Origin of the sequence: Aquabacterium sp. (assembly GCF_050725395.1) — a bacterium.
Lineage (GTDB): Bacteria > Pseudomonadota > Gammaproteobacteria > Burkholderiales > Burkholderiaceae_C > Aquabacterium.
Map to the genome: position 1 here is coordinate 56,386 of NZ_JBOHHL010000011.1, position 57,671 is coordinate 114,056.

Here is a 57,671-nt window from a genome sequence, read left to right on the forward strand (position 1 = left end):
TCCGCAGCGAGATCATGGCCATGCCCACCGCGCATTCGCCGGACGAGGCATGCGACCACGCGGCCCAGGCCGCCGAACAACTCGGCTATGGCCTGGAGTTGCTGGAGTCGGCGCCCCAAGGGCTCGACCCGGACAGCCCGGACGTGCAGGCTTTCGTGCTGGCCTATTTGAAGGACACGACCATGCACGAAGTTGGGCACACCCTGGGCCTGCGCCACAATTTCCGAGGCTCGCGCTGGCACACGGCCGAACAGCTGGCCAGCCCGGCGCTGACATTGCGCGAAGGCAACAGCGCCTCGGTGATGGACTATGCGCCGATCAACCTGCCGCTGCCGGGCCGCCCCGCACCGGCCGCCTTCCAGACGACCCTGGGACCTTACGACTACTGGGCCATCGAGTATGGCTACAAGGCCATCGATGGACCGGAGGCCCCGGCGCTGCGCCAGATCGCCGAACGCAGCGCCGACCCCGCCTGGGCGGACAAGCTGGACTTCGGCACCGACGAAGACGACTACCTGGGCCTGGACCCGCAATCCCTCACCTTCGACCTGGGCCGCGACCCCGTGGTTTTCGCCCGCCAGCGGCTGACCATCGCCAAGGACCTGATCGCACGGCAGGCACACGACAAAGTCGGCCCGCAAGACGACCCGGCCTTGCTGCGCCGGCGCGTGACCTATGCCTTGCGCGATGTGGGCCGCACTTCGCAAGTCCTGATGCGGCAAGTGGGCGGCTTGGTCACGCGGCGGGACGCGCCGGGCAGTGGCCGCGATCCGCTCGACCCCCTGCCGGCCGCCACGCAGCGCGCCGCCCTGGACCTGCTGGCGCAGACGCTGCTGTCGCCGCAAGCCTTGAGCCTGTCGCCCTCGCTGCAACGCCGCATGGTTCCAGACTACTTCGAGCGGATCGAAGGTTATGGCGCCCGGACCGATTTCTCGGTCGCCGACACCCTGCTGACCCTGCAACGCGCCGTGCTGGACACCCTGATGACCGACAGCCTGGCCGAGCGTTTGCTGGACAATATCGACAAGACCCGCGATCGCCATGACGCGCCGCTGACCGTCCAGGAACTGCACCAGCGGCTGAAAGACGCCGTGTGGGGCCTCGGCGTGAAGCCGCCCAAAGGCGACGATGCGCCATGGCGGCGCAACCTGCAGCGCGAGTACGTGAACCACCTGTCCGCCTTGGTGGTGCGCTCGTCCAGCGACCGGGCCGATGTGCGGTCCGTGGTCCGGGAACAGGCCAGGAGCCTGTTGAGCACCTTGCGCGCCAACCCCTGGGGCAGCAGCCCCGCCGACACCTCCGAAGCCCACCGCCAGGACTGCATCGAAACGCTCGCCCGCGCGCTCGACGCCTCGGTGGTCCGCACAAGCCCCTGAAGGAGGGAAGCCGGCAGGCCCGACAATGGGCGCTGCCACTCTTTGCCCACCATGGACCTGCCCACGATTTTTTCCGCCTCCGGCCCCCTGGCCCGCGCCTTCGATGGCTACCACGTGCGCCACGAACAAATCGAGATGGCGCAGGCCGTGGCGCAGGCCATCGCGGACGCCAGCACGGTGGTGCTCGAAGCCGGCACCGGCGTGGGCAAGACCGCCGCCTACCTGGTGCCCTCTCTGCTGGAAGGCGGCAAGGTCATCGTGTCGACCGGCACCAAGGCCCTGCAGGACCAGCTCTTCCACCGCGACCTGCCCGCCGTGCGCGCCGCGCTGGCGGTGCCCGTCAAGGTGGCGCTGCTCAAGGGCCGCAGCAACTACCTGTGCTGGCACCACCTGAACAACGCCAACCAGGACGCCATGCTGAGCAGCCGCCAGGAGGTGAAAGACCTGGGCCTGATCAACCGCTTCATCCACCTCAGCCCCACGGGCGACAAGGCCGAATGCCCCACGGTGCCCGAGCACGCCACCATCTGGGCCCGCGTCACCTCCACCCGCGAGAACTGCCTGGGCAGCGAGTGCCAGCATTACACCGACTGCTTCGTGATGAAGGCGCGCCGCGAGGCCCAGGACGCCGACGTCGTCGTGGTCAACCACCACCTGTTCTTCGCCGACCTGATGCTGCGCGAGGAAGGCGTGCCGGAACTGCTGCCCAACGCGCAGACCGTCATCTTCGACGAGGCACACCAGTTGCCCGACACGGCCACGCTGTTCTTCGGCGATTCGGTGTCGACCGCGCAATTGCTGGACCTGCTGCGCGACGCCCTGGCCACTGGCCAGACACAGGCCCGCGATGGCGTCAAATGGAACGACGTGCTCGCCCCGCTGGACCGCGCCACCCGCGACCTGCGCCTGTGCTTCGGGCCCCAATTGCAAAGGCTGGCCCACCCGCAACTGGGTGAGAGCCACCCGGTGCACTCGGCCCTGCTCACGCTGCGCGAAGCCTTGTCCGAGGTGCGCGAAGCCCTGGAATCGCAAGCCGACCGCAGCCCCGACCTGGCCCAGTTGCAACGCCGCGCCCACGCGCTGATGCAGCGCCTGTCGGCCTGGGGCGCGCCCGAGCGGGCCAACGAACCCGAACTGTGCTGGGTCGACGTGGGCAGCCACGGCCTGCAACTGCACCGCACACCCATCTCGGTGGCCGATGTGTTCCGGCGCCAGCGCCTGGGCCTGGCCGATGACGCTTTCGCGCCCGATGAAGGCGAGAACGCAGCGCAGTCGGATCAAGCGCAGGAGGCCCCTCGCCGCGCCTGGATCTTCACCTCGGCCACCCTGGCGGTCAAAAACGACTTCACGCATTTCACCCAAGCCCTGGGCCTGGAAGACGCCCATTGCCAGGCCTGGTCCAGCCCCTACGACTACCCCTCCCAGGCCATGCTCTATGTGCCCGAGGGCCTGCCCGCCCCCAATGCCGCGAACCACACCGAAGCCCTGGTCGAGTCCGCCCTGCCCCTGATCCGCGCCAACCGGGGCCGGGCCTTCGTGCTGTGCACGAGCCACCGCGCCGTGCAGCGCGCGGCCGATCACCTCAAGAAACTCTTCGAGGAAGGCGCCGACCCGTTCCCGGTGCTGCGCCAAGGCGATGCGCCCCGCCCCACCCTGCTGGAGGACTTCCGGCGCGCGGGCAATGCCGTGCTGGTGGGGAGCCACAGCTTCTGGGAAGGCATCGACGTCAAGGGCGATGCCCTGACCCTGGTCGTGATCGACAAGCTGCCCTTCGCCCCGCCCGATGACCCGGTGCTGGCCAAGCGCCTGGAGCTGCTGGAACGCGAAGGCGGCAACCCCTTCATGGAGCACCAGGTGCCGCAAGCCATCATCGCGCTCAAGCAGGGCGCCGGCCGCTTGATCCGCAGCGAGACCGACCGAGGCGTTCTGATGATCGGCGACGTGCGCCTGATCGAGAAACCCTATGGCCGCCGCATCTGGCAAAGCCTGCCGCCCATGAAGCGCAGCCGCCGGCAGGATGAGGTCGTGGCTTTTCTGGAAACCCTGTGATGGCCTGGCGTGCCATGTTGTCCCCCACTGGCTGGGCCGTGCTTGGGCTGGCCCTGCTGGCCGCTTGCAGCGACAAGCAAGACCACGCGGCGGGATCGGCCCAGCCGGCCCTGACCTCGCGCATGAGCTGGGCGGTGCCCGCGGGCCTGTCCGCCCCCGGTGCCTGCGCCAAAGCCCTGGTGGGCAGGCATGCCACCTTTGACGTGGGCCCGGGCCAAAAATACCCGGACCTGAACGGCGTGCCCTGGCTGTCGCTGCAGGCGGGTGATGTGGTCAACGTCCATTGGCGGCCCGAGCCCTACCGCACCAAAATCGGCCTGCGCGCGCAAGGCTCGGCGGCCGACCCGGTGGTGATCAATGGCGTGACCAACGAACAATGCCAGCGCCCCGAGATCTCCGGCCAAAACGCGCAGATCGCCGCCGACGCCATCGGCGAGCACTACTACTCGAGTGGCGGCGTCAATGCGCTCGGCACGGTCTTCATCAACCGAGGCTACGACCTGGTGGGCAACAAGGCGCGCCACATCCGCCTCCAGAATCTCAAGGTCACCGGGGCCAGTTCAAGGTACCAGTTCATCGCCGAGGACGGCCAGCCCACCGCTTACGCCAAAGGCGCGGCGGGCATCTACGCCACGGTGGTCGAGTTCCTGACGATCGAGAACTGCGAGGTGACCGACAACGACAACGGCATCTTCGTGAACACCCGAGACGAAGCCGAGGGCCTGACCAGCCGGCACGTCACCATTCGCCGCAACGTGGTGCACCTCAATGGCGTGCCCGGCAGTTTCACCGAGCACAACCTGTACGTGCAAGCCTCGCAGGCCTTGTACGAAGGCAACTACATCGGACAGCTGATGCAGGGGGCCAAGGGCTCCTCGCTCAAGGACCGCAGCAGCGGCACGGTCATCCGCTACAACCACATCGTCGCGGCAGCGCGCGCCATCGACCTGGTCGAAACCGACGGCGGCATGAAAACGGTGGGCAAGGACCCCGACTACCACCGCGCCTGGGTGATCGGCAACCTGATCGTCAGCGACATGAACAACCCCGGCACCTCGTCCGTGAAGCTCATCCACTGGGGTGGCGACATCAACCCCGAGGCCTTCCGCAACGGCATCCTCTACGCCGTCAACAACACGGTGATCTTGCGGGGCAGCAGCCGGCAGGCGCCTTATTTCAGCGTGTTCGACATGCCCACCGCGCAGCAATCGGTGCAGGCCCAGGACAACATCTTCTGGATGGACGGCTCGTCCAAACTGTTCATGGGCTACGAAAACGGCACCGTGCGACTCACCGGCCGCAACTGGATCAGCCAAGGTTGGGAGCCTGGCAAGCGCGGCGAGCATGTGCAGGTGCGCACCGAGGGCACGGTGCTGGAAGGGGAATCGCCCGGACTGGATGGTGACCATGAGCCCACGGCGGACGCCCCCGTGCTGGACCAGGGCGGCAGCCCCTTCAACACCATCCCCACGCCAGCGCATGTGCTGAACATCGCGGTGCAGCACCAATATGTGCCCATCGCGAAAACCGCCGCCCGGCCCCTGAACGGCGCGGCGCCCGACCTGGGCGCCTTCGAAGGGCACTGAGCCTCAGATTTCCAGGTTGTCGATCAGGCGAGTCTTGCCCAGCTTGGCGGCCGTCACGATCACCAGGGCTTCACGGCCCAACAGCTCTTCGGCCGAAGGTGGCAACAGATCGCGCTGACGGCGGACGCTGACGTAGTCCGGCAACCAGCCTTGCTGACGGAGCTTTTCAAGGGCATCGGCCTCGATCTTGGCCAGGCCATCGCACGGCAGGCCGCCTCGGCCCGCCCGCACCAGGTCGCGCACGCGCTGCAAGGCTTGTGACAGCTGCACGGCCTGCGCACGTTCGTCCGCGCTCAGGTAGCCATTGCGGGAAGACAAGGCCAGGCCATCATCCGCGCGCGCCGTGTCGCCACCGACGATGTCGATGGGCAAAGCCATCTGCCGCACCATGTTCCGGATGACCATGAGCTGCTGGTAGTCCTTCTTGCCGAACACCGCCGCGCGCGGCTGCACGATGTTGAAGAGCTTGGCCACCACCGTGCACACGCCCGTGAAGAAACCGGGGCGGAACTCGCCTTCGAGCAAGTTGGCCAGGGCATCGGGCGGCGTGACCTTGTAGCCTTGTGGTTCGGGGTAGAGCTCGGCCTCGTCGGGCGCGAAGACCACATCGCAACCGGCACCAGCCAGCAATTCGGCATCGCGGGCCAAGGTGCGCGGGTAACGGTCGAAATCTTCGTTCGGCCCGAACTGCAGGCGGTTGACGAAGATGCTGGCAACGACCAGGCCGCGGCCCCAGCCGCCCTGGTCGGCGATGCCGCGTGCTTGCCGGATCAAGGCCAGGTGGCCTTCGTGCAGGTTGCCCATGGTGGGCACGAACACCGGTGCGCTGGTGGCCTCGGCCACGGTGGTGCGCAACTCGGCGATGGTGTGGATGATCTTCATCGTGAATCGGGATCAATAGCCGTGGATCGCTTCGTCGGGGAAGCTGCCGTCCTTGACGCTGAGCACGAAGCGGCGGATGGCGTCTTCGATGGAGCCGCCTTCGGCCATGAAGTTGCGCACGAAGCGCGGCAACTTGCCCCGCGTGATGTGCAGCATGTCGTGCATCACCAGCACCTGGCCCGCGGTGCGTTGGCCCGCACCGATGCCGATGGTGATCATGCCGGGGTTGTCGGCCTGCACGTCGGCGGCCACATCCGAGGGCATCAGCTCCAGCACGGCCATCGCGGCACCGGCTTGCGCCAGTTCCTTGGCATGGCGGCGCAGGGTTTCGGCGCCCGCGGGGTCGCGGCCCTGGATGCGGTAACCGCCCAGTGCGTGCACGCTTTGCGGCGTCAGGCCCAGGTGGGCACACACGGGGATGCCACGCTCGGTCAGGAAGTGCACGGTCTCGGCCGTCCAGCCACCGCCCTCCAGCTTGACCATGTGGGCACCGGCCTGCATCAGCGCGACGCTGGAGCGCAGGGCCTGTTCGCGACTCTCTTGGTAGCTGCCGAAAGGCAGGTCGCTGACGATCCAGACGTTGCGGTTGCCTCGCACCACGCAGCGCGTGTGGTACGCGATTTCATCCAAGGTCACGGGCACCGTGCTCGGCTGGCCCTGCACCACCATGCCCAGCGAATCGCCGATCAGGATGCAGTCCACGCCCGCATCGTCCATGACCCGGGTCATGGACGACTCGTAGCAGGTCAGCATGGTGATTTTTTCACCCTGCGAATGCATCTCGCGCAGGCGGTGCAGGTTCATGGGCTTGCGGGCGGGCAAGGCGGCGGGGGTCACTGAACTCATATCACGCGGGTCTGGTGCCAAAGTGGCGCGATTCTAGGCCGACAAGCCCCGGCTTGCGCGGGAAATTCTGCAAGCGCCCTGCGGCCGTTGGGGCTAGCATGGCCTTTTGCCATTGCGGGTCGGTTGCGTCATGGTCGAGTGGTGGGCAAAGGTCGATGAAATCGGACTGGAGAAGGTCTTCCTGCTCCTGATGGGGCCGGTGTTCATCGCCTGCATGAGCCTGGAAGCCTGGTGGCTGAAACGCCGCCAGAAACAGACCTACACCGTGCAAGGCACCGCCATCAATGTCAGCCTGGCGCTGAGCCACGCGGTGGCCGATGGCATCGCCTGGGCCTTGCTGGTCGGCCTGTTCGACCGGCTCTACCAACACCGCTTGTTCGACATCCCCATCACGGGGTGGAGCGTGGTCGGGCTCGTCGTGGCGCAAGACTTCTGCTACTACTGGTTCCACCGCGCCAGCCACCGCATCCGCTGGATGTGGGCCAGCCACGTGACCCACCATTCCGGCCAGACCATGAACCTGGCCACGGCCTTGCGGCAAAGCCCCACCTACCCCATCTCGGGCATGTGGGTGTTCTGGCTGCCGCTGGCGCTGCTCGGGTTTGAAACCCGCCACGTGATCCTGGTGGTGGCCGTGAGCCTGGCCTACCAATTCTTCGTGCACACCGAGTCCGTGCGCAAGCTGCCAGCGTGGTTCGAGGCGGTGTTCAACACGCCTTCTCATCACCGGGTGCACCACGCGCGCAACCCGCAGTACCTGGACCGCAACTACGCAGGCGTGCTGATCATCTGGGACAAACTCTTCGGCACCTTCGTGCCCGAAGATGCGCCTTGCGACTACGGCATCGTCAAGCAGATCCACACCACCAACCCGCTGGTGATGATGTTCCACGAATGGCAAGCGATGGGGCGCGATGTGAAGCGGCCGGGATCACCGTGGTTGCGTCTGAAGCACTTGTGGGCGCCGCCCGATTGGGAGCGGCCGCCCGACCGTTGAGCGGTCAAGCCGGGTGATAAGCCAGGCGCACGTAGATGGGCGCGAAGGCCTCGGCCTGCGTGATCTCGAGCAGGCGTTCCTTGCCCAGTTCGAGCAGGGCGATGAAGGTCACCACCAGCACCTGCGGGCCGCGCGACACGTCGAACAGGTGCTCGAACTCGACAAAGCGCTTGCCCTGCAGATGACGCAGCACGATGCCCATGTGCTCGCGCACCGACAGCTCTTCGCGAGTGATCACGTGGTGCGTGACCAGCTTGGCGCGTTTCAAGATATCGGCCCAGGCTTCGCGCAGGTCGACCAGCGCGACATCGGGGTGGCGCACATGCACGGTGGGGTCGTTGTGCACCTGCACGCGCAGGAAATCGCGGCCCAGCAGCGGGATTCGGGTCAAGCCCGCGGCCGCCAGCTTCATCTGCTCGTATTCAATCAGGCGGCGGACCAGTTCGGCGCGCGGGTCCTCGGCCTCTTCGCCATCGTCGGACTTCTTGGGCGGCAGCAGCATCCGTGACTTGATCTCGATCAGCATGGCCGCCATCAAGAGGTAGTCGGACGCGAGTTCGAGGTTGCTCTTGCGGATCTGGTCGACGTAGGCCAGGTACTGGCGCGTGACGTCGGCCAGCGGGATGTCGAGGATGTTGAAGTTCTGCTTGCGGATCAGGTAGAGCAACAGGTCCAGCGGGCCTTCGAAGGTCTCCAGGAAGACCTCGAGCGCATCCGGCGGGATGTACAGGTCGAGCGGCATCTGGAACAGCGGCTCGCCATACAGGCGCGCCATCGCCACGCGGTCGACGACCTCGGGCATGTGGTGCTCGTCCAGGACCTGCTCGCCCACGCGGATCAATCGCTCTTGGTCTGGTAGACGTAGGGCTGCTGCGCCACGTTGGCCTCGCGGTATTCCAGCTGGGCGTCGCGGTCGATGGCCTTGTCCCACAAGAGGGAACGGCCCTGGCGCTGACGGTCTTCCAGTTGGGGATCGCGCTGCTTGAGGCTGTCGATGAACTGGGTCACGTCAGACTTGTAGGGCTTCCAGAAAAGCGGCATGGGGGCACCAGTCAATAAAAGGATCGAGCCGCCATTTTATCGGTCCGCGAGGCGCCTGGCGCCCACTCACCGCCACAATCGGCGCTTATGCAGGAAATCGAACTCAAATTCCAGATCCCGGCCGAATCGCTCGCGGGCTTGTCGGCCGACATTGAACGCTTGCCAGGCCATGACCGCGAGCATCTACAGGCGCACTACGTCGACACGCCGGATCGCCGCCTGGGCCAGGCCCGCAGCGCCTTGCGTTTGCGCAAGGAGGGTGAGCGCTGGGTGCAGACGCTGAAAACCTCGGGCGCCAACACCATGATCCGCCTGGAGGACAACCAGGCCGCGCCGCCGCCCGCCGAGGGCCAGCCCGCCAGGGTGGACCTGGGCCTGCACCGGGGCACGCCGGCCGAGGCGGCCCTGACCCGCATCCTCGGTTGGCACCCCGAACAGGACCGCCGGGGCGAGCAGGCCGGCCTGGTGGAGTTGTACCGCACAGACATCTGGCGGCACAGCGCCCGGTTGGAGATCGGCCCAGGCACGCCCCACGCGGGCGTGGTCGAGCTGGCCCTGGACCTGGGCCACATCCACGCCGGCCACCTGAGCGTGCCCGTGCGCGAACTGGAAATCGAATTGGTGCAGGGGCACGCCATGGCCGTCATCGACTGCGCCCGCGACTGGGTGATGCACCACGCGCTCTGGCTGGACACCCAGACCAAGGCGCACCGGGGCGACCGCCTGGCCAGGCAGGCCGAGGGCGCCACCGCGCTCCAGGCCAAGGCTGCATCGGACACCAGGCCGCTGGAACTCAGCCTGGCCCAGCACCTGGAACAGACCACCGAGGCCATGAGTGAGGTGGCCGCCAGCCCCCTGCCCGAGCACCGGCAGGTCGAGGCCTGGCAGCAGGCCTTGCAGGGCCTGATCACCCTGGTCACCGCTCATCCGGGGCAGCTTCCCCCACAGGCGACGCACCAGGTCATCGACCTGAGCCAGGCGCTGCAAAGCTCCGGATCGCCCAGCGCACTGGCCCGGTCGCCATCGACCACCGTGCTGTGCCTGGACCTGTTCGCCGCCCTGCTCTGAGCCGGGCTACTGCTGCAGCAACTGCCTCGCGCGCAGCAAGGCCGTCGGCAGGTCCTTGAGCACATTGGCCTCGCCCAGGGTGTCCTGGTGGTGAGTGCGTCGGATCAAGCCCAGCGGCTGCTCGTTGACCTCGCACAGCACCAATTGCACATCCTTGCGCGCCAGGGCGCGGCGCAACTGCAGCAGCGCTTCCAGGCCCGAGGTGTCGACCGAGATCAGGCGGTGCGCCTCCAGCACCACCACACGGGTGCCCGCGGGCAACTGATCCGCCAGGTCTTCGACCTTGCCCACCGCGCCGAAAAACAGCACGCCGAACAGGCGGAACACCGCCACCTGCGGATCGGCCACCGACAAGGGCTCGATGCGGAACAACGTGCTCATGCGGTAGATGAAGAACACGCAGGCCAGCACCAGCCCCACCTCGACCGCCACGGTCAGGTCGAAAACCACGGTCAGCAAAAAGGTGCCGACCAGGATGGTGCGGTAGGTGTAGTTGAAGTGCGCCAGCTTGCCGAACTCACGCCATTCGCCCATGTTCCAGGCCACGAACAGCAGGATGCCGGCCAGCACCGGCAAGGGCACGTGCACCGCCAGCGGCGCGGCCACCAGCACGATCAACAACAAGGCCAGCGCGTGCACCATGCCCGCCACCGGGCTGGTGGCACCCGCCCGCACATTGGTCACCGTGCGCGCGATGGTGCCCGTGGCAGGGATGCCGCCAAAGAAAGGCGCCACCATGTTGGCCACGCCTTGCGCCATCAGTTCCTGGTTGGGCTCGTGGCGCGGCAGTTCGGTCAGGTTGTCGGCCACGCGGGCGCACAGCAGCGACTCGATCGCGCCCAGCAACGCGATGGTGATGGTGGGGATGAACAGGTTGCGCACGCCCTCCCAGCTGAAGTGGGGCCAGGCGAAGTGCGGCAGGGCCTGCGGGATGCCCCCGAACTTGGAACCAATGGTCGCCACAGGCAAGTCCAGCAAGGCCGTCAACGTGGTCAGGCCCAGCAGCACCACCATCGGTGCGGGCATGCGCGCGGCCATGCGAAAAGAACGCGCCCCCACCAAGGCCTTGGGCAGCGGCAAGCTGCCGGGCGAAAACAGGCGCGGCCAGGCCCACAGGCTGACCAGGCTCAGCACCCCCAGGCCGAAGGCAAAGGGGTTGAACTGGTGGGCATGCGCGGTGAGGGTCCGGATCTGGCCCACGAAATCGGCCGGCATGTGCGCCGGGTTCAAACCCAGCAAGTCCTTGAACTGAGACAGCGCGATCAGCACCGCGATGCCATTGGTGAAACCGATGACGATGCTGACCGGGATGTAGCGCACCAGCACGCCCAGCTTGAAAAGGCCCATTGCGAACAGCAGCATGCCCGCCAGTACCGTGGAGATCAGCAGATTGGCCACGCCGTAATGCTCGACGATGCCGTACACGATCACGATGAAGGCGCCCGCCGGCCCACCGATCTGCACGCTGGAACCGCCCAGCGCCGAGATCAAAAAACCCGCGATGATGGCCGTGAACAAACCAGCCTCAGGCTTGACGCCCGACGCGATCGCGAAAGCCATGGCCAAGGGCAAGGCCACGATGCCCACCGTGAGCCCCGCGCCCAGGTCGGTCAGGAAACGGCCCCGGTGGTAGCCCTTCAGGTCATCGAGCAGGCGCGGCCGGAACGGCGCCAGGTTCAGCCCCAAGCGCTTGAACCCGCCGCGCATTGACATCAGCGCACCCGCATGCCGGGCTGGGCACCAGGGAAAGGCTCCAGCACATAGATGCCGGGGTTGGTCTTTTCGTCAAAGTGCGAGCCGGCCAGCACCATGCCTTCGCTGACGCCGAACTTCATCTTGCGCGGCGCCAGGTTGGCCACCATCACGGTCAGCTTGCCGACCAGATCTTCCGGCTTGTAGGCCGACTTGATGCCGCTGAACACATTGCGCGTGCGGCCTTCGCCCACGTCCAGGGTCAGGCGCAGCAGCTTGTCGGAGCCTTCGACGTGCTCGGCGTTCACGATCTTGGCGATGCGCAAATCGACCTTGGCGAAATCGTCGATGGTGATGGTGGGGGCGATGGCCTCGCCGCCGGGCTTGGGTGTCTCGGCCACAGGCGGTGAGGGCGGCTCGAACAGCGCCTCCAGCATCTTTGGATCGACGCGGGTCATCAGGTGTTCGTACTGGCGGATGGCGGTGACGGGCGTGGCGCGCTCGGCCCAGGTCAGAGGCTGGTCGAAGCCCAAAAAGCGGAAGGCCCGGCCGCTCACGACGGGCAGGATGGGACTGAGGAACAGCGTGAGGTACTTGAAGCCTTCGATGCAGGCCGACAGCACCTCGTGCAGCGCGCTGTTGGGCGTTTGCTGCGCGGTGTCCTTGGCCAGTTCCCAGGGCTTGGCGGTGTCGAAGTACTGGTTGATCTCGTCGGCGGCGGCCATGATGTCGCGCAGCGCCTTGCCGAATTCGCGTTTGTCCAGCGATTCGGCGATCGTGGCTTCGCGGCTGGTCACGGCCTGCAGCGGAATCATCTCCTGCAGCTTGCCTTCGTCGGGCGCATCCAGGTGCGCCAGCTTGCCCTCGAAGTACTTGTGGATGAAGGTCGAGCAGCGGCTGGCGATGTTGACGTACTTGCCCACCAGGTCGCTGTTGACGCGCGCCACGAAGTCCTCGGGGTTGAAGTCCAGGTCTTCGACCTTGCTGTTGAGCTTGGCGGCGATGTAGTAGCGCAGCCATTCGGGGTTCATGCCCAGGCTCAGGTACTTGAGCGGGTCGAGGCCAGTGCCGCGGCTCTTGCTCATCTTGTCGCCGTTGTTGATGGTCATGAAACCATGCACATTGACCTGCGAGGGCAGCTTGCGGCCGCTGAACTTCAGCATCGCGGGCCAGAAAAGGGTGTGGAAATAGGTGATGTCCTTGCCGATGAAGTGCACCTGCTCGACGGCCGGATCGGCCATGAACTCGTCGAAGCTGCGCGTCTCGCCGTACTTGGCCTTGGGGCCGCCGCTGGTGAAGTAGCTCTTGAGCGAAGCCAGGTAGCCGATGGGCGCGTCCAGCCACACGTAGAAATACTTGCCCGGCGCATCGGGGATTTCGATGCCGAAGTACGGCGCGTCACGGCTGATGTCCCAGTCGCTCATGCCGCCTTCACCGTTCTCGTCCTTGGTGAACCACTCGCGGATCTTGTTGCCGACTTCGGACTGCAGCTTGCCGTCCTGCGTCCAGCCCTCCAGGAATTCCACGCAGCGCGGGTCCGACAACTTGAAGAAGTAGTGGTCGCTGGTCTTGCGCACCGGCGTCGCGCCACTCAGGGCCGAATAGGGGTTCTTCAGGTCGGTGGGCGCGTAGACCGCGCCGCACACCTCGCACGAATCGCCGTACTGGTCCTTGGCGCCACATTTGGGGCACTCGCCCTTGATGAAGCGGTCGGGCAGGAACATGCTCTTTTCGGGGTCGAAGAACTGCTCGACCGGGCGCACGCTGATCAGGCCGGCCTCTCGCAGGCTCACGTAGATCTCTTTGGCCAGTGCATGGTTTTCCGGGCTGTCGGTCGACGACCAGTGGTCGAAGGCGATGCTGAAGCCATCCAGGTAGGGCTTGCGGCCCGCGGCGATGTCGGCCACAAACTGTTGCGGCGTCTTGCCAGCTTTTTCGGCCGCGATCATGATGGGGGCGCCATGGGCGTCATCGGCCCCCACGAAGTGGACGCGGTGGCCCTGCTGGCGTTGGAAGCGCACCCAGATGTCGGCCTGGATGTATTCCATGATGTGGCCCACGTGGAAGTGGCCGTTGGCATAAGGCAGGGCTGTCGTGACAAAGAGCTGACGTGACATGGCGACAAGGGCTTGGGGAAAGTCCTGGATTTTAGGCCGCGCTAGACTGACTGCCTGGATTAGTTTTCCTCGCCCCTTTTCCCCGCACCGATTTGTCCACCGTCCCGACAGCATGACCCTACCCGCCCCCTCCGCCACGGAAACCGCCGCACGCACCGCCCTCGGCGCCGTCATCGACCCCCTGACCGGGCAGGATTGGGTCAGCGGCAAGCAGCTCAAATCCCTGACCGTGGACCAGGGCAAGGCCACGATCGACATCGCCCTGGGCTACCCCGCCCAGTCGCGCTGGCCGCAATACACCGCCCTGGTGCTGCAAGCGCTGGATGGCGTCCCTGGCATCACCTCCGCCGAGGTGAACTGGTCCACCAAGGTCCAGACCCACGCCGCCCCGCGTGGTCAAGCGCCTTTGCCCGGTGTCAAGAACCTGATCGGCGTCGCCTCGGGCAAAGGCGGTGTAGGCAAGAGCACCACCGCCATCAACCTGGCCCTGGCCCTGGCCGCCGAAGGCGCCAGCGTGGGCATGCTCGACGCCGACATCTACGGCCCCAGCCAGCCTTTGATGATGGGCCTGAGCGAACGCCCCGACAGCCCCGATGGCAAGAGCATCGAGCCCCTGCGCAACCATGGCCTGCAAATGATGTCGATCGGCCTGCTGATCGACGAAAAAGCACCCACCATCTGGCGAGGCCCCATGGCCACCCAGGCCGTCGAACAACTGCTGCGCCAGACCCGCTGGGGCGCGCCCGATGCGCCTTTGGATTACCTGATCGTCGACATGCCCCCCGGCACCGGCGACATCCACCTGACCCTGTGCCAGCGCGCCCCGCTGACCGCCGCCGTGGTCGTCACCACCCCGCAGGACATCGCCCTGCTGGACGCCCGCAAGGGCCTGCGCATGTTCGAGAAGGTGGGCGTGCCCGTGCTCGGCGTGGTCGAGAACATGGCCACCTACCACTGCCCCAACTGCGGCCACGAAGCCCACATCTTTGGCGAAGACGGCGGCAAGCGGCTGGCCGAGGAAACCGGCGTGCCGGTGCTGGGCTCCATGCCACTGGATTTGAGCATCCGCCAGCAGGCCGACAGCGGCAACCCCACCGTCGCGGCCGAACCGCATGGCAAGCTCGCCGATCTGTACAAGCAGATGGCCCAACGCCTGGCCGCCGGCCTGTCCAAGTTGCCCAAGGACTATTCGGGCAAGCTGCCCGGTGTGACCGTCGTGCCCAAGCCCGGCGCCTGAAGCCCCACTGCACCGCACCGCCCGCCATGACCCCACGCGCCGCCGCCGATGTCTGGTTCGACCTGGTGCCCCAGGCCCTGGTCGAGTTCGACGAGCAGGGCCACCTGCTGCGCAGCAACGCGGCGTTCAACACCCTTTGGGGCAAGACGCTCGCACCTGGGGCCTTGCTGGGACAGCAGGGCGAAGCGCTGCAACGCCTCACTGGCTGGGACGCCCCGCTGGCACTGATCGGCCTGTCGCCCGGCGCGCCGCCCCTGACCCAGCTGGCCTGCATCCACCAGGGCACGCCCAACCAGCGCTACCTGCGCGGCGAGGTCCACGCCCACCCGACGGTGGCGGGCCAGCCCGAACGCTTCCTGTGCGTGGTGCACGACACCAACCCCATGGCTTTCGTGGTGCAGACACCCAGGCCCCCCGACTTTGCCAACACCAGCGGCGAGCCCACCGGCCTGCTCGAGTTCGACCAGGACCAACTGCTGCACGAACTCCGCACCATCCTGGAAAGCAGCCCCGCCGGCATCGCCTACCTGCGTGCCGACATCCTCGTGCGCTGCAACCGCCGCTTCGAACGCATGCTTGGCCTGACGCCCGGCACCCTGCCCGGCCAGCACCTCAACGCCTTGCTTGACGGCGATCCCCGCATCCGCCGCGTGGTCACCCAGTCCACCATCGAATTGCAGAACACCGGGCAGTTCGAAAGCGAACTGGAGATCGTCGCGCCCGGCTACCCCACGCGCTGGTACGCCCTCTCGGTGCGCCGCATCGGCCCGCGCACTGACACGCTCGAAGTCATCGCGGTGCTGTCCGACATCACCCGCATCCGCTCCCAGCAGGCCGAGCTTGAAGCCCTGGGCCGCGACCGCGACCTGATGTTCAGCCTGTCGGGCGTGGGCATCGCTTTCGTGCGCGATGGCCTGGTGCAAAGCGCCAACCCCGCGCTGGCCAACCTGCTCGGCCTGGAGGACCAGACCTTGCCCGGCCGGTCGCTGGCCAGCCTCTACACCGCCGACGTCGACACCAGCACCCTGGCCCGCACCGATGACCAGGTCATGGTCCAGTTGAGCCAGCAAGGCCACTGGCAAGGCGAACGGGCCTTGCGGCATCCCCGCGGCACGCCTTTGTGGGCCGAAGTCAACCTGCGCCTGGTCAACCCCGACCAGCCTGACGAAGGCTTCATCGCCTCCTTCGTCAACGTCGACGACCGCCACCGCGCCGAGCAGAACCTCACCCTGCAGGCCGACCGCACCCGCGCCATCCTCGACTCCGTCTTCGTCGGCATCGTCACGCTTGATTCGGGCGGCATCGCCTGGATGAACCGCTCGGCCCGGCGCATGTTCGGCGGCGACCTGCCCGACTTCCTGGGCCACCCGCTCAGCACCGTCGCCACGCCCGACATCGACCACCCCTTCCGCCAGACCGGCTACCTCGACGACCTGCTCGACGGCCAGTCGCACACCTTCGAATGCCAGGTCATGGGCCGAGATGGCCGCGTGTTCTGGGTGGTGGGCAACGCCGTGGTCACCCTGGGCGAGTTCAACGAACGCCAGATCACCTACGCCCTGATGGACATCGACCGGCGCCGCGAAGCCGAAGCCCTCACGGTCGAGGCCCAGGCCACCTTGCAGCGCATCATCGAGATGGCCCCCATGACCATCACCCTGTGCGATGCCAAGACCCTGACCGTCATCCAGGCCAACCAGGCCGCTTCCGCCTTCATGAACATCGAGCCCAGCAAGGCCCAAGGGCTCACGCCCGAGCAGATCCACGGCACCGACCGGGGCCGCCAGCTGCGCGCCGACATGCTCCGGGCCCTGGATTCGGCCAAGCCCTTGCAGCGCGAGTACAAGTTCGAACAAGGCTCCGCCGTGCAGACCTGGGACGTGAGCTATCTGCCCCTGTCGCACGACGGCCAGACGGCCGACCAACTGCTGCTGGTGGCCTCCGATGTCAGCGAACAACGGGCCGCCGAGCAGGCCCGGTTGGAAGCCGCCATTGCCCAGCGCGAGATGCTGGTCAAGGAAGTGCACCACCGCATCAAGAACAACCTGCAAGGCGTGGCCGGCCTGCTGCAGCAGATCGCCGCCCGAAAGCCCGAGGTCGCGTCGGCCATCTCCGAAGTGGTCGGCCAGGTGCAGGCCATTGCCCAGGTCTACGGTTTGCAGGTGGGCGCGGGTGGCCCACTGCGCCTGAAAAACGTCGTCGAAGCCATTGCGCAGTCGGTTCAGCGAACCTTCGGCCGCACCATCACCCTGGTGGTCGAAGGCTGCAACGCCTCCGAATGGCAGCTGCCCGAGGCCGAATCCATCCCCATCGCGCTCAGCCTGAACGAACTGCTCACCAACGCCCACAAGCACGGCCAGCACAGCGAGGCGCTGACCTGCGCCATGATCTGCGGCGAACACGAGGTCGGCATCGAGATCCGCAACACCGGCGTGCTGCCCGACGGCTTCAGCCTGAACCGCGTGCCCGGTGGCGTGTCGGGGCTGGGTCTGGTGCGCGCTTTGCTGCCCCGCCGCAGCTCCAAACTCACCATGAGCCAGGAAAACGAACAGGTCGTGACCCGGATCGAGCTGACACCGCCCGGCATCAGTTTGGTGCCCACCCCCCACGTTCTGGGTGCTCCGGCTGGTCAGCAGATTGCACTTTGGCCACAATGAAAGCTCAATGCCGTGCAAAATAGAAAAATAAGCGACGATGGACGGTCGACAATATGGTGAAGCAGTCTTGACGTGATCTGAGACCAGGTCTCCGTAGCGTTCCAGGGCTTCCGGGCCCAACGAGGATGTACGTGAATCACAAAGGCAAAATTCTGGTGGTGGACGACGATCGGCTGGTGCTGGCCACGCTCACCCACGGCCTGTCGCAAGCCGGCTACGAGGTCATCGATGCCGACAACGGCGACGATGCCATCCTGCTGGCCCACGAACACAAACCCGAACTGGCGCTGCTGGACATCCGCATGGAAGGCAAGACCGGTTTCGACGTCGCCGCCTACCTGCGCGAGTACTGCCAGATCCCCTTCATGTTCCTGTCCGCCTTCGCCGACGAGGCCACCGTGGCCCAGGTCAAGGAACTGGGCGCCGTGAACTACCTGGTCAAGCCCCTCGACATTCAGCAGATCGTGCCGGCGGTCGAGTCGGCCTTCGCCATCCGGCGCAAGTCCGCCGCCGACGCGGAAGCCCAGGCCACGCAGACCACCACCCAGGCCAAGACTTCGGCCGCCGCGTCCAGCGCCGACCCTTTGGCGCACACCGTGGCCTTGGCGGTCGGCATCGTGATGCACCGCCATTCGCTGGGCCGGGTCCAGGCCCTGGAACGGCTGCGCAAACAGGCCCAGCAAGAGGGCCGCAGCATCGAAGCCTGGTGCGAACGCCTGCTGGACGCCCAGGAAGTGCTCTCCGGTCTCGGCCCATTGGCCTGACCGAGCCGCCCAAAATCAGGCTTGGCGCCCCTGGGCTTGAGCCTGGGCCGCGCTGATCAGCGTGAAATAGAAGCAGGCGCCCTGCCCGGGCTGCGCTTCGGCCCACACCCGGCCCTCGTGGCGCGAGATGATGTTCTTCACCCCCGCCAGCCCGACCCCCGTGCCTGGGAATTCCTTGGCGCTGTGCAGGCGCTGGAACAGACCGAACAGCTTGTCGGCATGGTGCATGTCGAAGCCCGCGCCGTTGTCCTTCACGTAGAACACCGCCGGGTTGGTGGCCGGCATCACGCCGACTTCGATGCAGGGATGCTCGACCTTGGCGCTGTACTTCAGGGCGTTGCCCACCAGGTTGTCCAGCACGCGCCGCACCAGCGTGGGGTCCGCCTCGGCCACCATGCCATCGGCCACGCGAAATTCGGCGCGGCGGCTGGCCTGACCCGTCACCAGCCCCTCATCGCGGTCCAGGTCGGACAAATCTTGCACGACGTCCTTGGCCAAGCCGCTGAGGTCGACCGGCTGGCGGGCCACGGGCTCGCGCGCCAGTTGAGCCTGCGCCAGGATGGCGTCGATCATGCCGTTCATGCGTGCCGAGGCGGCCAGCACCCGGTCCAGGTGGTCGTTGCCGACGCGGTCCAGCACCTTGCCGTAGTCTTCCTTGAGGATGCGCGTGAAACCATCGACCACCCGAAGAGGCGCACGCAGATCGTGCGACAAGGCATAACGCAGCACCTCCTGATCGGCCTCGCTCATGGCGGGGGTGCAGGCCTCTTCGGGCTCGAGCGCGGGGGCGGACTGAGGGGGCGTTGCCGCGTCCTCCAGCGGTGGAATCAAGGCTGTATCTGGCGTGATCCCTGCTTCCACGGGAGGTAACCATGCCAGGACCGTCGCCCAAACCACGCACCACAACAACAAGAACAGGCTGTGCGCCCATGCCGGTGCGTTCAGGGCCACCATGGCGACGAGCGCCACCAGCCCCGCCGCGCCCCATCCCAATAAGGTCGAAGGCCGCTGACGGTGCGAAAAAAGACTCAACAAAGAATGTTTACCCGGCATTCAAATGATTGTAAGAAGGACCGCAAGGGGTTTCTTCTGCTGGTTGACCATTTCACTGTGCCTGTAAAGTCCGTGATTAGTTAACGATTAGACACAGTATGCCCCCGGCGGTCTCCAGGCAAAGGGGCTGACTTACCCAAGGATCATCACGCGATATCCCCGGACAAGGAAATCATGCGCTTAACCTGGACATTCATGCTCACCCTGGGCGCCCTGGTCATGACGACCGTGGCGACCTTGGGCTGGGGCTGGAGCGGGCTCGGACTGGCCATGGCTGGGTGGGCCTCCGCCGGCATCGGCTATCTGGCACGCCAGCGTCAGGAGCCCGCCGCCGACCAGCCGGGCACGACACGCCCGCCCGAAGCGGCTTCGGACGCGGAATTGGCCGCGCAAGTGTCGCCTCAAGACAACGGAGAAACGCAACGTTGGCTGGCCCTGAGCCAGAACATCGTCGAAGCCGCCCACGGCGCCAATTCCCTGGCCCAGGCGCTGCAGCGCGTCGGCCAGGCCTTGCACCTGCACATGGGCTCTCGGGCCTGGGTCTGCCTGCGGGTGGATGGCTGGAATGGCGAATCGGCCCTGCTGCGCCCCTGGGTCAACGCCGATGGCGAAGCCGGCGACATCATCGACATCACGGCCATCGCCACCACCCACCGCGACGAACGCCCGCTGGGCCACGCACTGAGCACGCTGCGGCCCAGTTCCGCCCAAGGTAAAGACGAGTTGTCGCCCTTGTCCTCGTGCCCCTGGCGTTCGCCCCACACCCGCAAGGTGCTGGCGGTGCCCGTCTCGGTCGAAGGCTGGCCGCTGGCCTTGCTGGAGTTCGACGACCCCCAACAGGACTGTGTCGAGCTGTCGCACGTGCTCGACATCGCCGCCATCCAGCTGGGTTTCGTGGCCCAGCGCGACGCCAACCTGGCCCACATGGCCACCAGCGCCGAACACCTGGGCCGGCTGGCCCTGGTCGCCTCGCGCATCAGCAGCGGCGTCGCCATCACCGACCGCCACGGCACCATCGAATGGATCAACAGCGCCTTCGTCGCCCTGACCGGCTGGCCGGAGGACAAGGTGCTGGGCCGCAAGCTGGGCGATCTGCTCGAACAAGAAGTCAGCGCGCCCACCACCGTGCGCGAACTGGAAGATCACCTGGCCCGAGGCGTGCCTTTCCGCCTGTCTTACGAAGCAGCGCGCCAGGGCGGGCAGCTCATCACCCGCTACTGGGGCGAGATCGACGCCATCCAGATGCTGGACGAGACCGGTGGCCGCAGCCAGTACGTCTGCCTGTTCAACGACATCACCAAGCGCAAGGCCCAAGAGCACGTGCGCGAGCAGGAGCGCGAGTTCCTGGAGGCGCTGCTGGGCAACCTGCCCGTCAGCCTCTTCGTGCTCGACCCGGTCAACCTCAACGTGGTGGCCATCAACCGCTACACCGAGATCGAGTTCAAGCTGCAGCGTGACCAGGTGGTCGGCAAGTCCATCACGCAGGCGCTGGGCGAATCGGTGCTGCAATTGACCGAAGGGCCCATGCAGCAGGCGCTGGAAACTGGCCAGACCATCGAGCACGATTTCCAGTGGCAGAACGCCTCGCAGCAGCGCATCGTCAATGCGCGGCATTTCGCATTGCGGCACAGCAATGGGCGCCCTCGCTTGCTGATTTCACTGGTGCGCGACATCACCGCCTCGCGCCAAGCCCAGGCCGACTTAGAAGAGTCTGAGCGCCGTTTCCGCGAGTTGGTCGAATCGATGGACGATTGCGTCTACGTGGCGAGCGAACACCGTGCCGGTTACCTCTACCTCAGCCACCGCACGCAGGATCTGTGGGGCGTCTCGGCCGAGGACGTCCAGGCCCACCCGGATCGCCTGACATCGCTGGTGGTGCCTGAAGACCAGCACCTGCTCACCGCCCAGGAAGTGCTGGAGAAGCAGGACCAGCCCACCGACGCCCTGCTGCGCCTGCAACACCCCGAGAAAGGCCTGCGCTGGTTGCGCCACCGCACCCGCGCCCGCCGACTGCCCGATGGGCAATCGCGCATCTATGGCCTGGTCTCCGACGTGACCGACGAGCACGGGCAGGCGCTGGAGTTGCAACGCGCCCGCGACATGGCCGAGGCCGCCAGCCAGGCCAAGAGCCAGTTCATGGCCAACATGAGCCACGAAATCCGCACGCCCATGAATGGCATCCTGGGCATGACCGAGCTGCTGCTGGGCACCCCGCTGAACGACAAGCAACGCCGTTTCGCCCAGGCCGTTTACCGCTCCGGCGAAAGCCTGCTGGAAATCATCAACGACATCCTGGACTTCGCCAAGATCGAGGCCGGCCGCCTTGAACTGGCCACCTGCGACTTCGTGCTGCGCACCTTGGTCGAAGACACGCTGGAATTGATGGCGCCCCGCGCCCACGAAAAAGGCCTGGAACTCAGCTTCCGCGAACAGCCCGGCCTGCCCTCGGTCATCCATGGCGATCCACTGCGCCTGCGCCAGATCCTGACCAACCTGGTGGCCAACGCCATCAAGTTCACCGAACACGGCGAGATCGTGGTCGACATCCGGCGCGCCATCGGCGGCTCGGTCGAACTGCCCAAGCCTGGCAGCCTGGAGACCATGCAGCTCGAATTCATGGTGCGCGACACCGGCATCGGCATCCCGTCCGAGGTGGTGCCCCGCCTGTTCAGCGCCTTCGTGCAGGCCAACGGCGGCATGGCGCGACGCTACGGCGGCACGGGCCTGGGCCTGGCGATTTCCAAGCAACTGGTCGAACTGATGGGTGGCCAGATCGAGGTGCACAGCGCACCCGGCGTGGGCTCCGAATTCCTGTTCCGCGTGCCCGTGTGCATCGGCACCACCCAGGCCGACATGGCCATGCTGGAAGAGCCCGACATGCCCTCTTTCAACGTGCTGGTGGTCGACGACAACGACACCAACCGCACCGTGATCGAGAACATGCTGACCGCCTGGGGCATGCACGTGGTGCAAGCCATCGACGGTCGCGAAGCCCTGAACGTGCTCATGGCCCATCCCACGCAGGACGCCCCCTTCGACCTGGCCCTGGTCGACATGAACATGCCCAACCTGGACGGCATGGGCCTGGCCGAAGCCGTCCGCACCAGCGGCCGCTACCCGGCCCTGAAGATGATCCTGCTGTCCTCCGTGTCTTCGCCCGACGACGTGCGACGCGCCCAGGACGTGGGCTTCCAGCGCTTCGTGGCCAAGCCCCTGCGCAAAGCCGAATTGCGCCAGGCCATCCTCGGGATCTCGGCCGAGCGCGGTGACGTGGCCCAGGAAGCCCGCCGGATCAACAAGGCCGTGCTGGTCATCGAGGACAACACCGTCAACCAGGAAGTTTGCTCGCAGATGCTCAAGCGCCTGGGTTGCGAGGTGCGCGTGGCCAGCTCCGCCCTGGAAGGCCTGCGCCGCCTGGGTGAACAGCGCTTCGACCTGATCCTGATGGACATCCAGATGCCTGGCATGGACGGGGTCGAGGCCCTGGGCTGGTTCCGCCGAGGCTCCAATAACCGTTTCTCGTTCATCACACCGTCGGACACGCCCGTGATCGCCGTCACAGCCAACGCCCTGGAAGGCGACGAAGAACGCTTCCTGGGCCTGGGATTCGACGACTACCTGTCCAAGCCTTTCCGCCAGAGCCAGTTGCACAAGATGCTGGTCGAGCACACCCACATCGATCCCGATGACCTGCCCGACGCCCCCATCACCGTGCCCACGCCGCTGGATGACGAGTCACGGGAAAAACCCAAGGACATGCCCGGGGAAATCCCACACGGCGTCACGGACGAATCGCAAAGCGCGGGCTGGTCGGACGTGCTGGACCGGCAGGCCCTGCAGCGTTTGCAGGACCTGGACCCCAAGGGCGAGAACAAATTGATCGAGCGAGTGTCAAAAGCTTTTGAAAATTCTGTCGGGCGGATGCTGCCGCAACTCGAAGATGCCATCAAAGTCGGCGATCATGCAGGGATTGCACATGTGGCGCACACTCTCAAGTCATCGTCTGCAAGCATTGGCGCGCTCAAGTTGTCACAGATGTGTGCCGAAATCGAATCCATGATCAGGCGTCCAACAGGTGAAGATCTGACTACTCGCATCAATGCCATACGGCCCGAGGTGGAACGGGTGACGGCCAGCTTGCGCCTCTTGATGGAGGCCCAGCCGTGAACCTGCTCGCCCCCGTGGGAACCGATGAGTCGCAAGAGCAGCCCAAGGTGCTGCTGGTGGATGACGACGAAGTCAACCTGCTGTTGACGTCCATCGCCCTGCGCGAGCGCGGTTTCTCGATCACGGAGGCCAGCTCCGGCGAACAGGCCCTGCAGATCATCAGTGAATGGTTGCCCGACGTGGTCGTGCTCGACGCCGTCATGCCCGGCCTGGATGGGTTTTCAACCTGCCAGGAACTGCGCCACCTGCCCGGCTACGAATCCGTGCCCGTGCTGATGCTGACCGGCCTGGACGACGAAGCATCCATCACCCGCGCCTACGAAGTCGGCGCCACCGACTTTTTCGTCAAATGCACGCAATGGAGCCTGCTGGCCGGGCGATTGCGCTACCTGCTGCGCGCATCACGCACCCGCCACGAACTGGAACGCAGCAAGGCCACGTTGGCCCGCGCCCAAGACCTGGCCCGCATGGGCAGCTTCGACTGGCGCCAGGGCGCCACCGACCTGGTCTTTTCGATGGAGGGCATGCGCGTGTTCGGCCTGGGGGGCCGCGACCGCCTGGGCCTCAAGCGCATCCTGCGCATGATCCCGGATGAAGAACGCCAGGGTTTCCAGCGCATCCTGCGCGAGGTGCTCGACCATGGCACCGTGCTGTGCAACGACATCCAGGTCAACCTGCACGACGGCCGGCAGCGCATCCTGCACATCGAAGCCGAGCCCGAATTCAACGAAGTCGCCGCGCTGATCGGCTACACCGGCATCGTCCAGGACGTGACCGACCGCCGCGTGGCCGAAGACAAGATCAAGCACCTGGCCAACTTCGACACGCTCACCGGCCTGCCCAACCGCCGCCAGATTTTCTGGCGCAGCGAACGCGCCATCGAGCATGCCAAGCGTCTGAACCACTGCGTGGCCATCCTGCAGATCGGCGTCGACCGCTTCAAGATCATCAACGAGAACCTGGGCCACCATGCTGGCGACGAACTCCTGATCGAGGTCTCGCGGCGCCTGCGCTCGTGCGTGAAGCATTCCGAGCAGGTCATGGAAGGCAACATGGACATCACCGGCATGCGCGGGCACCGCACGCTGGAAGCCGTGGGTCGCCTGGGCGCCGATGAATTCGTGGTGCTGCTGCCCGAGATCGCCAACGTGGCCGAGGCTCTGGACACGGCCAACCGCATCCTGCAGGCCTTGCGTGACCCCATGATGGCCGCCGGCCAGGAATGCTTCATCACCGCCAGCATCGGCATCGCCCTGTTCCCCTCGCATGGCCTGACCGTGGCCGACCTGCTGCGCAATGCCGACGTGGCCATGGACCTGGCCAAGAGCCAGGGTCGCAACACGGCCCTGGTCTATGACCCGCACCTGGCCAGCAAGGGCCGCGTGCGCCTGGACCTGGACACCGCCCTGCACAAGGCGCTGGAGCGCGACGAGCTGGTGTTGTACTACCAGCCCAAGATCGACGTCCGCACCAGCAAGATGGTGGGCGCCGAAGCGCTGATGCGCTGGATGCGCGACGGCAAGATCATCCCGCCGATTGAATTCATCCCCTTGGCGGAAGCCACCGGCCTGATCAACGTGATGAGCCTGTGGGCCATCACCCAGGCCGCGCGCCAGGCCAAGATCTGGCAAAAGCAATTCGGTTTCGACGCGTCCATCGCCGTCAACCTGCCCAGCCGCCTGTTCGAGCTACCCGACCTGGTCGACAAGATCCAGGCCATCCTGACGCAGGAAGGCGTGCCGCCGCATTTCCTCGAACTCGAGATCACCGAAACCGGTTTGATGAAAGACCTCCAAGGCGTCGTGCCCTCGCTGCACCGCCTGAACCAGATGGGCATCGAGATCTCGATCGACGACTTCGGCACCGGTTATTCGTCCTTGGCCTACCTGACCACGCTGCCGATCAGCGAACTCAAGATCGACCGTTCGTTCGTGCACGACCTGGGCACCACGCCACAAAGCTCGGCCGTGGTCTCGGCCATCATTGCGCTGGCCCGTGCCTTGGGCCTGAAGGTGATCGCGGAAGGCGTCGAAGAAGTCTCGCAGATGGAAGTGCTTTACAACTTGGGCTGCCACATCTGCCAAGGCTATCTGTTTGCCCGGCCCATGCCGGCGGCGGATGTCGAAACCTGGCTGGCCAGCACCACGACGGATCAAAGCCTGCCCCGCGTGGCGCTGCTCAGCGGCGACATCGGCGGATCGGCGATCGTCAGCACACCAATCTAGTCAGTCAGCGAAGGATCGATCATGGGCAGTTCATCGGGCAGTGGCGCCACGGCGCAGCAGACCCCCGCGCAACTGGCCAAAGCCGCGCTGCGCCACCTGGCCGAGCAAAGGCTGGAACCCACGCCAGAGAATTTCCGCAAGGCCTATGAGGCCGAATCGGGCGTGAGCAGCAGCCCCGCATCGGCACCGCTTGAAGCCGCGGCAACCACCGGCGAAGCCGCCTTGTCGCCCTCGGCCGACGGCGAGCGCTGGTCGCAGTTGATCGGCCGCATCGTGCGCGGCGCGGAGCGCGGTGGCCGCCAGTGGACCTCCGGCCGCAAGAAAGACAGCCTGCAGCGCGTGCTGGAAGGCAGCAAGAACTCCGCCAACCGGCTGCACCAGCGCCTGAGCCAATTGGTGAGCGGCTGGGACAGCGACACCCTCGACGACAGCCTGCTCGAAGTGGTCGATGCCCCCGACACCGCCAAACCGGAGGCCGACCAGCCCAGCCCGGTCCGGACAAGCGCTCCTGCGGCCACGCCATTGGCATCGAACGAGACCCTGGCCACCATCGGCCCGGCCGCCACGCCAAACCACGGTTGGCCGCCACTGGCCGACCACGCCGTGAGCCAGCTCCAAGGCACCCTGTCCACCGCCTTGCCCGACAGCCTGAGCCAAGCCCTGGAGGCCCGAACCGAGCTGCAGCAGGCGCTCGACCAAGGGCGCCAGCCCGGCTTGCCACCCGCCGCCTTGGATGCCGCTCATCAACAGATCACCCAGGCTTGCGACCAGGCTCGGCGCATCATCGAGCACCGCTACCACCTGGTCGAACAACTCAACGAGCTCTGCCACACCTTGACTGACAGCCTGGTCGAACTGGCCGAGGACGATTCCTGGGTGCAGGGCCAGTGCCAGGCCATGCAGTTCCAGCTGGAAGAAGGCTTGAACAGCCGCGGCGTCAAGCACATGCAGGATCTGCTGGCCAGCACCCGCCAGCGCCAGAAACAGCTCAAGCTGGAGCGCGATTCGGCGCGCCAATCGCTCAAGCAGTTCATCCACCAGATGCTGGAGGAAATCGCCGCCTTGGGCAGCACCACCGACCGCTTCCAGCAAAGCCTGGGCCGCTACGCCGAGACCATCGGCCAGGCCGATTCGCTGGAAAGCCTGGCTGGCGTCGTGCGTGACATGGTCGAAGAGAGCCGAGCCGTCCATGGACTGGTCAACCAGGCGCAGACCCGCATGCAGGCCGAGCACGAACGCGCCACCGAACTGACCGACCGCGTGCGCTCACTGGAAGACGAGATCCGCAAGCTGTCCGACGAAGTCTCGACCGACCCGCTCACGCAGATCGCCAACCGGCGCGGCATGGCCAAGGCCTTCGAGGTTGAACGTGCGCGCCTGCAACGCAGCGGTGGCGTGCTGGCCATCGGTCTGCTCGACGTCGACAACTTCAAGAAGCTCAATGACACCCTGGGGCACCACACCGGCGACCTGGCCCTGCAGTTCCTGTCGCGCCGCGTAGGCGAATGCCTGCGCCCCAGCGATTCCCTGGCGCGCTATGGCGGCGAAGAGTTCGTGGTGCTGCTGCCCGACACGCCCGTGGACGAAGCCCAGCAAGTGCTGACCCGCCTCCAACGCACTTTGAGCGCCGAGTTCTTCACCCAGGACGAGAAGAAGGTGTTCATCACCTTCTCGGCCGGTGTCACGCAATACCGCGCCGACGAGGCCATCGAAGCGGCCCTGGACCGCGCCGACGTGGCCCTCTACGAAGCCAAACAGACCGGCAAGAACCGAACCTGCGTGGGTTGACTAAGTAACGCTCACTTGGTGCGCAGCAACTGCCGCAGCGCGCCTGGCAACAGGTCCGGCAGATCGTCCGCGATCAAGCCCGGGCCGAAGGCCTGAGCCGCTTCGCCATGCAACCACACGGCGGCGGACGCCGCCTTCAACGCGTCCATGCCTTGCGCCAGCAGGCCCGTGATCACCCCAGCCAGCACATCGCCCGCCCCCGCCGTCGCCAAGGTCGGAGGGGCGTTGGTGTTGACCAAGGCGAGCCCTTCCGGCGAAGCAATCACCGTGTCCGCCCCCTTGAGCACCACGACCGCCCCACTGTGCCGAGCCGCCCACCGGGCACGGCTCAACTTGTCGGGGGATGGCAGGGCCCTGGCGGTGGGGAACAGGCGCGAGAACTCGCCCTCATGGGGCGTCAGCACCACCGGGCGACGCACCGCCTTGATGGCGGTGAACAAGGCCTCGGGGTCACCCTCGAAGGCGGTCAAGGCATCGGCGTCCAGCACCACGGGACGGCCACTGCCCAGGGCCACCTCCACCAGAGAACGCACACCCCTGGCCAATCCGCCCGCCGCGCCCGGCCCGACCAACACGGCGCTGATGCGCGCGTCGTGCAAGGTTTCGCGCATGCTGGCCGACAAGGCCACCGCGTCTTGGCCGGCCAGCGGCCGAACCATGATGCTGCTCAAGGCCGCAGCGTACACCGCCCAAGCGGACTCGGGCACGGCCACGGTGGTCAAGCCCGCGCCCACACGGGCCGCCGCACGTGCCGACAGGCGGGATGCGCCCGTCATCACGCCACCACCGTAAACCAAGGCATGCCCACGCTGGTACTTGTGCTGGTCGACCGCCGATGACGGCCAATCAGCACGCCAATGCTCAGGGGTGTTTTCGAACGCCTCGGCTTGGATAAACTCGCCCAGGTCTGCCCGGAGCCCGATGTCGGCCACCACCACCTCGCCGCACAAGGCCCGCCCCGGCATCAGCACATGGGCCGGCTTCTTCCGAAAGAAGGTCACCGTGAGCAGCGCTTTGGCGGCCCCTGTGTCGATGCCCGTGTCGCCAAAGACGCCGCTGGGCACGTCCACGGCCACCAAGGGCAATCCGGCCACGTGCACGGCGTGCAAAGTCCGCGCAGCCACCTCGCTCAAGGGGCGGCTCAGCCCCGCGCCGAACAGGGCATCGACCACCAGGCCCGCCCCCATCAGCGCGTCGGGATGAACCGGCACGCAAGAGGCTGCGTCCCAATGCCTGGCCTGAAGCGCAGCATCCCCTTGGAAGGCGGACAAGTCGGCCAGCAAGGCCACGCGCACCGGCCACCCTTCCTCGGTCAGGCACCGCGCGGTCACCAGGCCATCACCGCCATTGTTGCCAGGCCCGCACAGCACCACCACTGGTCGCGCGGTCCAACGGGCCATGATGGCCTCGGCGACAGCCCGACCAGCGCGGTCCATCAAGACATGGCCAGGCGTACCGCTCTCCATCGTCACCTGGTCTGCCCGCGTCATCTCGGCCACCGTCAGCAGCGCCGTACGTTCCATGCTCATCCTTGTCAGTCGATGCGCTGAGTCTGCCTTACATCCAGTTACTTGGCACGATAACCCGCGCAGCTTTTCACACCCTTGGCGCAAACATGCGCGCGCCCGGCTTGCCCCCCTTGCACATGAGGCTTGTTTTGGTCCACACTGCAGTGGCGGGTCGACGATGGGATCTCCATCAACCTGCGGGGCACACCGGGTAACGGTGGCTTGAATGGGTGCAGTGCTTGCGCAAGTCGCAAGCTGGCAGGGTGGATCTGCCAGCATCACGCCGTCGGTGAGGCGGCTCCCCTGATCATCTGGGGGACAGGATTGGCCAGGACCCACCCCGGCCGGTAAGACGACCCGATCGCGGTCATCGACCCAAGAGCCCGGCGTTTTTCAACGGCCGGGCTTTTGCTTTTGGGCCCAATGCCCTCGACAATCCCTGCTTTGCCCAGTTGTCCCCGAAAGCGCCTTGCATGACCTCCCCGCTTGATCAGTTTTTCAGCCTGCTGCAAACGCATCTGAACCAGAACACCCTCGTCAAGATCGTGCTGGGCAACCACGTGGGGCCGGTCGATGACCTGGTGCGCGTGCTCGTGCGCCCCGTCACCATCAAGGGACAGGCATGCCTGTCCTTCGTGCACCGCCACAAAACCAGGGACATCATCAAGAACCTGCCGGCGGCTGAGGGCGTGAGCGTGCTGCAAAGCATGGTGGGACAGGACTTCCGGAATGCCCATTTGTTGACTCCGACGGAAGACATCCAGCTGGCCTTCAGCAAGAAGGGCAAAGCCACCCTGCGTTTCGGCAAGGCCGAGCATCAGGAACCCGCCAGCCAGGAACACAACCGCCAGAAAGAACGCCTGCTGGCCCTGGACCGTCCCTTCCTGACCGCCCTGGGCGTGACCGATGCCAAGCAGGCGCTGATCCCGGCCATGTCGCGCAAATGGAAGCAGATCAACAAGTTCATCGAGGTGTTCGGCCGGGCCCTGAGCACATCCCAACTGGCCAGCAGCCCGGACATCCATGTGGTGGACTTCGGTTCGGGCAAGGGCTACCTGACCTTCGCCATCCACGACTACCTGCAGAGCAGCCTGGGCCTGAACGCGCAGGTCACTGGCGTCGACCTCAAGCAGGACATGGTGGAACTGGGCAACACCGCCGCCACCAAGCTGGGCCTGGCCGGCCTGCGCTTCGACCACGGTGATGTGCGCAACTACCAGGCAGGCACGGTCAATGTGATGATCGCGCTGCACGCCTGCGACATCGCCACCGATTACGCCATCCACATGGGCATCCGAACCGGGGCCGACATCATCATGTGCTCACCGTGCTGCCACAAGCAGATTCGGCCGCAATTGCTCAGCCCACATCCATTGCGGCCCATCTTGCAGCACGGCGTGCACCTGGGTCAGGAAGCGGAAATGTTGACGGATGGCCTGCGGGCCATGTTGCTGGAAGCCTGTGGCTACGACACCCAGGTCTTTGAATTCATCTCGTTGGAGCACACCAACAAGAACAAGATGATCCTGGCGATCAAGCGGGCTTCGGACGCGCCGGACAAGGCGGTTGAAACGCTGACGCAGATTCAGGACATCAAAAACTTCTACCAAATCCAGGACCACTGCCTGGAAAGCCTGCTGAAGGCTGAGGGCTTGCTGAACGCGGCATGACCGGCGCTGGGCAAGACCCTCAGGCCATGTTGTCAGTCAAGCTCATTCGTGCGCGGCCTTCTTGGCAAGTGCTGCGCCACCCCTCAAACCGAGCGCCGTGCAAACCGCCACCACGGCCACGGTGGCCACGATGCCGAGCCACTGAGGTGCACCAGCCGACGCCAGGGGCGTTTCGACCAGGCCCACACCCACGGGCAAACCCACCAGGAAGCCAGCGATGACGCCGAGCTTCTCGTAACCCAAGGCCTTGCGGTCGGCTTCGGATTCCGTGACGGGCACTTGGCCGTCGTCGTAATTCAGACTTTGTTGCGCCATGATTCACCCCATTTGTTGCAATGCAGCAATGCTAACTGAATATGGTCCGTTATAGATGTAAACCCTTAGTAACAGTGCGTGGATGGGCGGAAACCACCTCAAATCAGGGGGTAAGTCGTTGTTTTCCGGACGTGAAGCGGTCACGCGGCCTGGCTGCGCTGGGTGGCCATCCAGCGGTGCAGATTCACCTTGCGGCCGCTTTGCAAGTCGCTCGCCTCCACGATCTTGCTGATTTTCAGGGTGGATTCGCGGCCCAGAGCATCGCACCACACGGTCAGGCGGCGCATGTCGGGGTGCAGGGCAATGACCCGCACGGTGGAGCGTTGCAGCACACCGTTGTCGTCGATGTACATCACCTTCCAGTAGAAGGGACCCGGATCACGGGGCACAGGCGACGGCGCACCGGGTTTGAAAAAAGCGCGGCCCAGACCGTCCATGAAGGCAAACATGCCTGTCGTCACACTGGGGTTGGAATTGATCAGCCTCATCACGCTCTCCTGCTCATGCCTTGGGTAGTGCAGGAATCGTAGCCAGGGACAGGTGGCTTGGCACCCCCACAAAGTGTGAGTGGCTGCGAAGTTAGGGGGGCCGAAAGGGGGAGGAACGCTCAGTCGCGGATGCCGAGACTTCGCCAACTGGCGACTTCCCGTTCAGCGGCATCTTCCGGGACCATGTGGGACGAGTCACACCAGATGTCGGCCGCCAATTGCTCGGCCTCGTCGGGGCTCAAGCTGGGGCGGAACGCCCGAAGCTCGATCGAACAGCGGTCAATCCAGGCATCACGGTCGTCGTCATTGCTCATGCTGGTACATCTTCCGAACAGTCGCGAAGTGCTCGTGGCCAGTCTAGCCTGAAGGTGGCGGCTTCTGTCAACAGAAACGGAATTGATAACCGCCGCTTGACGCACAATCCTGGCGCATGGCGCTGTCCCGCCCGACAGCCCTTCAAGGAGACCGAAGTGGATTGGAGTAAAGAGCTGGCCGCCAGCCTGATCTGGCTGGTCCAGGCATTCGCCCTCACGAGCGTGGGTTTCATCGCGGTGGGTTTCATCGTCACGCGCAGCACCCGATGGGGACGGCAGTTTCTGCGCCTGGGCTGGCCTTACCTCACGCCACGCCGCAGCTGGAAGCCCACGCTGACGCTGGCCTTCATCCTGTTCCTGGCGATGTTCTCGGTGCGCATGAACGTGCTGTTCTCGCTTTGGTACAACGGCTTCTACAGCGCGCTGCAAGAGCTGAACCAGACCGCCTTCTGGTTCTTCCTGGGCGTGTTCGGGGTGCTCGGCACCGTGCATGTGCTCCGGGCGCTGCTCACGGCTTACGTCAGCCAGGTCTTCGACATCGGCTGGCGGACCTGGTTGAACGACCGCCTGACCAAGGACTGGCTGGAGGGCGATGCCTACTACCGTGACCACTTCCTGAAAGAGCCCGTCGACAACCCCGACCAGCGCATCCAGCTGGACATCGCGACCTTCGTCACCTCGTCGCGCACCTTGTCCATCGGCACCGCCGATGCCGTGGTGTCGCTGGTGACCTTCACCGGCATGCTGTGGGGACTGTCGGGCGCCCTGGCCGTCATGGGCATCGAAGTGCCCCGGGCGATGGTGTTCCTGGTCTACGTCTACGTGCTCATCGCCACCGCGATCGCCTTCAAGCTGGGCCGGCCCTTGATCGGCCTGAACTTCATGGCCGAGCGCTTGAACGCCAACTTCCGCTACGCCCTGATGCGCCTGCGCGAGAACGCCGAGAACATCGCGTTCTACCAGGGTGAGCACGTGGAGCGCACGACACTGATGAACCGCTTCGAGGCCGTGATCGCCAATGTCTGGGCCCTGCTGTTCCGGGGCTTGAAGTTCGATGGTTTCAACCTCGCGATCAACCAACTGGCAGTGGTGTTTCCTTTCATCCTGCAGGCGCCACGTTTTTTCAGCGGCGCCATCAAGCTGGGTGACGTCATGCAAACCTCGCAGGCCTTTGGCCAGGTGCAAGATGCCCTGTCCTTCTTCCGCATGTCTTACGACGGCTTCGCGCAATACCGTGCGGCCCTCGACCGCCTCACCGGTTTCATGGATGCCAATGCACAGGCTCGGGCCCTGCCCAGCATCCAGCTCAAGCCACACGATGACGCCCTGGTGATCGAGAACGTGGTGGTGACGCGGCCCGATGGCCAGGCGCTGGCACGCGGCATCGACCTCACCTTGAAGCCAGGGCAGACCATGCTGATCAAGGGGGCCTCGGGCAGCGGCAAGACGACCTTGCTGCGCACGCTGGCGGGACTGTGGCCGCACGCGCAAGGCGCGGTGTCCCGCCCGATGGACACCTCGGCACTGTTCCTGTCGCAACGACCTTACCTGCCGCTGGGCAACCTGCGCAGCGCCCTGAGCTACCCCTCGCTGGTGCTGGACGACGCCGCCATCCACACGGCTTTGGTGAAGGTGCAGTTGGGCCACCTGCAAGACCGTTTGGACATGCCGGCCGACTGGTCCAACATCCTGTCGCTGGGCGAGCAGCAGCGCCTGGCGTTTGCGCGGGTCCTGCTGAACCGGCCGCGCATCGCTTTCCTGGACGAAGCGACCTCCGCGATGGACGAAGGACTGGAACACGCCATGTACGAACTGCTGCGCCACGAGTTGCCGCACTGCATGCTGGTGAGCGTGGGGCACCGCAGCACACTGGATGGTTTCCACTCGCACAAGCTGGTCCTGCAGCCTGGGGGCCAATGGACTTTCGGCATGGCATGACATGGTCGGCGGTGTAGGATCACGGCCAATCCCTCGACCGAACTTTCCTCGCCACCATGTCCATCCAAGACCGCCTCAACGAACTGGGAATCACGCTGCCTCCGGTGGCCGTGCCCGCCGCGTCCTACCTGCCTTTCGCGCGCACGGGCAAGCTCGTGTTCCTGTCGGGTCACATCGCCAAGAAAGATGGCCAGGTCTGGGTCGGCCAATTGGGCAAGACCATGACCACCGCCGAGGGCCAGCAGGCCGCGCGCGCCGTGGCCATCGACCTGCTGGGCACCTTGCAGGTGGCCGCGGGCGGGCTCGACCAGGTCGTGCGCATCGTCAAGGTCATGAGCCTGGTCAACAGCAGCCCTGACTTCACGGAACACCACCTGGTCACCAACGGCTGCTCGGAGCTGATCGCCCAAGTCTTCGGCGAACCCGGCCGGCATGCCCGCAGCGCTTTCGGCGTGGCGCAGATCCCGCTGGGCGCCTGCGTCGAGATCGAACTCATCGCCGAAGTGGCCTGACCCATGAACGCACGCACACGCCGTCCTCCAGCCCCCGTCCGGCAAGTGCTGGCCCTGGTGGCCCTGGCCTGCCTGTCGGCCGTGGGCTTCGCCCTGTTCGCCCAATACAAGCTGGACATGCAGCCCTGCCCTTGGTGCATCCTGCAACGCGTGCTCTTCCTGTTGATCGCCCTCCTGGCGGGCCTGGGTGCGCTCATCGGTGGGCGCGTGGTCACCGTGCTGACCGCCTTGTTGATCGTGCCTGCGGCCGCCTCGGGCGTGGCATCGGCCTGGTACCAGCATTTCGTGGCCGCCAAGACCGCGTCCTGCAATTTGACCTTGGCCGACCGCATCGTGTCCAGCATCCACCTTGACACGGCCTTGCCCGCGGCTTTCGAAGTGCGGGCCTCGTGCGCCGATGCCGCATCGACATTGGTCGGCGTGCCCTTCGAGTTCTGGAGCCTGGCGCTCTTCGTGCTGCTGGCCCTGGCGGGCCTGTGGTCCGCATGGCGCGCGCGCGGCTGACCCTGTTTTTGCGTCCCGCATGAACACCCGCCTGGCGCCATTGCCACCACCAGTGGCGCTGATCGACTTTCCCGCCCCGCAAGGCGGGCGGCAACGCCTCGGTTTCAGCCAGCCCTTGACGTGGCTGGTGGCGACCGAACCGGGCCAGGTGCGCAGCACCATCGACGCGGCCCACGGGGAGGCCCTGAGAGGCCGCTGGTGCGTGGGCTGGGTGGCTTACGAGGCTGCCCCCGCTTTCGACGACCACCTGCCCGTTCACCAGGCCGAACCCGGCCAGCCACTGGCCATGTTCGCCGTGTTCGACCAGGCCTGGCCCTGGCCCGACAACACGCCACCGAGCACATGGCAGACCACACCCTGGCGATCCGGCTTGAATGCCCAGGACTTCACCGCCCAGGTCGAGTGCATCCGCGAGTTGATCCGCGCCGGTGAGGTCTACCAGATCAACCTGACCACGCCGCTGCGCAGCGAGTTGCAGCCGCAGGCGCCCGACACCGCCCTGGACTACTTCCATGCCCTGCACCGCAGCCAGCCGGATGGCTACGCGGCTTACCTGGACATGGCCTCACGGCCAGCGCCTGACACCTCGCTCAGCAACTGCCCCAGCCATGTGCTGAGCATGTCGCCCGAGCTGTTCTTCCACTGGCAGGGTGAGCAGATCACCACCCGTCCCATGAAAGGCACTGCCGCGCGCGGCGCCACACCCGAGGCCGACCATGCCGCCGCCCTGCACCTGCAGACCAGCGACAAGGAGCGTGCCGAAAACCTGATGATCGTCGACCTGCTGCGCAACGACCTGTCGCGCATCGCGCAACTCGGCTCGGTGCAGGTGCCATCGCTGTTCGACGTGCAGGCCTTGCCCACCGTGTGGCAGATGACCTCGACCGTGCAGGCGCGCACGCGGGATGGGCTTCGCTTGTCTGAGGTGTTCGCCGCGCTGTTCCCATGCGGCTCGGTCACCGGGGCGCCCAAGCGCCGCGCCATGCACCACATCGCCGCGCTGGAAGGCGCGCCCCGTGGCGTGTACTGCGGCGCTGTCGGCCTGATGGCACCGGGTGGCGAGGTGACGTTCAACGTGCCCATCCGCACCGTGGTGCTCAAGCCCGGTCACGCGGCATGGGAGGCCCGCTGCGGCATTGGCAGCGGCATCACCCTGGACGCCACCCCCGAGGCCGAGGCCCAGGAATGGCGCCACAAGCAAGCCTTCCTGAAGCGCGCCGCCCAGCCCTTTGAGCTGCTGGAATCACTGCGCCTGGAAGAAGGCAGCATTCCGCGGATGGACGCCCACCTGCAACGGCTGGCCGGCACCGCCCGGCACTTCGGCTTTCCGCTGGACATCGGTGCCGCCCGGAACGCCTTGCAGCGGCAAGCCCTGGCGTGTCCGCAAGGCCTTCACAAGCTGCGCCTGCTGGTCGATGCCCGAGGCCTGGTCACGTGCGAAGCCGCGCCAGTGACGGCCAGCAACCCGCCCATCACCGTGGCCCTGGCCAAGCAAGCCATGCCGCCGGCCGACGAATTCATCGCGCACAAGACCACCCAGCGCGGCGCCTATGCGCCTTTCCACGCACCCGCTGGCTGCTTCGACACCCTGCTGTGGAATGCACAAGGCGAACTCACCGAGTTCACCATCGGCAATGTGGCCGTGAAGCTGGCGGGTGAATGGTTCACCCCGCCCCTGTCGGCCGGTCTGCTGCCCGGCGTGATGCGCCAGACCCTGTTGACCGAAGGCCGCCTGCGCGAGCGCACGATCACCTTGGACGAGCTCAGGCACCATGCCGAGGGCCTGGCCCTGATCAACAGCGTGCGCGGCTGGCTGGACGCGCGCCTCGCCCCCCAAGACGAACCCACCGCCGGAGATTGAACATGCGCTTTCTGCACACCATGCTGCGGGTCACCAACCTGCAGCGCTCGATTGATTTTTACACCCAGGTGCTGGGCATGACCCTGCTGCGCACCACCGACCGGCCCGACCAGCAATACAGCCTGTCCTTTCTGGGCTTTGGCCGTGGCAACCCCGAGCAGGCCGAACTGGAGCTGACCTACAACTACGGGGTCGGGCAATACGAGCTGGGCACGGCCTACGGCCACATCGCCATCGGCGTCGACGACATCATGGCCACGTGCCAAGCGGTGCGCGACAAGGCCGTGGCCCTGGGTGGGGCCATCACGCGCGAGCCGGGCCCCGTCAAAGGCGGCAACACGGTGATCGCCTTCATCACCGATCCTGATGGCTACAAGATCGAGTTGATCGATTCACGGTCGAAGCTCTGACGACGCAGCCTCGCCGCTGAATCAGCGCTGCGCCGGAATCTGCGGCGTGTCGACGACCACATCGCCACACTGGGCGCGGTGCATCAGGGCGTGGTCGATCAGCACCAAGGCCAGCATGGCCTCGGCGATCGGGGTGGCGCGGATGCCCACGCAGGGATCGTGGCGGCCAAAGGTTTCGACCGTGGCGGGCTGGCCTTGCAGGTCGATGGACTGGCGCGGCACGCGGATCGAACTGGTTGGCTTGATGGCGATTGAAACGCGCAGATCCTGGCCCGTGGAGATGCCGCCCAGCACGCCACCAGCGTGGTTCGAGCCAAAGCCCTCTGGCGTCAGTTCATCGCCATGCTCGCTGCCCTTCTGGGCCACGACGCCGAAGCCATCACCGATCTCGACGCCTTTAACGGCGTTGATGCCCATCATGGCGTAGGCGATGTCGGCGTCCAGCTTGTCGAACAGGGGGGCGCCCAGGCCGACCGGCACATTGGTGGCCTCGACCGTCAGGCGCGCGCCGCACGAGTCACCTTCTTTGCGCAGCGCGTCCATGTAGTCTTCCAGCGCCTGGATCTGGCTGGTGTTGGGCGCGAAGAAGGGGTTCTGGTGCACGTGCTCCCAGCCTTCGAAGGCGATAGGCACATGGCCGAGCTGGGTCATGCAACCGCGGAACTCGGTGCCGTACTGCTCGCGCAGCCACTTCTTGGCCACGGCGCCGGCCGCCACCATGGGCGCGGTCAGGCGGGCGGACGAACGGCCACCGCCACGGGGGTCGCGCAGGCCGTATTTGTGCCAGTAGGTGTAGTCGGCATGGCCGGGGCGGAAGGTCTGCAGGATGTTGCCGTAGTCCTTGCTGCGCTGGTCGGTGTTGCGGATCAGCAGGGCGATGGGCGCGCCAGTGGTCTTGCCCTCGTAGACACCGGACAGGATCTCGACCGCGTCGGGTTCATTGCGCTGGGTGACGTGGCGGGAAGTGCCGGGACGGCGGCGGTCCAGTTCGGGCTGGATGTCGGCCTCGGACAGGGTCATGCCCGGAGGGCAACCATCGATCACACAACCGATGGCGGGGCCGTGAGACTCACCAAAATTGGTGACCGAAAACAGAAGTCCAAGGGTGCTGCCAGCCATTGCGCGAACCAGGTAATTGCGAAAGACGCGAGACCGCCATTGTCCCCCATGACGACAACGCCCGGACAGAGCCGGGCGCTTTGGTTGGAAGCCACAGGGCTTCCGCGAGAAAAAGCAGGCTCAGAGCAGCGCTTGGCGCTCGCCGTTTTCTTCTTCGACCGGCCAGTCGCGGATGTAGGCCTTGAGCATGCGGTTCTCGAAATCCTGGCTGTCGACCACGGCCTTGGCCACGTCGTAGAACGACATCACGCCCATGAGGGTTTTTTGCGTCATGACCGGCATGTAGCGCGCATGGCGGCTGAGCATCATGCGGCGGACTTCATCGATCTCGGTGTCGGGGGTGCAGGTCAAGGGATGGTCGTCCATGACCGAACGCACGCGTGTGTCGCCAATGACGCCACCATTGCGCACCACCGCCTGGATCACCTCGCGGAAGGTGAGCATGCCCACCACATCACCGTGGTCCATCACCACGAGGGACCCGATGTCGAACTGCGCCATGGTGTTGACGGCCTCGGACAAAAGCTGTTCGGGTTGTACGGTGTAGAGCGTGCTGCCTTTGACTCGCAGGATGTCACTGACTTTCATGGCCTGTCTCCTCTGGCTCCGGGGGGTTGCACAAGTGCTTCTGACACTGTCGTTGTCATATTGCCGCAATACGAAGCAAACGCCAATGGGTCGTGCGGCGCAAACCCGCGCAAATTCAAGGCTTTTGAAGCCCAAACCATGACCGAATGCCCATCTGGTCGCTGCCTGGCTGGGGTTCACCCTGAGATGCACCACGGCGGATCAGCCCAGCGATTGTCGCAGGGTCAACTCGTCCAGTCTGGCCGCGTTCCAGAAGCCGTCCGTGAAACCATCGGGCTTGAGCAGCAGGCGCCCCACCAAGGGAGCCATCGACGTCTGGTCTGCGTCACACAAGAGCACAAAACGGCCTCCGCCTTCCGCCTCAGGCTCGTCCAGCCGCGCCACCCAGTCCAGCTCGACCAGGGTTTCGAGGATGGGTTCGATCTGCAATGGGTCGGTGCGCAACAGGGCGGCCAGCCCTTCGGACGAATACCCTTTTTGTGGCTCATGCTGCACCGCATCAAGCGCCTTGAGCAACGCCAGGCCCAGTTGGAACCGGTGTCCTGGCGTGTCAGGCCAGCGTTTGACCTGCGAGAGCAGGCTGGGCGTGTAAGCCGCGATCACCGCCCCCATCAACACGATCACCCAGCTCAGGTAGATCCAGACCAGGAAGATGGGCACGGCCGCGAACGCCCCGTAAATGGTGGAGTAGATCGGCACTTTGCTGAGGTACAGGGCCAGCACCTTCTGGCCCATTTCCAGGGCGCCCGACACGAACAGTGCGCCGCCCCAGGCGTGTTCCCAGCGCACATGGGTGTTGGGCACGAAGCGGAACAGCGCGGCAAAACCGCTGGTCTGCAGGCCGAACACGATCAGACCCAGGAAGAACTCGACGCCGCCGGGCAGCTCGTCCACCAGGCCCCGCGAGGCCGACAGCAGGTACGAGGTCACCGACAGGCTGGCGCCGAGCACCAGTGGGCCCAGGGTGAGCGCCGACCAGTACACCAGGATTTTCTGGGCCACCGGCCGGGGCGTGCGCACCCGCCAGATGGCATTGAGCGTGCGGTCGATGGTCAGCATCAGCGCGAGGGCCGTGACGGCCAAGGCGATCAAGCCCATGCCGCCCAATTGACTGGCCTTCAGGGCGAACTTGGTCAGCGAGAGCAGCACCGGCTTGGCGATGGCATCCGGCACGAAACCCTGGATGAATTGCAGCTCAAGGGTCTTGCGGAAACGGGCGAACACCGGGAAGGCGCTGAACAGGGCCAGCATCACGGTGAACAGGGGCACCAGGGCGATGGTGGTGGTGAAGGTCAGGCTGCCAGCGGTCACGCCCAGGCGGTCTTCGCGGAAGCGCTGACGCAGTGTCACCAGGGTCTGCGCCCAGGGCCACTGCTTCAGGGTCACGATCAGGGCCGACCAGCGCTCACGGGCAGTCGACCACGCGGTCAATTTCGAAATCATCTGGCTATGATGCCAGCCATGGTGCCCCCCGGGCGCCCACACCGCCGACACGCCTCCAATTGATGCCCGACCACACCGCTTCCTTGCCGAACCTGGCCCCGGGCCAGCACCCCGCCTCGCGGCTGCGCGCCATCCACCTGGTGCGGTGGATCGCGTTCAGCTCGCTGGTGGGGCTCATCGCGCTTGGTTTGCTGTGGGAACTGCAACTGGCCCCGCTCAAAGGTGGCACGGGCATGCTCGCCTTCAAAGTCCTGCCGCTGGTCTTCGGGCTCACCGGCCTGGTCAAACACCGCCTGTACACCTTCCGGTGGTTGTCCTTGCTGGTCTGGCTTTACTTCACCGAAGGGGCCATGCGGGCCACCAGCGACACCGGCCTCAGCCAAGTGCTGGCCGGCATCGAGGTGCTTTTGAGTCTCGCCTTGTTCACCGCCTGCGCGGTCTACGTGCGCTTGCGGCTGAAGGCGGGCAAAGCAAAGCTTCCCGCCACCACGACCTAGCGTCATCCGCCAAGGGGCAAGGCATGCCGAATGAACAAGAATTCCTGAACGCCTTGCGCCAATGCCTGGGCGACGACGGCATGACCACGCCCGCCAGCGGCGACTTGGCCGACCTGGCGCCGTGTCTGCGCGACTGGCGAGGGCGCTATGTGGGCCAGCCACTGGCGATCGCCCGCCCGCGCGACACGGGGCAAGTGGCCGCCGTGGTCCGGCTGTGCGCCAACCATGGTGTCAGCCTGGTACCCCAAGGCGGCAACACCAGCCTGGTCGGCGGATCCATCCCCGATGCCAGTGGGCAGCAGTTGCTGCTCAAGCTGGAGCGCCTGAACGAGGTCGTGGCCGTGGACACCGCCAACCTGTCGATGACGGTTCAGGCCGGCTGCACACTCGCCCAGGTGCAGGCAGCGGCGGCGCAAGCCGGCCTGCTGTTTCCGCTGAGCCTGGCGTCCGAGGGCTCGTGCACCATCGGTGGCAATCTGGCCACCAATGCTGGCGGGACGCAGGTGCTGCGTTATGGCACGGCCCGCGAACTGTGCCTGGGCCTGGAAGTGGTCACCGCCCAGGGCGAGGTCTGGGATGGCCTGAGCGCCCTGCGCAAGGACAACAGCGGCTACGACCTGCGCGACCTGTTCATCGGCAGCGAAGGCACCTTGGGCGTCATCACCGCCGCCACCTTGCGCCTGTTTCCCCAGCCCGTGGGTCAGGTCACCGCCCTGGCCACCTGCCCCAGCCTGGAGGCCTGCGTCGACCTGCTGCAAGGTGCCCGCGCCACCTTGGATGCCGGCCTGACCGGCTTCGAGGTCATGCACGCCTGGCCCATCGCCTTGGTGCGGCAATACCTGCCCGAACAAGCCCGTGCCATGGCCCCATTGGTCAGCGATGCGGCCAGCGGCCAGGATGCCCCGCCTTGGACCGTTCTGATCGACACGGCCCACCCTGCCTCGGACACCGTGGCCAGAGAGGCCCTGGAAGCCTTGCTGGGCCAGGCCGTGGCCACGGGCGTGGTGTTGGACGCCACGGTCGCCCAGAACAACACGCAGTCCCGGGCGATGTGGGCCTTGCGCGAAGCCATTCCCGTGGCCGAACGCCAGGAAGGGCTCATGGTCAAACACGACATCGCCGTGCCCACCTCCGCCATACCGGCCTTCGTCCGCACCACGCAAGCGCAACTGGCGCAGGCCTTTCCGGGCAGTCGCGTTGTGTGCTTCGGGCACCTCGGCGATGGCAACTTGCACTACAACGTTCAGGGTCCGCCCGGCATGCCCTCCACCACATTCGTGGCCGAGCATGAGGCCGCGGTCAACCGCTTGATCTACGACACCGCCTTGCAACTGGGGGGCACGCTGTCGGCTGAACATGGCATTGGTCAGCTCAAGCGCGACGAGCTGGCTCGGCGTAAATCTGGGGTGGCGATGGGCATGATGCGGTCGATCAAGCGGGCGCTGGACCCTTTGAACCTGATGAACCCCGGCCGCTTGATCAACTCGGATCAGGACCTCTGACAGACGGACAGGCCTGCCGCGGACCTCAGGCGACGGGCTGCCAATCCAGGGGCCAGGCCCCTGCCCGCCATTGTTTGAGCCACATCATGCCGACGATGGTCTTGGCATCGGTCAGCAGGCCCTGCTGCATCCACTGGTCGAGCTCCTCGGCCGTGGTCGTGAACACGTCCAGAAACTCGCCATCGTCGAGGTGACGTTCACCCAGGGTCAGGCCGTCGGCGAACCAGATCTCGATGACCTCGGTGGCATAGCCGATGACGGGGTGCATGATGCCGGCCTTGGCCCAGCGCGTGGCCCGGTAGCCGGTTTCTTCCAGGAGCTCGCGTTGGGCGCAGGCCAGGCCTCCCTCGCCCGCGTCCAGTTTGCCCGCGGGAAACTCGATCATGGTCTGGCGCACGGGATAGCGGTACTGCCGCTCCATCACCAGCTGGCCATCGGGCAGCAGGGCCACGATCATCACGGCCCCGGGGTGGACCACGTATTCGCGACCGGCTTCCCGGCCATTGGGCAGGCGGACACGGTCGCGCCGCAGGTCGATGAAGTGGCCTTGGTAGACCTGCTTCGACTCGATGGTTTCTTCGCGCAGGTGCTCGTCGTTCTTCATCGGGTCAGCGCACGGCGTTGCGGCGCAAGTAGCGCCACACGAAGCCAGGAAAAGCCAGGGTCAGGAAGGTGAGCAAGCCCACGGCGTAGAACTCCCAACGCTGTGGGCTGTTCTGCCCCAACTGCCCTTCCAGGGCACGCCCCAGCGCGAACACGAGGCCGGCGTACACCAGCAACTCCAGCAGGCGCCAGACCAGTGATTTGGGCACCCGCCTGGGCCCGAGCAGGAACAGGCGGTTGTTCAGGAATGGCGCGTTGGCGGCCAGCATGGCCACCAACAGCATGGTGGTCACCGCCCAGAAGGGGATCAGACCACCCATGCGCGATCAGCCCGCCAGGGACTGCGTGATGGCCCGCGCGCACAGCGCCATCAGGCCGCCCGGCAGGATGCCCAAGGCCAGCACCGCCACGGCGTTGGCCGACAGCAAGGCGCGGGCCTCACCACTGGCCGTGACCGGCGCGGTGTCCGTGGGCTCGTCGAAGTACATGACTTTGACGATGCGCAGGTAGTAGAAAGCGCCCACCAGCGACAGCATCACGGCGGCCACGGCCAGTTGCAGGTGCAAGGCAGAACTGGTGGTCACCAGCGACTGCAGCACCGCCAACTTGGCGTAGAAACCCACGGTGGGCGGCAGGCCGGCCAGCGAGAACATGAAGATCGCCATCACCGCGGCCATCTGCGGGCTGCGCTTGTTCAAGCCCGCCAGGTCGGACACCTGCTCGGCTTCGAAGTTGGGCCGGGAGAGGAACATGATGATGCCGAAGGTGCCCAGGGTGGTCAGCACATAGGTCAGCACGTAGAACAAGGCCGAACCATAGCCATTGCTGGCCGACACCGTGTTGCCCGACACCACGCTGGGCACGAAACCCAGCAGCATGAAGCCCAGCTGCGCAATGCCGGAATAGGCCAGCATGCGCTTGAGGTTGGTCTGCGCGATGGCCGCCAGGTTGCCCAATGCCATTGAGGCCACGGCCAGGATCATCAGCATCTGCTGCCAGTCGGTGGCGGTGTTGATCAGGCCTTCCACCAGCAGGCGGATGGTGATCGCGAAGGCCGCCAGCTTGGGCGCACCGGCCACCATCAGGGTGGCCGCCGTGGGGGCGCCCTGGTACACGTCGGGGATCCACATGTGGAAAGGCACGACCCCCAACTTGAAGGCCAGGCCCGACACGATGAACACCAGGCCGAAGGTCAGCACCTGCTTGTTGATCTGGCCGGACAGCGTGGCCTTGTAGACCTCGCCCAGGTCGAGCGAGCCCGTGGCACCGTACATCATCGACAGGCCGTACAGCAGGAAGCCGCTGGCCAGAGCGCCCAGCACGAAGTACTTCATGGCGGCTTCGGTCGATTGCGAATGGTCACGGCGCAAGGCCACCAGCGCGTACGACGACAGCGACATCAACTCCAGACCCAGGTAGATGGTCAGGAAGTTGTTGCCGATGATCATGATCGAGATGCCCAGCAGCGCGAACATGCTCAGGGTGAACAGCTCGCCCTTGAGGATGTCGCGTGCACCGGCATAGGTCTGCGCGTAGACCAGGCTGGCCATCACGGCCAGCGTGGCGCACAGGGCCAGCAGGTGGCCCATGGGGTCGGTCACGACCATGCGCTGCATGGCGTAGCTGGAGGTGCTGGCGTCCAGCGCACCGAGGTGCAAGCCGGCCACCGCGGCCAGCGACACCATGGTCAGGATGTAGGTCGGCAGGCGGCGCGGGTGCGTCACGAACAGGTCCACCAGCGCGACCACGCAGGCCATGGCCAGCAACAGGATCTCGGGGGCGACCACGAGCCAATTGAGTTGTGTCATGTTGTTCTCGGGCCTTTAGTTCAACTTGCTTTGCGCCACGTGCTTGAGCAGCTCGGTCACGGACACGTGCATCGCGTCGGTGAAGGGCTTGGGCTGGATGCCCATCCACAGCACGGCAACGGCCAGGATGGCCATGATCAGGAATTCGCGGGCGTTGATGTCGGTCAGGCCACGCACGTCGTCATTGGCCACATCGCCCAGGTAGACGCGCTTGTACATCCACAGCGTGTAGGCCGCGCCGAAGATCAGGGCGGTGGCGGCCAGCAGGCCGATCAGGAAGTCGAACTGCACGGCGCCCAGGATCACCATCCATTCGCCGACGAAACCCGCGGTGCCCGGCAGGCCGCAATTGGCCATCGAGAACAGCAAGGCAAACGCCGCGAACTTGGGCATGGTGTTGACCACACCGCCGTAACTGGAGATTTCACGCGAATGCACGCGGTCGTACAGCACGCCGATGGACAGGAACATGGCGCCCGACACGAAGCCGTGGGCGATCATCTGCACCAGGCCGCCGGACATGCCCAGTTCGTTGAAGATGAAGAAGCCCAGGGTGACGAAACCCATGTGCGCGATGGACGAGTACGCCACCAGCTTCTTCATGTCCTGCTGCACCATGGCCACCAGGCCGATGTAGATCACGCCGATCAGCGACAGGGTGATCACGATGGGCGCGAACTCGCGGCTGGCGTCCGGCACGATGGGCAGCATGAAGCGCAGGAAGCCGTAGCAGCCCAGCTTCAGCATGATCGCGGCCAGCACGACCGAGCCCCCCGTGGGCGCCTCGACGTGGGCATCGGGCAGCCAGGTGTGCACCGGCCACATCGGCACCTTCACGGCGAAAGCCGCGAAGAAGGCGCCGAACAGCAGCGATTGGGCCAAGGCTGGCAAAGGCAGCTTGTGCCAGGTCAGGATGTCGAAGCTGCCCCCCGACTTGTAGTACAGGAAGATCAGCGCGATCAGCATCAGCAGCGAGCCGAGCAGCGTGTACAGGAAGAACTTGAACGCCGCATAGACGCGGCGCGGTCCGCCCCACACGCCGATGATGATGTACATCGGGATCAGCGTGGCTTCGAAGAAGACGTAGAACAGCAGCCCGTCGATCGCCGAGAACACGCCGACCATCAAGCCTGACAGGATCAGGAAGGCGCCGTAGTACTGGTGCGGACGGTCTTCAATGACCTGCCAGCCGGCCAGCACCACGATGATGGTGATGAAGGCCGTGAGCGGCACGAACCACATCGAGATGCCGTCGACGCCCAGGTGGTAGAACACATTGAAGCGGTCGATCCAGGCCGCCTTTTCGACGAACTGCATGGCAGCCGTGCCATTGTCGAAACCGGTCATCAAAGGAATGGTGACCAGGAAGCCAACGATGGCGCCGATCAGCGCGATCCAGCGGGTGACTTTGGCATTTTCCTGCCGGCCAATGGCCAGCAGCAAGGCACCGAATGCCACCGGAATCCAGATGGCCAGGGAAAGGGTATTGGACATTGTTTGCATGAACTGGCCCCGCGCTCAATGTTGCATGAACACGAACCACGTCATGAGGGCGAACACCCCCAGGATCATGACCAGCGCGTAGTGATAGAGGTAACCGGTCTGGAACAGGCGGACCAGCGAACTGATCAAGCCCACCAGCTTGGCCGAGCCGTTCACGGCCAGGCCATCGATGATGGCTTGATCGCCAACCTTCCACAGGCCACGGCCCAGCAAGCGTGCGCCCGCGGCCAGCACGTTCTCGTTGAACCAGTCCAGGAAGTACTTGTTCTCGCCGATGACGATGAGCGGGCGCAACACGCGGGCGAAGAACGCCGGGATCTGGGGTGCGACCATGTAGAACACGAAGGCCGTGACCACACCGCCCAGGGCCAGCCAGAACGGCAAGGTGCTCAGGCCGTGCACGGCCATGGCGGTGGCGTCGTGGAACTCGTGGGCGAGCTCTTCCATGGCGGGGTGCAGCTCATGGTTCACGAAGATCGAGCTCTTGAGGAACTCACCGAAGAGCATGGGCTCGATGGTGAACCAGCCGATCAGGACCGAAGGGATGGCCAGCAGCACCAGCGGCACCGTCACCACCCAGGGCGACTCGTGCGGCGTGTGCGCATGGCCATGACCATGGTCGTCATGCTCGTCGTGGTGATCGTGCTCGCCCGGGAAAGGCTTGTGGTGGAAGTGTTCCTTGCCGTGGAAGACCAGGAAGTACATCCGGAAGCTGTAGAAGGCCGTCACGAACACGCCGATGATCACGGCGTAGTACGCGAAGTGCGCGGCCGGCAGGTGGCTGGCGTGCACCGCTTCGATGATGCTGTCCTTGGAATAGAAGCCCGAGAAGAACGGCGTGCCGATCAGGGCCAGCGAGCCCAGCAGCGACGTGATCCAGGTGACCTTCATGTACTTCCACAGGCCGCCCATGTTGCGGATGTCCTGGTCGTGGTGCATGCCCATGATGACGGAGCCGGCGCCGAGGAACAGCAGGGCCTTGAAGAAGGCGTGCGTCATCAGGTGGAACACGGCCATGTTGTAGGCAGAAGCGCCCAGCGCCACGGTCATGTAACCCAGCTGCGACAGCGTGGAATACGCAACCACGCGCTTGATGTCGTTCTGGATGATGCCCAGGAAGCCCATGAACAGCGCCGTGATCGAACCGATGACCAGGATGAAGTTCAGCGCGGCGTCCGACAGTTCGAACAGCGGCGACATGCGAGAGACCATGAAGATACCGGCCGTCACCATGGTGGCAGCGTGGATCAGCGCGGAGATCGGGGTCGGGCCTTCCATCGAATCGGGCAGCCACACGTGCAGCGGGAACTGCGCCGACTTGCCCATCGCGCCGATGAACAGGCAAATGCAGATGACCGTGATCAAGGACCAGTCGGTCTTGGGCAGGGTGAGGGCCGCCAGGTCATTGCCCTTGGCGAAGATCTCGGTGTAGCTGAGCGAGCCGGTGTAGGCCACGATCAGGCCAATGCCCAGGATGAAGCCGAAGTCACCCACGCGGTTGACCAAAAAGGCCTTCATGTTGGCGAAGATGGCCGTGGGCTTCTTGAACCAGAAACCGATCAGCAGGTAGGACACCAGGCCCACCGCTTCCCAGCCGAAGAACAGCTGCAGCAGGTTGTTGCTCATCACGAGCATCAACATCGAGAAGGTGAACAGCGAGATGTAGCTGAAGAAGCGCTGGTAGCCGTCGTCCTCTGCCATGTAGCCGATGGTGTACAGGTGCACCATCAGCGAGACGAAGGTCACCACGCACATCATCATGGCGGTGAGGCCGTCGACCATGAAGCCGACTTCCATCTTCAGCGACCCGAGGGTCATCCATTCATAGACCGTCTGGTTGAAGTGCGCACCATCCTGGACCACCGCTTGCAGCGTCATGGCCGAGAAGATGAAGGCGATCAACACACCGAGGATGGTCAACACGTGCGATCCGCGCCGGCCGATGGCCTTGCCGAACAGGCCGGCCGCGATCGAACCCACCAGCGGTGCCAAGGGCACGACCAGCAGGTTGTTGAGTGAGAGCTCTGACATTGTTATGGTTCTCCTGGCGCCCGTCGATCAGCCCTTGAGGGTGTCGAGCTCGTCCACATTGATCGACTGTCGGTTCCGGAACAGCACCACGAGGATGGCCAGGCCAATCGCCGATTCGGCGGCCGCCACCGTCAGGATGAAGAACACGAAAACCTGCCCGTCCATGTCGCCCAGGTAATGGGAGAACGCGACGAAGTTCATGTTGACCGCCAGCAGCATCAGCTCGATGGCCATCAGCAGCACGATCAGGTTCTTGCGGTTCAGGAAGATGCCGATCACGGACATGGCGAACAAGATCGCGCCCAGTGACAGATAGTGCCCAAGGGTCACAGCGGTCATGCCTGACCTCCAGCGGGGTTGGATTCAATGGGGGCCTCAGGCTTTTCAACCACGGCATCGACCTTGACGACGCGCAGGCGGTCGGCCTTGTTGGCCTTGACCTGCTCGGCCGGGTTCTGATAGTGCGAGTCCTTGCGGCGACGCAGGGTCAGCGCGATGGCGGCGATGATGGCCACCAGCAGGATGACGGCGGCGATCTGCACGGGGAACAGGTAGTGCGTGTACAGCTCGATGCCCAGCGCCTTGGTGTTGGCGTACTTGGCCACTTCAGGCGGGAAAGCCTTGGGCTGACCCAGGTCGAAACCACGGGTCAGCACGAAGGCCATTTCCAGCGCAATGACGACGCCAATCAGGCCGGCCAGCGGGAAGTGCTTCCAGAAGCCGCGGCGCAGCGAGTCCATGTTGACGTCGAGCATCATCACCACGAAGAGGAACAGCACCATGACCGCCCCCACGTAGACAAGGACCAGCGCGATGGCCAGGAACTCGGCTTGCAAGAGCATCCAGATGCAGGACGCGCTGAAGAAGGCCAGCACCAAGTGCAGGGCCGCGCTGACCGGGCTTTTCGCGGTGATCACGCGAAAGGCCGCGAACAGCAGCACGAATGAAAAAACGTAGAAGAGCGCAGTTAAGGTGTCCATGTCTTTGTCGGATCAGCGGTACTTCGCGTCCGCCTCCTTGCTGGCTGCGATTTCTTTTTCGTAGCGGTCGCCCACGGCCAGGAGCATGTCCTTGGTGAAGTACAGATCGCCACGCTTTTCGCCGTGGTATTCAAAAATGTGCGTCTCGACGATCGAATCGACCGGGCAGCTTTCTTCGCAGAAGCCGCAGAAAATGCACTTGGTCAGGTCGATGTCGTAGCGCGTGGTACGGCGGGTGCCGTCGTCGCGCACGTCGGACTCGATGGTGATGGCCATCGCCGGGCAGACAGCTTCGCACAGCTTACAGGCGATGCAACGCTCTTCGCCGTTTTCATAGCGGCGCAGGGCGTGCAGGCCACGGAAGCGTGGCGACATGGGCGTCTTTTCCTCCGGAAACTGCACCGTGATGGCGGGCTTCAGGAAGTGGCGGCCGGTCAAGGCCAGTCCCTTGAACATCTCCGCGAGGAAGAAGCTCGAGACGAAGTTTTTGAGCGAGAAGGTGCTTGTTGCGGTACTCATGAGGTCGGCCCCTTACTTCCAGATGTTCCAGGGAGACATGATCCAGACCCCCACGATCACCAACCACACCAGGGTGATCGGGATGAAGATCTTCCAGCCCAGACGCATGATCTGGTCGAAACGGAAGCGGGGGAAGGACGCCCGCACCCACAGGAACATGGTCACGATCAGGAAGGTCTTGCCGAACAGCCAGATCCACCCGGGGATGAAGTTCAGGAAATGCACCGGCGCCAGCCAGCCACCGAAGAACATGACGGCGGCCAGGGCCGACACCAGGATCATGTTGGCGTACTCGGCCAGGAAGAACATGGCGAAGGCCATGCCCGAATACTCGACCATGTGGCCAGCCACGATTTCCGATTCGCCTTCCACCACGTCGAAGGGGTGGCGGTTGGTTTCGGCCAGGCCGGAGATGAAGTACACCACCGTGATCGGCAGCAGCGGCAGCCAGTTCCAGGACAGGAAGCTCCAGCCTTGCGCCGCGAACGTGCCCTTGTCCTGCGCCAGCACGATGTCGCTCATGTTCAGCGAGCCCGACACCATCAGCACGATCACCAGGCAGAAGCCCATGGCGATTTCATACGACACCATCTGCGCCGAAGCGCGCATGGCGCCCAGGAAGGCGTACTTGGAGTTGGACGCCCAGCCCGCGATGATCACGCCATAGACTTCCAGCGAGGTGATCGCCATCAGGAACAGCAGGCCGGCGTTGACGTTGGCCAGCGCGACCTCGGGGCCGAAAGGGATGACGGCCCACGCGGCCAGGGCCGGCATGATCGTCATGATGGGGCCGAGGAAGAACAAGCCCTTGTTCGCCGCCGACGGCACGATGATCTCCTTGAAGATCAGTTTGACGGCATCGGCGATGGGCTGCAGCAGGCCGTAAGGGCCGGTGCGGTTCGGGCCCGGACGGACCTGCGTCCAGCCGATGAACTTGCGTTCCCACAAGGTCAGGTAGGCCACGCAACCCAGCAAAGGCAGCAGCACGCAGACGATCTTGATCAGCGACCAGACCACGGGCCAGGCGCCTCCGAGGGCGCCAGCGCCAGCGTTGTAAAAGGTATCGATCATGTGATGGTTCTCCGCCTCAGACCTTCTCGACGCGGATGGCGCCAAACTGCGCGCCCAGCGACGATGTCAAGGCATGGCCTGCGGGCACACGCACCACATTGGCCGGCAGGCTGGCGTCCAGCACCGCGCTCAAGGTGGCCGAGCCGTTGTCTTGCGACACCCGCACTTGCGCACCTTCGGCCAGGCCCAGTTCGGCCCACAGGGCCTTGGACAGGCTGGCCACCGGGGGCTTGGCATCCGCGGTCTTCTGCAGGGACTCGGAGCGGCGCACCAGCGCGTCGGCGCTGTAGATGGACACATCGGCGATGCGTTCCAGCCCGCCCGTCGAGCCTTGCAGCTGGACCGTGGCCGTGCTCTGGTTGGACAGGCGCGAAGGGATCGCGGCCACGTCGCCCAGCGCACTGGCCCGGACTTCTTCCGACGTTTCGAACTCGAAGCCCGGGATGCCGAGCATGTTGCCCAGCACGCGCAGCACCTTCCAGGCCGGGCGGGTGTCGCCCAGGGGCTTGACCACGCCATGGAAGCTTTGCACGCGGCCTTCGGCGTTCACGAAGGTGCCCGAGGTTTCAGAGAATGGCGCGATGGGCAGCAGCACATCGGCATAGTCGTTGGCGCCGGACTTGAAGGCCGACAGCGACACAACCATCTGCGCGTTGTTGACGGCAGCACGGGCGGCCAACGGGTTGGCCGCGTCGAACTCGGGTTCGGCGTTCAGCAGCAGCACGGCCTTGATCTTGTTGCCCGACAGCATCTGCCCCGCGTTCAGGCCGCCTTGCTGGGGTTGCGCGCCCACGAGCTGCGCGCCAACCGTGTTCGCCGATTCGCCCAGGAAGCCGACGGTGGCGCCGGTCTGCTCGCCGATCCAGTGGGCCAGCGCATGCAAGGTCGAAGCCTGCGGATGTTGAGCGGCGGCGTTGCCCAGCAGGATGGCTTTCTTCTCGCCCGACAGCAGCGAGGCCGCGATGGCCTGGGCCGCTTGCGTGGCGTTGCCTTGGGCCGGGGCGGACACGCCCTTGCCTTCACCCACGGCCACGGCGATGTCGGCCAGGCTCTGGGCCCAGGCGCTGGGCGCCAAGACGACGCGCTGCGCGATGGGCAGCAGCCAGTCGTCGGTGGTGGCGCCGATGGCGCTGATCTGCGCACCGCGCTTGGCGGCGTGGCGCAGGCGCGAGGCGAACAGCGGATGGTCCTTGCGCAGGAAGGAGCCGATCACCAGCGCGCGGTCCAGGGTGGACAGCTCGGCGATGGGCAGGCCCAGCCAGGTCACGCCGGGCGTGGCGGTGAAATCGGATTGACGCAGGCGGGTGTCGACGTTGTCGCTGCCCAGGCCGCGCACCAGTTGGCCCAGCAGGTACAGCTCTTCAACGGTGCTGTGCTCGGTGGCGAGCGCGCCGATGGCTTCGGCGCCGTGGTCGTTCTTCACGCCCTTGAGGCCATTGGCCACGTATTCCAGCGCCGTGGTCCAGTCGACTTCGCGCCACTGGCCGCCCTGCTTCAGCATGGGCTTGGTCAGGCGCTGGTCGCTGTTCAGGGCTTCGTAGCTGAAGCGGTCGCGGTCGGCGATCCAGCATTCGTTGACGGCTTCGTTTTCCAAAGGCACGACGCGCAACACCTTGCCGCTCTTCACCTGAACGATCAGGTTGGCGCCGGTGGAGTCGTGCGGCGACACGCTCTTGCGGCGCGACAGTTCCCAGGTGCGGGCGCTGTAGCGGAAGGGCTTGCTGGTCAGCGCGCCGACGGGGCAGATGTCGATCATGTTGCCCGACAGTTCGGAATCGACCGTGTTGCCCACGAAGGTGGTGATCTCGGAATGCTCACCGCGGTGGATCATGCCGAGTTCCATCACGCCGGCGATCTCTTGCCCGAAGCGCACGCAGCGGGTGCACTGGATGCAGCGGCTCATTTCGTCGGCCGAAATCAAGGGGCCCAGATCTTTGCGGAAGACCACGCGCTTTTCTTCTTCGTAGCGCGAAGAAGAACCGCCATAGCCCACCGCCAAGTCTTGAAGCTGGCACTCGCCACCCTGGTCGCAGATCGGACAGTCCAGCGGGTGGTTGATGAGCAGGAATTCCATCACGCCCTGCTGGGCCTTGATGGCTTTCTCGCTCTTGGTGCGCACGATCATGCCCTGGGTCACCGGGGTGGCGCAGGCCGGCATGGGCTTGGGCGCCTTCTCGATGTCCACGAGGCACATGCGGCAGTTCGCCGCGATCGACAACTTCTTGTGATAGCAGAAGTGCGGGATGTAGGTGCCGTTTTGCTCGGCCGCATGCATGACCATGCTGCCTTCAAGCACCTGGACTTTTTGTCCGTCGAGTTCGATTTCAACCATGTTTGTTCTCACCTGTGTGCGACCGGCCTGCCGCCGGGCCGCCCCAAGGAAGGCCAGCCCCCTCGGGGGGCAGCGAGGTAATCCGAGCGTGGGGGCGCTTATACATATGAGGGGACCACGCAGGTCTTGTGCTCGATGTGGTGGATGAACTCATCGCGGTAATGCTTGATGAAGGCACGCACCGGCATGGCCGCGGCATCGCCCAGTGCGCAGATGGTGCGGCCCTGGATGTTGTCGGCGACGGAGTTCAGCAGCTCGATGTCCTCGATGCGGCCCTTGCCGGTTTCGATCCGGTCGACCATGCGCCACAACCAGCCCGTGCCTTCGCGGCAAGGCGTGCACTGGCCACAGCTTTCGTGCATGTAGAAGTAGGACAGGCGCTGCAGGCTCTTGACCATGCAGCGGGTTTCGTCCATCACGATCAGCGCACCCGAGCCCAGCATCGAGCCGGCCTTGGCGATGGAGTCATAGTCCATCGTGCACTCCATCATGATGTGGGCGGGCAGCACGGGCGACGACGACCCACCGGGGATCACGGCCTTGAGCTTCTTGCCGCCACGCACGCCACCGGCCAGCTCCAGCAGCGTGGCGAAAGGCGTGCCCATCGGGATCTCGTAGTTGCCGGGACGCTCGACGTCGCCGCTGACCGAATACAGCTTGGTGCCGCCGTTGTTGGGCTTGCCCACATCGAGGAAGGCCTGGCCGCCGTTGCGGATGATCCAGGGCACCGCCGCGAAGGTTTCGGTGTTGTTGATCGTGGTCGGCTTGCCGTACAGGCCGAAGCTGGCCGGGAACGGTGGCTTGAAACGGGGCTGGCCCTTCTTGCCTTCGAGCGATTCGAGCAGCGCGGTTTCTTCACCGCAGATGTAGGCACCGAAACCATGGAAGGCGTGCAGCTGGAAGCTGTAGTTGCTGCCCATGATGTTGTTGCCCAGCACGCCGGCGGCACGCGCTTCCTCCAAGGCAGCTTCAAAGCGCTCGTACACCTCGAAGATTTCACCGTGGATGTAGTTGTAGCCCACGCTGATGCCCATCGCATACGCGGCGATGGCCATGCCTTCGATCACGATGTGCGGGTTGTACATCAGGATCTCGCGGTCCTTGCATGTGCCGGGTTCGCCTTCGTCGGAGTTGCACACCAGGTACTTCTGGCCAGGGAAGGCGCGGGGCATGAAGCTCCACTTCAAGCCCGTGGGGAAGCCGGCGCCGCCCCGACCACGCAGGGCCGACAGCTTCACGTCGGCAATGACTTGCTCAGGCGTCATGCCTTCGCCGCCATCCAGGCCGAGGATCTTGCGCAAGGCCTGGTAGCCACCGCGTGCCTGGTAGTCGGCCAGGTGCCAGTTCTGGCCGTCCAGATCGGCGTAGATCTGGGGACTGATGTGGCGACCGTGGAAAACGGTTTCCCGGCCGGTCGATTGGAATTGGGAAAGGTCCAGCATGGGGGTGTCCTTGCTCACTTCGCGTTGGCCTTGAGCGTGTCGACCAGCGCATCCAGGCGGTCGTTGCTCATGAAGCTGACCATCTGGCGGTCATTGACCAGCAGCACCGGCGAATCGGCGCACGCGCCCATGCACTCGCCTTGCTGCACGGTGAACACGCCATCGGCCGTGGTCTCGCCGGCTTCGATGCCCAGCTTGTGGCACAGGTGCTCCAGCGCCTTCTGGCCATCGCGCAACTGGCACGGCAGGTTGGTGCAGACGTTGATCTTGAACTGACCCACCGGCTGCTGGTTGTACATGTTGTAAAACGTGGCGACCTCGCGCACGGCGATGGGCGCCATGCCGAGGTGCTCGGCGATCAGCTTCTCGCCTTCGGGCGTGATCCAGCCGTTCTCCTGCTGGAAGATGGACAGGCAGGCCATCACCGCGGATTGTTTCTGATCGGCCGGGTACTTGGCCACTTCGCGGTCGAAACGCGCTTTGGTTTGTTCGCTGAGCATGGGTTTGTCAGTCATCTCGCTTCTTAGCGGTCGATCTCACCGAACACGATGTCCATCGTGCCGATGATGGCCACGGCGTCGGCCAGCATGTGGCCACGGCCCATCTCGTCCAGGGCCGCGAGGTGCGGGAAACCGGGCGCGCGGATCTTCAGGCGGTAAGGCTTGTTGGCACCATCGCTCGCGAGGTAGATGCCGAACTCGCCCTTGGGGTGCTCCACCGCGGCGTAGGCCTCACCTTCGGGCACGTGGAAGCCTTCAGTGAACAGCTTGAAGTGGTGGATCAGCTGTTCCATCGAGGTCTTCATCTCGACGCGCGACGGCGGGGCCACCTTGTGGTTGTCGGTGATGACGGGACCGGGGTTGGCGCGCAGCCAGTCGACGCACTGCTTGATGATGCGGTTGGACTGGCGCAGTTCTTCGACGCGGACCAGGTAACGGTCGTAGCAGTCGCCGTTCTTGCCCACGGGGATGTCGAAGTCCATGCGGTCGTAGACATCGTAGGGCTGGTGCTTGCGCAGGTCCCACACCACGCCCGAGCCCCGCAGCATGGCGCCCGAGAAGCCCAGGTTCAGGGCACGTTCGGGCGAGACCACGCCGATGCCGACGGTGCGCTGTTTCCAGATGCGGTTGTCGGTCAGCAGGGTTTCGTATTCGTCGACCAGGCCAGGGAAGCGCTGCGTGAAATCGTCGATGAAGTCCAGCATGGACCCCTGGCGGTTTTCGTTCAGGCGCGCGATCGTCTTGGCGTTCTTGATCTTGCTGACCTTGTACTGCGGCATGGTGTCCGGCAGGTCGCGGTAGACGCCACCTGGACGGAAGTAGGCCGCGTGCATGCGGGCACCCGACACGGCCTCGTACAAGTCGAACAGGTCTTCACGTTCGCGGAAGCAGTAGATGAGGATGTTCATCGCACCGCAGTCGAAACCATGGCAGCCCAACCACAGCAGGTGGTTCAGCACGCGCGTGATCTCGGCGAACATCACGCGGATGTACTGCGCACGCACGGGCACGTCGAGGTCCAGCAGCTTCTCGATGGCCAGGCAGTAGGCGTGCTCGTTGGCCATCATCGAGACGTAGTCCAGGCGGTCCATGTAGGGCAGCGACTGGATGAAGGTCTTGGACTCGGCCAGCTTCTCGGTGGCGCGGTGCAGCAGGCCGATGTGCGGGTCGGCGCGCTGGATGACTTCGCCGTCCAGCTCGAGCACCAGGCGCAGCACGCCGTGGGCGGCCGGGTGCTGGGGTCCGAAGTTCAGGGTGTAGTTCTTGATTTCAGCCATGATTACTTCAGACCGCCGTAGTTGTCTTCGCGGATGATGCGCGGGGTGATCTCGCGCGGCTCGATGGTCACCGACTGGTAGATCACGCGCTTTTGCTCAGGGTCGTAGCGCATCTCGACATGGCCCGACACCGGGAAATCCTTGCGGAAGGGGTGGCCGATGAAGCCGTAGTCGGTCAGGATGCGGCGCAGGTCGATGTGGCCTTCGAAAATGATGCCGTACAGGTCGAAGGCTTCGCGCTCGAACCAGTTGGCCGAGCTCCACACGTCGTTGACCGAGTCCACCATGGGCAGGTCGTCATCGGGCGCGAAGACCTTCAGGCGCAGGCGCCAGTTCTTGGCGACCGACAGCAGGTGGCTGATCACACAGTAACGCGGGCCTTCGGAGTAGATCGAGGCGGCGCCGTCCTTGTAGGTGGAGTAGTCCATGCCGCACAGGTCCTGGAGCTGCTCGAAACGCAGCTCAGGGTGGTCGCGCAAAGTGGTGGCCACGCGGACGTAATCGGTGCTGGACACGGTCAGGGTCAGTTCGCCCCGGTGGCTGTCCAGCCGCTTGACCGCATCGCCCAGCACGGAAGTCAGGGCGGCTTGCAGGGTGTCGAGTTTGGTGCTCATTGAACGGTCCGGCCCTGTCAGCGGGCAATGGTGTTTTCGCGGCGGATCTTGGCCTGCAATTGCAGGACGCCGTACAGCAGGGCCTCGGCCGTGGGCGGGCAGCCCGGCACATAGACATCGACCGGCACGATGCGGTCACAGCCGCGCACCACCGAGTAGCTGTAGTGGTAGTAGCCACCGCCGTTGGCGCACGAGCCCATGGACAGCACCCAGCGGGGTTCGGCCATCTGGTCGTAGACCTTGCGCAAGGCCGGGGCCATCTTGTTGCACAGCGTGCCCGCCACGATCATCAGGTCGGACTGGCGTGGGCTGGGACGGAACAGCATGCCGAAGCGGTCGATGTCGTAACGTGCCGCGCCCGCGTGCATCATTTCAACCGCGCAGCAGGCCAGGCCAAATGTCATCGGCCACAGCGACCCGGTCTTGGACCAGTTGATCAGCGTGTCCGCCGACGTGGTGATGAAGCCCTCTTTGAAGACGCCTTCGATACCCATGTGATTACCTCATTCCCAATCCAGGGCGCCTTTTTTCCACTCGTAGGCAAAGCCCACGACGAGGATGCCCAAAAACAGCATGATGGCCACGAAGCCCGCCATGCCCACTTCCTTCAGGGCCACGGCCCAGGGGAAGAGAAAAGCGATTTCAAGGTCGAACAAGATGAACAGGATGGCGACGAGGTAATACCGGACGTCGAATTTCATCCGCGCATCTTCAAAGGCCTCGAAGCCGCATTCATAAGGGGAGTTTTTAGCCGCATCAGGACGACGCGGGCCCAGC

At 65.1% G+C, this 57,671-nt stretch carries 49 protein-coding genes (2 of these 49 only partly in view); 19 read left to right on the forward strand and 30 right to left on the reverse strand.

Annotated features, from left to right (window positions below):
- The 3 genes in view from ACREB4_RS09340 to ACREB4_RS09350 are tightly spaced (at most 51 nt apart) and all read left to right on the forward strand, a layout consistent with a single transcriptional unit that may run on beyond the window.
- Positions 1-1,376: the 3' portion of a zinc-dependent metalloprotease gene (locus tag ACREB4_RS09340; protein ID WP_431587941.1), read on the forward strand. Its footprint begins 1,315 nt before the window's first position; only the last 1,376 of its 2,691 coding nucleotides appear in the window; its start codon lies beyond the left edge, outside the window; the stop codon is at positions 1,374-1,376.
- A gap of 51 nt (positions 1,377-1,427) precedes the next feature.
- Positions 1,428-3,425, forward strand: coding sequence for an ATP-dependent DNA helicase (locus ACREB4_RS09345; RefSeq protein ID WP_431587942.1), 1,998 nt, complete (start codon positions 1,428-1,430; stop codon positions 3,423-3,425).
- Between the two features lie 14 nt (positions 3,426-3,439).
- On the forward strand, positions 3,440-5,011 hold the full coding sequence (locus ACREB4_RS09350) for a hypothetical protein (RefSeq protein ID WP_431587943.1): 1,572 nt from the start codon (positions 3,440-3,442) through the stop codon (positions 5,009-5,011).
- A 3-nt stretch (positions 5,012-5,014) separates the two neighbouring features.
- On the opposite strand, the gene panC is transcribed toward ACREB4_RS09350, so the two are convergent.
- Positions 5,015-5,893, reverse strand: coding sequence for a pantoate--beta-alanine ligase (gene panC, locus ACREB4_RS09355; RefSeq protein ID WP_431587944.1), 879 nt, complete (start codon positions 5,891-5,893; stop codon positions 5,015-5,017).
- A gap of 12 nt (positions 5,894-5,905) precedes the next feature.
- On the reverse strand, positions 5,906-6,739 hold the full coding sequence (gene panB, locus ACREB4_RS09360; RefSeq protein ID WP_431587945.1) for a 3-methyl-2-oxobutanoate hydroxymethyltransferase: 834 nt from the start codon (positions 6,737-6,739) through the stop codon (positions 5,906-5,908).
- A 130-nt stretch (positions 6,740-6,869) separates the two neighbouring features.
- On the opposite strand from panB, the gene ACREB4_RS09365 reads away from it, so the two are divergent.
- Positions 6,870-7,736: a sterol desaturase family protein gene (locus ACREB4_RS09365; protein ID WP_431587946.1), complete on the forward strand. Its 867-nt coding sequence runs from the start codon at positions 6,870-6,872 to the stop codon at positions 7,734-7,736.
- Positions 7,737-7,740: 4 nt separating this feature from the next.
- Here the strand turns inward: ACREB4_RS09365 and ACREB4_RS09370 are convergent, their stop codons facing one another.
- The gene (locus ACREB4_RS09370; protein ID WP_431587991.1) at positions 7,741-8,538 is read right to left on the reverse strand and encodes a segregation and condensation protein A; all 798 of its coding nucleotides are present in this window, start codon (positions 8,536-8,538) and stop codon (positions 7,741-7,743) included.
- Positions 8,539-8,573: 35 nt separating this feature from the next.
- On the reverse strand, positions 8,574-8,777 hold the full coding sequence (locus ACREB4_RS09375) for a DUF3460 family protein (protein WP_431587947.1): 204 nt from the start codon (positions 8,775-8,777) through the stop codon (positions 8,574-8,576).
- 87 nt (positions 8,778-8,864) lie between these two features.
- On the opposite strand from ACREB4_RS09375, the gene ACREB4_RS09380 reads away from it, so the two are divergent.
- The gene (locus ACREB4_RS09380; RefSeq protein WP_431587948.1) at positions 8,865-9,845 is read left to right on the forward strand and encodes a CYTH domain-containing protein; all 981 of its coding nucleotides are present in this window, start codon (positions 8,865-8,867) and stop codon (positions 9,843-9,845) included.
- Between the two features lie 6 nt (positions 9,846-9,851).
- Here the strand turns inward: ACREB4_RS09380 and ACREB4_RS09385 are convergent, their stop codons facing one another.
- Both ACREB4_RS09385 and metG read right to left on the reverse strand, forming a co-directional pair.
- A complete protein-coding gene (locus ACREB4_RS09385) occupies positions 9,852-11,558 on the reverse strand; it encodes a SulP family inorganic anion transporter (RefSeq protein ID WP_431587949.1) in 1,707 nt (568 codons plus the stop codon).
- The gene (metG, locus tag ACREB4_RS09390; protein WP_431587950.1) at positions 11,558-13,654 is read right to left on the reverse strand and encodes a methionine--tRNA ligase; all 2,097 of its coding nucleotides are present in this window, start codon (positions 13,652-13,654) and stop codon (positions 11,558-11,560) included. The genes ACREB4_RS09385 and metG overlap by 1 nt, the downstream gene beginning before the upstream one ends.
- Before the next feature lie 112 nt (positions 13,655-13,766).
- Here metG and apbC point away from each other — a divergent pair, with 112 nt between their 5' ends.
- From apbC to ACREB4_RS09405, 3 genes are all read left to right on the forward strand, one after another.
- On the forward strand, positions 13,767-14,891 hold the full coding sequence (apbC, locus tag ACREB4_RS09395; RefSeq protein ID WP_431587951.1) for an iron-sulfur cluster carrier protein ApbC: 1,125 nt from the start codon (positions 13,767-13,769) through the stop codon (positions 14,889-14,891).
- 26 nt (positions 14,892-14,917) lie between these two features.
- A complete protein-coding gene (locus tag ACREB4_RS09400) occupies positions 14,918-17,548 on the forward strand; it encodes a PAS domain-containing sensor histidine kinase (protein ID WP_431587952.1) in 2,631 nt (876 codons plus the stop codon).
- Positions 17,549-17,673: 125 nt separating this feature from the next.
- Positions 17,674-18,312, forward strand: a complete 639-nt coding sequence (locus ACREB4_RS09405) for a response regulator (RefSeq protein WP_431587953.1) — start codon at positions 17,674-17,676, stop codon at positions 18,310-18,312.
- 15 nt (positions 18,313-18,327) lie between these two features.
- Here ACREB4_RS09405 and ACREB4_RS09410 read toward each other — a convergent pair whose 3' ends face one another.
- Positions 18,328-19,143, reverse strand: a complete 816-nt coding sequence (locus ACREB4_RS09410) for a sensor histidine kinase (RefSeq protein WP_431587954.1) — start codon at positions 19,141-19,143, stop codon at positions 18,328-18,330.
- A 396-nt stretch (positions 19,144-19,539) separates the two neighbouring features.
- Here ACREB4_RS09410 and ACREB4_RS09415 point away from each other — a divergent pair, with 396 nt between their 5' ends.
- The 3 genes from ACREB4_RS09415 to ACREB4_RS09425 are packed head-to-tail and all read left to right on the forward strand — an operon-like array spanning position 19,540 to position 27,545.
- A complete protein-coding gene (locus tag ACREB4_RS09415; protein WP_431587955.1) occupies positions 19,540-23,532 on the forward strand; it encodes a response regulator in 3,993 nt (1,330 codons plus the stop codon).
- Positions 23,529-25,757, forward strand: coding sequence for a putative bifunctional diguanylate cyclase/phosphodiesterase (locus ACREB4_RS09420; protein WP_431587956.1), 2,229 nt, complete (start codon positions 23,529-23,531; stop codon positions 25,755-25,757). The genes ACREB4_RS09415 and ACREB4_RS09420 overlap by 4 nt, the downstream gene beginning before the upstream one ends.
- Before the next feature lie 21 nt (positions 25,758-25,778).
- On the forward strand, positions 25,779-27,545 hold the full coding sequence (locus tag ACREB4_RS09425; protein ID WP_431587957.1) for a diguanylate cyclase domain-containing protein: 1,767 nt from the start codon (positions 25,779-25,781) through the stop codon (positions 27,543-27,545).
- Positions 27,546-27,556: 11 nt separating this feature from the next.
- On the opposite strand, the gene ACREB4_RS09430 is transcribed toward ACREB4_RS09425, so the two are convergent.
- Positions 27,557-29,068 (reverse strand): NAD(P)H-hydrate dehydratase, encoded by a 1,512-nt coding sequence (locus tag ACREB4_RS09430; RefSeq protein ID WP_431587958.1) that lies wholly within the window; start codon positions 29,066-29,068, stop codon positions 27,557-27,559.
- Positions 29,069-29,526: 458 nt separating this feature from the next.
- Between ACREB4_RS09430 and ACREB4_RS09435 the strand changes: the two genes are divergently transcribed.
- Positions 29,527-30,723 (forward strand): class I SAM-dependent methyltransferase, encoded by a 1,197-nt coding sequence (locus ACREB4_RS09435; protein ID WP_431587959.1) that lies wholly within the window; start codon positions 29,527-29,529, stop codon positions 30,721-30,723.
- Between the two features lie 42 nt (positions 30,724-30,765).
- Here the strand turns inward: ACREB4_RS09435 and ACREB4_RS09440 are convergent, their stop codons facing one another.
- The 3 genes from ACREB4_RS09440 to ACREB4_RS09450 form a co-directional block, all read right to left on the reverse strand.
- Positions 30,766-31,038, reverse strand: coding sequence for a hypothetical protein (locus ACREB4_RS09440; protein ID WP_431587960.1), 273 nt, complete (start codon positions 31,036-31,038; stop codon positions 30,766-30,768).
- A gap of 140 nt (positions 31,039-31,178) precedes the next feature.
- Entirely contained in the window at positions 31,179-31,526 is a 348-nt protein-coding gene (locus ACREB4_RS09445) for a hypothetical protein (protein ID WP_431587961.1), read from the reverse strand.
- Positions 31,527-31,645: 119 nt separating this feature from the next.
- A complete protein-coding gene (locus ACREB4_RS09450) occupies positions 31,646-31,840 on the reverse strand; it encodes a hypothetical protein (protein ID WP_431587962.1) in 195 nt (64 codons plus the stop codon).
- Positions 31,841-31,996: 156 nt separating this feature from the next.
- On the opposite strand from ACREB4_RS09450, the gene ACREB4_RS09455 reads away from it, so the two are divergent.
- From ACREB4_RS09455 to gloA, 5 genes are read left to right on the forward strand one after another with little or no spacing between them, the layout of a single operon-like run.
- Complete coding sequence (locus tag ACREB4_RS09455; RefSeq protein WP_431587963.1) at positions 31,997-33,778, forward strand: ABC transporter ATP-binding protein/permease; 1,782 nt, start codon at positions 31,997-31,999, stop codon at positions 33,776-33,778.
- 56 nt (positions 33,779-33,834) lie between these two features.
- Positions 33,835-34,290 (forward strand): RidA family protein, encoded by a 456-nt coding sequence (locus tag ACREB4_RS09460; protein WP_431587964.1) that lies wholly within the window; start codon positions 33,835-33,837, stop codon positions 34,288-34,290.
- Between the two features lie 3 nt (positions 34,291-34,293).
- The gene (locus tag ACREB4_RS09465; RefSeq protein WP_431587965.1) at positions 34,294-34,794 is read left to right on the forward strand and encodes a disulfide bond formation protein B; all 501 of its coding nucleotides are present in this window, start codon (positions 34,294-34,296) and stop codon (positions 34,792-34,794) included.
- Between the two features lie 19 nt (positions 34,795-34,813).
- Positions 34,814-36,655, forward strand: coding sequence for a chorismate-binding protein (locus tag ACREB4_RS09470; protein WP_431587966.1), 1,842 nt, complete (start codon positions 34,814-34,816; stop codon positions 36,653-36,655).
- Between the two features lie 2 nt (positions 36,656-36,657).
- Positions 36,658-37,065 (forward strand): lactoylglutathione lyase, encoded by a 408-nt coding sequence (gene gloA / locus ACREB4_RS09475; RefSeq protein ID WP_431587967.1) that lies wholly within the window; start codon positions 36,658-36,660, stop codon positions 37,063-37,065.
- 21 nt (positions 37,066-37,086) lie between these two features.
- On the opposite strand, the gene aroC is transcribed toward gloA, so the two are convergent.
- From aroC to ACREB4_RS09490, 3 genes are all read right to left on the reverse strand, one after another.
- Positions 37,087-38,184 carry a chorismate synthase gene (gene aroC, locus ACREB4_RS09480; RefSeq protein ID WP_431587968.1) on the reverse strand — a complete coding sequence of 366 codons (1,098 nt, stop codon included), beginning with the start codon at positions 38,182-38,184 and terminating at the stop codon, positions 37,087-37,089.
- A gap of 120 nt (positions 38,185-38,304) precedes the next feature.
- Positions 38,305-38,772 carry a CBS domain-containing protein gene (locus tag ACREB4_RS09485; protein WP_431587969.1) on the reverse strand — a complete coding sequence of 156 codons (468 nt, stop codon included), beginning with the start codon at positions 38,770-38,772 and terminating at the stop codon, positions 38,305-38,307.
- Positions 38,773-38,973: 201 nt separating this feature from the next.
- Positions 38,974-40,215 (reverse strand): YihY family inner membrane protein, encoded by a 1,242-nt coding sequence (locus ACREB4_RS09490; protein WP_431587970.1) that lies wholly within the window; start codon positions 40,213-40,215, stop codon positions 38,974-38,976.
- Positions 40,216-40,277: 62 nt separating this feature from the next.
- Here ACREB4_RS09490 and ACREB4_RS09495 point away from each other — a divergent pair, with 62 nt between their 5' ends.
- The gene (locus ACREB4_RS09495) at positions 40,278-40,712 is read left to right on the forward strand and encodes a DUF2069 domain-containing protein (RefSeq protein ID WP_431587971.1); all 435 of its coding nucleotides are present in this window, start codon (positions 40,278-40,280) and stop codon (positions 40,710-40,712) included.
- 23 nt (positions 40,713-40,735) lie between these two features.
- The gene (locus ACREB4_RS09500; RefSeq protein WP_431587972.1) at positions 40,736-42,214 is read left to right on the forward strand and encodes an FAD-binding oxidoreductase; all 1,479 of its coding nucleotides are present in this window, start codon (positions 40,736-40,738) and stop codon (positions 42,212-42,214) included.
- Between the two features lie 25 nt (positions 42,215-42,239).
- Here ACREB4_RS09500 and ACREB4_RS09505 read toward each other — a convergent pair whose 3' ends face one another.
- The 16 genes from ACREB4_RS09505 to ACREB4_RS09580 form a co-directional block, all read right to left on the reverse strand.
- The gene (locus ACREB4_RS09505) at positions 42,240-42,818 is read right to left on the reverse strand and encodes an NUDIX domain-containing protein (protein ID WP_431587973.1); all 579 of its coding nucleotides are present in this window, start codon (positions 42,816-42,818) and stop codon (positions 42,240-42,242) included.
- Positions 42,819-42,822: 4 nt separating this feature from the next.
- Positions 42,823-43,137, reverse strand: a complete 315-nt coding sequence (locus tag ACREB4_RS09510) for a DUF2818 family protein (protein WP_431587974.1) — start codon at positions 43,135-43,137, stop codon at positions 42,823-42,825.
- A gap of 6 nt (positions 43,138-43,143) precedes the next feature.
- Positions 43,144-44,625, reverse strand: coding sequence for an NADH-quinone oxidoreductase subunit NuoN (gene nuoN, locus ACREB4_RS09515; protein ID WP_431587975.1), 1,482 nt, complete (start codon positions 44,623-44,625; stop codon positions 43,144-43,146).
- Positions 44,626-44,640: 15 nt separating this feature from the next.
- The gene (locus ACREB4_RS09520) at positions 44,641-46,119 is read right to left on the reverse strand and encodes an NADH-quinone oxidoreductase subunit M (protein WP_431587976.1); all 1,479 of its coding nucleotides are present in this window, start codon (positions 46,117-46,119) and stop codon (positions 44,641-44,643) included.
- A 24-nt stretch (positions 46,120-46,143) separates the two neighbouring features.
- Positions 46,144-48,159, reverse strand: a complete 2,016-nt coding sequence (nuoL, locus tag ACREB4_RS09525) for an NADH-quinone oxidoreductase subunit L (protein WP_431587977.1) — start codon at positions 48,157-48,159, stop codon at positions 46,144-46,146.
- A 27-nt stretch (positions 48,160-48,186) separates the two neighbouring features.
- Positions 48,187-48,498, reverse strand: a complete 312-nt coding sequence (gene nuoK / locus ACREB4_RS09530) for an NADH-quinone oxidoreductase subunit NuoK (RefSeq protein ID WP_230179292.1) — start codon at positions 48,496-48,498, stop codon at positions 48,187-48,189.
- The gene (locus ACREB4_RS09535) at positions 48,495-49,139 is read right to left on the reverse strand and encodes an NADH-quinone oxidoreductase subunit J (protein ID WP_431587978.1); all 645 of its coding nucleotides are present in this window, start codon (positions 49,137-49,139) and stop codon (positions 48,495-48,497) included. The genes nuoK and ACREB4_RS09535 overlap by 4 nt, the downstream gene beginning before the upstream one ends.
- Before the next feature lie 12 nt (positions 49,140-49,151).
- On the reverse strand, positions 49,152-49,658 hold the full coding sequence (gene nuoI, locus ACREB4_RS09540) for an NADH-quinone oxidoreductase subunit NuoI (RefSeq protein WP_431587979.1): 507 nt from the start codon (positions 49,656-49,658) through the stop codon (positions 49,152-49,154).
- 12 nt (positions 49,659-49,670) lie between these two features.
- Positions 49,671-50,729 carry a complex I subunit 1/NuoH family protein gene (gene nuoH, locus ACREB4_RS09545; RefSeq protein ID WP_431587980.1) on the reverse strand — a complete coding sequence of 353 codons (1,059 nt, stop codon included), beginning with the start codon at positions 50,727-50,729 and terminating at the stop codon, positions 49,671-49,673.
- Positions 50,730-50,745: 16 nt separating this feature from the next.
- Complete coding sequence (gene nuoG, locus ACREB4_RS09550) at positions 50,746-53,061, reverse strand: NADH-quinone oxidoreductase subunit NuoG (protein ID WP_431587981.1); 2,316 nt, start codon at positions 53,059-53,061, stop codon at positions 50,746-50,748.
- A gap of 98 nt (positions 53,062-53,159) precedes the next feature.
- Positions 53,160-54,503, reverse strand: a complete 1,344-nt coding sequence (nuoF, locus tag ACREB4_RS09555) for an NADH-quinone oxidoreductase subunit NuoF (RefSeq protein WP_431587982.1) — start codon at positions 54,501-54,503, stop codon at positions 53,160-53,162.
- A 14-nt stretch (positions 54,504-54,517) separates the two neighbouring features.
- Entirely contained in the window at positions 54,518-55,003 is a 486-nt protein-coding gene (gene nuoE / locus ACREB4_RS09560) for an NADH-quinone oxidoreductase subunit NuoE (protein ID WP_431587992.1), read from the reverse strand.
- Between the two features lie 23 nt (positions 55,004-55,026).
- Entirely contained in the window at positions 55,027-56,280 is a 1,254-nt protein-coding gene (locus ACREB4_RS09565) for an NADH-quinone oxidoreductase subunit D (RefSeq protein WP_431587983.1), read from the reverse strand.
- Between the two features lie 2 nt (positions 56,281-56,282).
- On the reverse strand, positions 56,283-56,894 hold the full coding sequence (locus ACREB4_RS09570; protein ID WP_431587984.1) for an NADH-quinone oxidoreductase subunit C: 612 nt from the start codon (positions 56,892-56,894) through the stop codon (positions 56,283-56,285).
- A gap of 17 nt (positions 56,895-56,911) precedes the next feature.
- Positions 56,912-57,388 carry a NuoB/complex I 20 kDa subunit family protein gene (locus ACREB4_RS09575; protein ID WP_300540260.1) on the reverse strand — a complete coding sequence of 159 codons (477 nt, stop codon included), beginning with the start codon at positions 57,386-57,388 and terminating at the stop codon, positions 56,912-56,914.
- Positions 57,389-57,397: 9 nt separating this feature from the next.
- Positions 57,398-57,671 carry the 3' portion of an NADH-quinone oxidoreductase subunit A gene (locus ACREB4_RS09580; RefSeq protein ID WP_431587993.1) on the reverse strand. Its footprint extends 86 nt past the window's final position, so only the last 274 of its 360 coding nucleotides appear in the window; the start codon falls outside the window, past its right edge — the gene reads right to left on this strand; the stop codon is at positions 57,398-57,400.

Coding starts and splice junctions, on each gene's coding strand:
- ACREB4_RS09345 (WP_431587942.1), top strand. CDS start 1,428: ATGGACCTGCCCACGATTTTTTCCGCCTCCGGCCCCCTGGCCCGCGCC.
- ACREB4_RS09350 (WP_431587943.1), top strand. CDS start 3,440: ATGTTGTCCCCCACTGGCTGGGCCGTGCTTGGGCTGGCCCTGCTGGCC.
- panC (WP_431587944.1), bottom strand. CDS start 5,893: ATGAAGATCATCCACACCATCGCCGAGTTGCGCACCACCGTGGCCGAG.
- panB (WP_431587945.1), bottom strand. CDS start 6,739: ATGAGTTCAGTGACCCCCGCCGCCTTGCCCGCCCGCAAGCCCATGAAC.
- ACREB4_RS09365 (WP_431587946.1), top strand. CDS start 6,870: ATGGTCGAGTGGTGGGCAAAGGTCGATGAAATCGGACTGGAGAAGGTC.
- ACREB4_RS09370 (WP_431587991.1), bottom strand. CDS start 8,538: ATGCCCGAGGTCGTCGACCGCGTGGCGATGGCGCGCCTGTATGGCGAG.
- ACREB4_RS09375 (WP_431587947.1), bottom strand. CDS start 8,777: ATGCCGCTTTTCTGGAAGCCCTACAAGTCTGACGTGACCCAGTTCATC.
- ACREB4_RS09380 (WP_431587948.1), top strand. CDS start 8,865: ATGCAGGAAATCGAACTCAAATTCCAGATCCCGGCCGAATCGCTCGCG.
- ACREB4_RS09385 (WP_431587949.1), bottom strand. CDS start 11,558: ATGTCAATGCGCGGCGGGTTCAAGCGCTTGGGGCTGAACCTGGCGCCG.
- metG (WP_431587950.1), bottom strand. CDS start 13,654: ATGTCACGTCAGCTCTTTGTCACGACAGCCCTGCCTTATGCCAACGGC.
- apbC (WP_431587951.1), top strand. CDS start 13,767: ATGACCCTACCCGCCCCCTCCGCCACGGAAACCGCCGCACGCACCGCC.
- ACREB4_RS09400 (WP_431587952.1), top strand. CDS start 14,918: ATGACCCCACGCGCCGCCGCCGATGTCTGGTTCGACCTGGTGCCCCAG.
- ACREB4_RS09405 (WP_431587953.1), top strand. CDS start 17,674: ATGTACGTGAATCACAAAGGCAAAATTCTGGTGGTGGACGACGATCGG.
- ACREB4_RS09415 (WP_431587955.1), top strand. CDS start 19,540: ATGCGCTTAACCTGGACATTCATGCTCACCCTGGGCGCCCTGGTCATG.
- ACREB4_RS09425 (WP_431587957.1), top strand. CDS start 25,779: ATGGGCAGTTCATCGGGCAGTGGCGCCACGGCGCAGCAGACCCCCGCG.
- ACREB4_RS09430 (WP_431587958.1), bottom strand. CDS start 29,068: ATGGAACGTACGGCGCTGCTGACGGTGGCCGAGATGACGCGGGCAGAC.
- ACREB4_RS09435 (WP_431587959.1), top strand. CDS start 29,527: ATGACCTCCCCGCTTGATCAGTTTTTCAGCCTGCTGCAAACGCATCTG.
- ACREB4_RS09440 (WP_431587960.1), bottom strand. CDS start 31,038: ATGGCGCAACAAAGTCTGAATTACGACGACGGCCAAGTGCCCGTCACG.
- ACREB4_RS09445 (WP_431587961.1), bottom strand. CDS start 31,526: ATGAGGCTGATCAATTCCAACCCCAGTGTGACGACAGGCATGTTTGCC.
- ACREB4_RS09450 (WP_431587962.1), bottom strand. CDS start 31,840: ATGAGCAATGACGACGACCGTGATGCCTGGATTGACCGCTGTTCGATC.
- ACREB4_RS09460 (WP_431587964.1), top strand. CDS start 33,835: ATGTCCATCCAAGACCGCCTCAACGAACTGGGAATCACGCTGCCTCCG.
- ACREB4_RS09465 (WP_431587965.1), top strand. CDS start 34,294: ATGAACGCACGCACACGCCGTCCTCCAGCCCCCGTCCGGCAAGTGCTG.
- ACREB4_RS09470 (WP_431587966.1), top strand. CDS start 34,814: ATGAACACCCGCCTGGCGCCATTGCCACCACCAGTGGCGCTGATCGAC.
- gloA (WP_431587967.1), top strand. CDS start 36,658: ATGCGCTTTCTGCACACCATGCTGCGGGTCACCAACCTGCAGCGCTCG.
- aroC (WP_431587968.1), bottom strand. CDS start 38,184: ATGGCTGGCAGCACCCTTGGACTTCTGTTTTCGGTCACCAATTTTGGT.
- ACREB4_RS09485 (WP_431587969.1), bottom strand. CDS start 38,772: ATGAAAGTCAGTGACATCCTGCGAGTCAAAGGCAGCACGCTCTACACC.
- ACREB4_RS09490 (WP_431587970.1), bottom strand. CDS start 40,215: ATGATTTCGAAATTGACCGCGTGGTCGACTGCCCGTGAGCGCTGGTCG.
- ACREB4_RS09495 (WP_431587971.1), top strand. CDS start 40,278: ATGCCCGACCACACCGCTTCCTTGCCGAACCTGGCCCCGGGCCAGCAC.
- ACREB4_RS09500 (WP_431587972.1), top strand. CDS start 40,736: ATGCCGAATGAACAAGAATTCCTGAACGCCTTGCGCCAATGCCTGGGC.
- ACREB4_RS09505 (WP_431587973.1), bottom strand. CDS start 42,818: ATGAAGAACGACGAGCACCTGCGCGAAGAAACCATCGAGTCGAAGCAG.
- ACREB4_RS09510 (WP_431587974.1), bottom strand. CDS start 43,137: ATGGGTGGTCTGATCCCCTTCTGGGCGGTGACCACCATGCTGTTGGTG.
- nuoN (WP_431587975.1), bottom strand. CDS start 44,625: ATGACACAACTCAATTGGCTCGTGGTCGCCCCCGAGATCCTGTTGCTG.
- ACREB4_RS09520 (WP_431587976.1), bottom strand. CDS start 46,119: ATGTCCAATACCCTTTCCCTGGCCATCTGGATTCCGGTGGCATTCGGT.
- nuoL (WP_431587977.1), bottom strand. CDS start 48,159: ATGTCAGAGCTCTCACTCAACAACCTGCTGGTCGTGCCCTTGGCACCG.
- nuoK (WP_230179292.1), bottom strand. CDS start 48,498: ATGACCGCTGTGACCCTTGGGCACTATCTGTCACTGGGCGCGATCTTG.
- ACREB4_RS09535 (WP_431587978.1), bottom strand. CDS start 49,139: ATGGACACCTTAACTGCGCTCTTCTACGTTTTTTCATTCGTGCTGCTG.
- nuoI (WP_431587979.1), bottom strand. CDS start 49,658: ATGAGTACCGCAACAAGCACCTTCTCGCTCAAAAACTTCGTCTCGAGC.
- nuoH (WP_431587980.1), bottom strand. CDS start 50,729: ATGATCGATACCTTTTACAACGCTGGCGCTGGCGCCCTCGGAGGCGCC.
- nuoG (WP_431587981.1), bottom strand. CDS start 53,061: ATGGTTGAAATCGAACTCGACGGACAAAAAGTCCAGGTGCTTGAAGGC.
- nuoF (WP_431587982.1), bottom strand. CDS start 54,503: ATGCTGGACCTTTCCCAATTCCAATCGACCGGCCGGGAAACCGTTTTC.
- nuoE (WP_431587992.1), bottom strand. CDS start 55,003: ATGCTCAGCGAACAAACCAAAGCGCGTTTCGACCGCGAAGTGGCCAAG.
- ACREB4_RS09565 (WP_431587983.1), bottom strand. CDS start 56,280: ATGGCTGAAATCAAGAACTACACCCTGAACTTCGGACCCCAGCACCCG.
- ACREB4_RS09570 (WP_431587984.1), bottom strand. CDS start 56,894: ATGAGCACCAAACTCGACACCCTGCAAGCCGCCCTGACTTCCGTGCTG.
- ACREB4_RS09575 (WP_300540260.1), bottom strand. CDS start 57,388: ATGGGTATCGAAGGCGTCTTCAAAGAGGGCTTCATCACCACGTCGGCG.